The sequence below is a fragment of the Proteiniphilum acetatigenes DSM 18083 genome, from assembly GCF_000380985.1.
Classification (GTDB): domain Bacteria; phylum Bacteroidota; class Bacteroidia; order Bacteroidales; family Dysgonomonadaceae; genus Proteiniphilum; species Proteiniphilum acetatigenes.
Genome location: NZ_KB905696.1, coordinates 373,234 through 427,890, shown reverse-complemented (window position 1 = coordinate 427,890; position 54,657 = coordinate 373,234). Strand labels below are relative to the sequence as shown.

Genomic DNA, 54,657 nt, shown 5'->3' with positions numbered 1-54,657 from the left:
AAGGCTTCACCGGACTGATGCAATCGCAGGCAAGGGACGTAGCAAAGCTATCGTTCAACTTTAATGCGTCTCTTACCTCAATAAACCTGGCAAAGGTGCTGGCAAAGGAGAAAGGCATCCCCTTTTCGATGGCATCATGTAAAACAATGATACACAATGCCTACCTGCTTGAGCGATTTATTTGCGTGTCCGGCATTAAACCGAACAGAAGATTAAATGATAAACTTGTTAAAGAACTCGTGGAGTTTGCAGCCATTGCTGCATGACTCATATAGTAAATTTTTAACGGACTATTGTAAAGAGCATTAGGTAATTAAAAAATGCACAGAAGATAACAAGCAGAGCTACGATGGCAAATAATCGAAGATGATGGTACTGAATGGATACTTCAGTATCAGGATGAATAGTACGTAATTTTTCAAGAGGAACTAATTTACACTGGTATTTCAGTGTATACATTTTCTCGCCTGTATAATCGCGGCTTACACTGATATCTGCCAGTTTATTTTCTAAACTCGTTACATTTACTCCCTCCTTTATCCGGATATAAGTATAACTTGATGAGTATCCCCATGCCATATCGTACTCGGGATTGAACTTTTGAAGATAAATAACATCGAACGGCACATTACTGTGAGTAGGTTTATCGGGAACAATATCTAACAGATGAATATTTAATGAATCTATTCTTTGTCCGGTATGTTGTGGCCCTAATCCCAATTTATTTGCCGTATTTAGAGACAAGATATTATATTCCTTTTCTATTATACCAGGGTATAATATCTTAATTTCAGGATAGAAGACATGAAAAAAAGAAGTGTCTGTTTTAACAAAACGGCATTGACTAAGAAATGCCTTATTCTTTAGATTCCAATCTGTCTTATAAGGATACACACCTGTAGCAGCTTCTATTTCAGGATAGTTATCTTTCAAATAGGAAGCCAGGGCATTAGGAGAATATTGACTAACACCGCCTATTTGTGTAGAATCTTTGACAAACACCCGATAAATTCTGTCCGCATCCGGGATATGTTTATCATATCCTCTTTCGTACCGTATCCACGACATGGTAAAGGCAAACGCGGTAAAGCCGATCGCCAGTCCCAAAATACTGATTATACTCTGCGTTTTGTACTTCAGGAGATTCCTCCAGGCTATTTTTAAGTAATGCAGAAACATTTTTTTACTTTTCAAATCGTTTAAAATATAATTTATTGAGCCATTTCTCAACTCTTTCACTTCTTCACGTCCCAACTTCCCCACATTAAAATCATCAAATTACCAAATCATCAAATCAATAAACCGCCGTCCCATCATTCTACACTCCCAACACATTGGCACATTATTCTCATTGGTACATTATTTTAGTCGTTTATTCCGACCGCAAACTTTTCACCGGATTTGCTCTTGCCATGCGCCAGGTATGCCATATTACGGTAATCACCAAAACCAACGTAACGATTACCAGTGCAACCAGACAAGATACGAAAGAAATATTCACCCGGTAAACGAACTGTTGCAGCCAATGTTCCATAAGCCACCATGCCAACGGCACGCCAATAACAAAACCAACAACAATCCAGACAAATATCGGTTTGAGCAGTAACCATAGTATCTGATACGTTTTTGCACCGTTGATCTTCCGTATACCAATCTCTTTAGTTCGTCGACGGACAGCATAGAATGAAATACCAAACAAACCGAAACAGGTAAGTAAAATACTGATCAATGAATACATTTGCAGTAAATCCGACATCTCGGTTACTTTACTATTCCGACTTATAAATGTATGATAAACATCGGTATAGGTGAAGTATTCATCGGGATAAGTCTGTTCCCAGAGTTGCCGGATGTTTTTTATTGCTAATCCGTTATCATTTCCGTCTAACCGGATTTGCATAGCTGTAAGCCTATCCTCGAGGGACGAAATCCGCGTCATCTTTACCGCCATCGCTTTCTTTTCGAGTGAATTGAAATAGAAATCTTCTACTACTCCTGCAATCACAGACACTGAATCAAGCGAATTCATATACTTTCTCAACGGTTCTCCAATCAGTTCTTCTACGGGTTTTTCCACCAGATTGGCAAAGGTTTGGTTCACAAACACAGCCGATCCATACTTTTCGGGTAATGTCTCCCACTCGCTTCCTGCAATCTGATGAAGCTGAAGGACACGAAACAATCCTTCATCGCCTGACAGTCCGAATACAGTGGTCTGGAACTTCTCACCGTTTTCCTTCTGCATATCGGCATGCATAATCCATACGTTCATCAGTGACATATTTCCCAGTGAAATACCCGATACACCCGGGACAGATTGCACCTTTTGTTTAAATAGGCGTAGGTCGGTTTCAGTTGAGGTATTCCATATCTCTATCAGATTCCTGTAACGCTCTCCGGCTTGCTTCACCAAACCCATTTGCCGGTTAGCAGTGATCATTCCCATAATCAATGCCACGCCAATTACAAACTGTGCTGTCACCAGTACTCCTATCCAATGGTTCTTCTTATTCACAAACAACTGACGCACATCACCTCCCGATAATCGATTGATCCTATTACTGATAAGCAAAGCAGGAATCACTGTAAGAAGAAGGATAAGCAAAACAAAAAACGGGAAGAACGACGAACTGTAAAAGAAGGAGGGACTAAAGTCTGCCGACACAATTTGATTAAAGAGAGGTAGCAAGTCGTGCATTAGCAACAGTGATAGCAGGAACGAGACAAGTACCATCAGGAACATATCGGCGAACAACTGTAGTCCGATATCGGACGATGTGGCACCCATTAACTTCTGCGCATGAATGCTTTTTACCCGTTGTAATACACTGGAAGAGCCCATATTCACATAGTTAAAAATGGCAATCAGCAAAACCAGTATGGCAGATATCAGTCCCACAAGCAGTAAATTATCTTTCCGGTAATGCCAGGAATACAAGCTCTGTTCACTATAATTCTGGGAAATAGCGTCATCCAACGAGATGAAATAGTATTGCCCTCCGGCCAGCGTAGGTATCTCATCATTCTTTACCTTTTCTTCGAATTGCTGCAGATCGGGTTCTCTTGTCATCATCAACAAGGTAGGTCCACCCCAGGCATTCTCGGGATCACAGATCAATGCATCGAATAAGACTGCCGACTGTGCCCTTTGCTTCGTTACTGCGCCAACCGTATACTGTTTCTCAAACGTACCTTCGTAAAAATCCTCCACCAAAGTAATCTGTTTTCCCAAAGCATTTCCATCACCAAATAATTTTTTAGCCTGCTTCTGACTGATAATGATAGATTGGGGATTGTTAAATGCCTCCCACGAGCCATACAACAATTCAAACGGGAAGAAATAGGGAAAGGAACGGCTGACATTCAGGACCTCTATCGGATCGAACTTATTCCCGTTTACCTCTATACTAGCATAACTCGAATTTCCCAATTGCAGAAAATTTTCTACCTCAGGATACTTCTCTTTTAACTGATCCGGAATACCTTTCACCATATAAGCCACCTTTTTTCCGGGATCAGAGGGCAAATCCTGCATCACCCAAACCATCCGTTTCCAGTTGGGATTCGATTTCTCGATACCCCGTTCATAGGTTACAAACGCGCCGAGTAGATTGGTGCAGGCAATACCTACCGTAAGGCTCAGTAGGGCAATAAGTGTAAAGGTTTTGTTACGCCACCAGTTACGAAGAATTAGTTTGAGTGTTGTTAGAAGCATATCCTAAAGGTCTCTACAGTTGATCATTTTCATTTTGCGTCATGAACATTCCAAGCAAGTTCTTTACTCATCAACTTAAATAAAACGTTCAACCTAAGTCTATCACAGCACTATCCCCGGCACTACTTTACCGTCGAACAGGTTGATAATACGTCCGGCGTAACCTGCATCATGCTGGCTGTGCGTAACCATCACGATGGTAGTTCCTTCGCGGTTGAGATCACCAAGCAGATTCATCACTTCGGCTCCATTCCGGCTATCGAGGTTTCCCGTCGGTTCGTCGGCAAGGATCAGCTTCGGATTGGCAACTACCGCACGGGCAATGGCCACACGTTGCTGCTGACCACCCGACAGTTGTTGCGGGAAGTGTTTTTCACGGTGCGATATAGCCATACGGTTCATCGCCTCTTTCACCCGTTGTTTGCGTTCGGAAGCGGGAATCCTCATATAGAGCAGTGGCAGTTCGATATTTTCATACACATTCAACTCATCGATCAGGTTGAAACTCTGAAAAACGAACCCGATCACCCCCTTGCGAAGGCTTGTCCGCTGGTTCTCGGTGAATTTCGACACATCGGTCCCGTTCAGGAAATATTTTCCTCCCGTGGGATTGTCCAACAAACCCAGGATATTCAGTAAAGTGGTTTTACCACATCCCGACGGACCCATTACGGCAACAAACTCGCCATCGTTAATCTCGATGCTCACTTCGCTCAATGCCCACGTTTCCACTTCTTCGGTACGGAAGATCTTCTGAAGATTTTCTGTTTTAATCATAGCTTATACAATTTATTTAAATAATATATGATTATCCGCAATAGTTCCTACTGTAAATTCTTGACTTGAAATCAGGAGCATACGTTACAGCGGCTATCAACAGTCTTTCAAACTGGTTTTTCCCGAAGTAACGCCTGTTGAATTTATAACAGAACTGGTTGAGGTAATATTGCAAGTATTCTGGTTTTATCTTGTAATACACGCCCAAGAGCTGTCGTTTGGCATTGCTGATCGCGGTATGCACCCAGGGCAGCACCTTGGAAAGATCCTCGTGTGGAATAACAGATGCCGTATGTGAATGAACAAGCTCTTTCAATTTAGTGTAAGATGTCGAGTCATCGGTGGTCAGATCCGCCGTGCTTTCAACGTGCTCTTTGACATTCCTTGTAATTGTACCGGACTTCAAGTCACTGATCACTTTCATTTTCAGGTATCTGACCTTCTTGGGTTTCTTACCCGGCTTGGGGTTCTCAACGGTTTTGCTTTCAGCCATTACCAGCACTTTGGTCTTTTTTTGGCTCCCGCGGCCGCGCTTCAACGGTTTGTCCCCCTCTTCAAGGGATATTTCGGTGGAAAAGAAGGCGTCGTCCAACTCGATGGCTCCCTCAAGGGTGTACTCATCATCGCGTTTGCCCATCACGTCACGCAGTTTATTGACCATTTCCCATATGGGCTGGTAACGCTTGTGTCCCAGCTGGCGCTGCAGCTCCGCCGCGGAAAAGGAGCCCTTGGTCGCCGTGAGCAGGTGCATGGCCACGAACCAGTAACGGTAGGGCAGGTTGGAGTGCCGCATGACGGTGCCTGAACGCAAGGTTTGGCGGGCATGGCAACGCTTGCATTCGTAGGCTTGTTTGTTTTGAAGCCAGTAATGTTCTTTACAATTACAATGACGACAGGTTACTCCCATTTGGTCTCTTTGTTCTTTGAATTTTTTCCGACAGGATTCCTCATCGGGGTAAATTATGGCAAAATCCAGGATATTCATAGCTTGAATCTTTATATCGTTAGCGATATAAAGATAATGAATATCAGTGAATTGTACAAGTGTTTTTGAAACTTATTTATAACTTTTTCCCGTTAAATTCTTTAGGAATAACTGCGGATAATCATTAAATAATATTTTCTTGATTGTTTTATCACTCAGTGTTTCTGATAGTTCTTTTATTATATTTAATCTCACTTTATCTTAGACCTATATCGTCTTCACAATTTCCTCAAACATTCCCTTTCTGTATCCCATCCATATTTTTCCGATAATCCCGTCAGGGGAGATCAACACATAAAAGGGAATGGCGTGCACTCCATAGAAGCTGGCATACCCTCCGTATTCAAGAAAATCGTTCAGGTTCAGCCACGGTAGACTATGCTTCTCCAATCCCTCCATCCACACACTATGACTATCGACACTTATACCAATGATAGTGAGTTTGTCGCTATGGGATTCATGTATTTTCTTCATTTCCGGAAATGCTGCAATACAGGGTCCACATCCTACTCCCCAAAAGTCGAGTAAAATATATTTACCCTTGTTTGTATAATCAGTGATACGGTGTTCGTTGCCATCAGGATCAAAGAAATTACCTTCAGCCATAAGATCGCCTTCACCGACCTTCTCCACCGGAAAAAGATAGGAATAGATCAATTCTCCTTTCTTCGTTTGTTTTTGTTCTTCACTCAGATGATTATATAATTCATATAATTGCTGCATATTCTCTTCTGGATAAGAACTCAGACTTCTAAAGGTAGAAGAAATCATAGCATACACCTCCAACCGGTCGATCCATTGTTCTGTGACCGGTCGACCAGCCATCACATCAAAAATTATCCGTTGTTCAATAAAATTGATACTGTCCAACTGCTGCCGGATAGCACGGGCTACCTCTCTTTGTTTCAATTTCTCTTCGTCGCTTCCCGCTTTTTGTATTTTATCACCTTCCCGGTAATACACCCAACGTAATGAATCCGATATGACGGATAGATGTCTCGTAGCGTCCCTATAAATTTCAGCTTCCTGCTGCTCTTTCACTTTGCTTTGAACACGCCACGAAGAGGGATAGTAACCGTTTCCTGTAATTCTTGTTTTGCTTCCCGGTCCAATCCAGATATCAATATATACTAAAGGGTATTTCTCCCCCATCGGTGTCAATTTAATATTTTGAAGAGAATCTTCTTCTCCTTTAAAGGAAAACCTTCCGTTACGAATGGTGTCCTGCATAAAAAGTTTTCCGACCCGCCCTTCTACTTTATGGAGCATGACTATATCTCCGTCTTGCACCCCTTCTATGTGCCCGGTAATACTAAATTCACTCGATGTTTGCGAACATGCCATAAGTAATATTAGAAACAGGGTAAAAAAGAATAGTTGCGCTGTTTTCATAACAATAATATTTATTCTGATTTCACTACTTTTGCCGGATTTTGACCGGCAGCACGGATCACCTGGCTTACTATCGTGACAGATACGATGATCGCTACAGCAACTATCACAAGGATAAACATCCACCATGAGATGCTTATGCGGTAAGCAAACGTTTCCAGCCACCGCTGCATGAAAAGCCACGCCATCGGAAGAGCCACGACACAAGCCCCCAATGTAATCACCATGTATTCACGGAAAAACATGGCAACAATCTCCTTTGTTTTAGCCCCTGTCGTTTTACGGATAGCAATCTCTTTCTGCCTATGCTGCGTTTCGCGTTGCGATACGGAATAAATACCAAAAACAGCAATCAGGATACATAATAGAGCCAAGGTTACAAATAATCTCAACAGGTTTTTCTCACTTTTACTTAAATCACCCAACAATTGGCCCATTGCCTGAACAAGTGTTTCGTTTTCATCATCCGGCCTGAACTCGGGAATAAGTGTACTGATGGCTTTAACGGCTTCCTCTTCCATTCCCGGCATTACACGTACATAGTTAAAATACCCGCCATTTCCATGCTTCTCTCCTTTGATGATAAGAGGAGGTATTTCACTCTGCAGGCCAACCGTATGAAAATCTTCCACTACTCCCACAATCTCATACTCCTCTTTCCCTCTCCCTTCTGCCGAATACCAATTGGCAGGAACTACAATTTTTTGCCCTATAGGATTATCCATCTCCATGATACGTTGAGCTGTTTCATTGATCATCACCTTATCGGCTTGCCATCGCCGGGTAAAATCTTCGTTAATGATACCCCTTCCCTTTATTATTTTTAATTTCATCTTTTCAGTGAAATCTTCCTCAACTCCGAATGTCTGAAAAAGAGGACTAAAATCGATAGGCTTATTCTCCCACTCGACACCCGATACACTTGTGGGACCCATTTTATCAGTATTAGGAATCACTGTGAAAAAACCGGTATTGATAACACTTTCTACCATCGGTAGCTTCTCAATCTCTTCCATAAGGGGCAATCTGTCACGAACTTTCATAGTAATCTGTAAAAGGTTTTCAGTATCAAATCCCCAATTGACATGATTCATAAAAAAAACCTGCCTCCAAAGAACAAATGCACTCATTATAGCAAAAACACTGATAATGAGTTGTAGCGACAATGTAATTCTGCCGGTCACAAATCTTCTCTTCACGGGACGGTCTTCATTAAATGCTGATCTTTTAATAAATCGATATAGAAAAATAAAGGTTGTGAGATATAGGAGAATCGCTGTGATAGAGATCGTACACAGAAGAATGCTATTCATTACAGAAGAAAATACAACTGTCGCGAATATGCTTTCGAAAAGTCGGGATGTAATCTCTATGCAACAAAACGAGAGTAGCGCCACGATAACGATAAATAACGATATCTCTATAAACAATTGCCAGTATATATTGGAGACTGAAGCGCCCGTTACCCTCCGCAAATTGATCTCCCTAACCCGAGCAATGGTATTGCTGAGAAGAATATTCAGGTAGTTAAAGAAAGCGGCAAAGAGTAACAAAACTCCGGCAAAAATGAACATACGGATATATTTTATATCATAGACGATGATTCTTTCGTAGGAATCAAGTATGGAAAACCGGACAAGTGTAAGAGGGATTAATTCGAACAGCAAGTCATCATTATACCCGTTATCCACCGCAAACGTCAAAAGCTTGTCACGAAAACTTTTCATATCTGCATTTTGGTTTAACTTAACATACAAACGCACATCATGAAAATCTTTCCACTGTGTTTTCTCATCCGCTCTCTCAAAAATATTAGCTCCTGGCATGACAGGCATATAACCTTCTCTTTGAAAGATGGAATTAGCAGGAGGATCGGCAATTACAGCCCGTATAACATATGATTCATCGTATCCTGAAATCAATGTCTCCCCCAACGCCTCTTCGGGAGTTCCAAAATGCTTGCAGGCAAAAGATTCGGTAACGATCATTTCATCGCTATTCTTCAACGAGTTTTCATGTACAACTCCTGCTATTACCTGAGGAGGAAACATACGGAAGAAACGTTCATCGACAAATTCAAACAGAGGATATCCTAAATCACGGTCGCCATGCTTAAGAGAAGACCCGTAATTAGGAAGTAATACCGCTACAGATTCTATTTCGGGGAACGCCTGTTCCAGTTTATTTACGGCAATATGGGGTATCTTTCCCTCTACAACCTGTTTTCCCGTACTTTTCAATTTTCCGTACACATGATATATCCTGTCGGAATCCGGATAAAAACTGTCATATGTTGTCTCATACTTATACCAATGGTATCCGTATGCAAAAAATACCACACCGATTGTTAATCCCAGGATACTGATAATGGTCTGGGTTTTGTATTTGCGCAAATTACGCCACGCTATTTTAAGGTAATGAACGATCATGATAATTCCGGTTTATCAATTGTGAATATTTTTTAACCGTCAAAAGATTTGAGACCTTTTGACGCTCCAGGGACTATTATTCCCCCAACGCTTTCTTTAGTTCCTTTTTCATGGTATCTGCACCCGGGAAACCGACGGAATGAAATGTTTGGTTACCTTCCTTATCCAGTACAATATAAGTCGGTACACCTTCCGATTTTAACGACCGGCGCAGATAGTTCCAGCTTGTCTCATTCACTCGATAATGATGTCCTTTGAGGTCGGGGATCATATTTTGCCAAGTCTTTTCCGGGGAATCCTCGCCCGCCAGGTACAGATAAATAATGTCTATATCGGCCAGTTGTGCTTTCAGCGGCTCCATCGCCTTGTTGGCTGCCCTGCATGGCCCGCACCACGTAGCCCACACATCAACCAGCACCGCTTTCCCTTTGAACGGTTTGATCATCTCGGCAAACAGGCTTTCATCTGCTACATTCGGCACATCGAGTACCATGTAACCTGTTTTCTTCTTATTCTCTTCTATCTTAGCCAACAGTTTGCCGTTCTCTTCGAGAATGACTTCCCGCATAACCGGGTCGAAATCTTCTATGACCGTTTTCTGTTCATCAGTTAACGGATAGAAATCCTCCATTTTCCGGGAGATCTTATTGGCTGTCATCAGATCAAAAAGAAAACAATCGTCGGTATTCCAAATTTTGGACAGGTAGTTTATCCCGGTGCTTTCTTCAAAGTATTCTTCCTGCAGGTTCCTGTGTGACCTTAAAATAGAAATGATCAATGAATCCGGTATGACCTCTTCCTGCTGCGTACGCAGCAGGAAGTTGGAAAGGATTTCCCGATCTCCCGGTTTCACTTCATCGGAACCGGCAAGATAACGGAACAATCCGAATTGATCTTCCTGCGGATTACGGACATAACTTAACATACTCATATAATAGGGAAGACTTTGGACCAAGAGTACATCCGGATCGTTATAGGGATAGGGGATCTGTACCAGATAATCGTTATAGCCAGGGTACTTCGTAAGCGATCCGACTGCTTTTGTCGCTTCACCCCACGATACCTTGTTTTTTTCCATATATGCCTGTATCAAATAACTATCTGATGACATCAGGTAATTATTCACTTCGAAAGCCAGTTGCATATTTATAATCTTCTTTGCCTGCGAAGAAACGTTTTGGGCATTGTTATTAAGGACTGCACGATCGTATTTATCCATAATATAATCATGGTATTCACGAAGATACATACCAACAATAGCTGTCATAAAATCTTCGGTATAAATATTTCTGACGAGAGAACCATTATTCAATTCGTCATTCAACCTCGACTGATAGTCGGCAAACATCACTTTCCTGCCATATCCGGGCGACTCCTTGTGCAAGCGACTTCTCATTCTGTTGGCTTCGGGCAGGTTAATGAGGATATTCGTTTCCTGACCGGGTGCGGCAATAAACCAGAAGTTGTCGGATTGCGGGGATTCATAGGTTAAATAAATGTAGGAAGGGCTATATATTTCGATTTCAGCATGGAATGTCCCGTCCTCCTCTGGTGTAATGGTAATCATATCCTCTTTCGACGTGACAGGATTAAAATAAACCAACCGGGGTTTCATTTCATACCGTGGAGCATAGCCCATGAACTTACCATTTACAACAGCCTTTCCCCTTTCCCATCTGACCGCTATATCCGTCTCTGTTGGATGGGTTTGACGGTATTTCGACGGTATTTCGGGTAAAGAGACGCGTTCACTGGCAAGATATACACCCCATATCTTAAAACAGTCGGCACAATCGCTTTCAACAAAATCGAATGTTTCTGTGTTTTTGGGCAATGGATCAAATACTAATTTGAAAGAAGCTTCTCCCGATGCAGGCATCCAGAAGAGTGAGTCAAGTTCTATTCCTTCCCCGCTGCGGATCATGTACTTCTTGCCGTCGGCCATTAAATAACTGTCGGATACGACCCTGATCCACCAACCCGGGCGAAAGAAAGCATCCATATCCAGTACAGTAGCAGTATCGGTGAGTGTTACCCGATGTATTTCCAGTGTGGTAGTATTGCTGTGCATACTAACCGGTTTCTCCACTACGTTGTGTTGTGCCTGCATGGCTATACTTGCCAGGATAAACAAGGCAATAACTGTCATTTTTGTTGTCTTCATACGATTATTTTTTATAATATTTCTTCGATATCATTATTTATCAAATATGATAATCTTTCACTCCTCCCTTTCTCCCCAGTCATTTCCACCTTATCACTTTATCACCAGTTCCTCGGCATCCCCAAAATTGGCATAACCGCTTACCACCACACGGTCGCCAGGGGCAAGTCCGCTCAAGACCTCATACTGGACTGGATTCTGACGACCAATGGTAATGGATACACGGATGGCTTTATCACCCGAACTATTTAACTTGTAGATCCACTGTCCACCGGTAGTCTGGAAAAAATCACCCCGCGGGATGACGATACCCGCTTCGGGCTGTCCCAATTCCACCTGCACACGGAAACTACGGCCGATACGCACATTGTCAGGCATATCCCCCGTGAACACCAAATCCACATCGAACTGGCGCTCTTTCACTTCGGGGACTACTTTCGAAACCCGCAACGGATATTTTTCACCCTGATAGGTGACCGAAGCAGGTAGTCCTACTTGCACCCGATCGATATAATATTCGCTCAACCGGATATGTATCTTGAAGTTGTCCATTACTTTTATTTCGCCGATATTTTCAGATTGTCCTACACGCTGGCCGGGAGTTACATTCAGGTAGCTCAATTGCCCGTTTGCCGGGGCGCGTACCACTAAGTTTTCCATACGTGAACGGGCATGTGCCGTGTTCTTCCGGGCACGTTCCAGGTCATTATCCATCAACTCACGACGCAGGTGTGTTGCAGCACTATCGTGCCTGAGCCCTTCAAGTTGGAGGCTCGTATTTTGGGCCTTATAGTCGTATTCTTCACGCTGCAGGTCGAGTTGCGCTTTGCTTTTCACTCCCATCCTAAATTCTTCTTCACCCAGGGCGAAATCTTTTTCGAGCCGGCTTAATTCGTATCGTGCCTGTAAGGATTGCTGACGTAAAAGTATGGATTTTTGTTCCATTTCCACCTTTTTCTCTTCATAAAGAATGCGCTGTTTTTCCCATTCGTCCTGTTGCTCTTCGATGATACGTTCCAGTTCAGGATTCTGAAGTTCCAGGATAATATCGTCCTGTCGGAGCATCGATCCCTCTTCGGCCACAATCCGTTTTACCGTACCCGACTCCAATGCATTGAGTTTGATGGTAAGGTACGACTGCACGATTCCTTCGGCATCCACATAATCGAGAAATGGCGCCTGAGACACATCAGCAATCACAACCCGTTCACCATCCACCCGCAATTTCCGCGCCCCCGATACGCTTATCAGAACATACACTAAAAAAGTAACGAAAGCAGTTCCGCCAAGCAGATAGAACCTGTATTTCTGAAAAAAGGGTTTCTTCGGCAGCCGCTTGTCCATCGAAGAATCGCGCGATTCGTGGAACGCACCCCCGTTTCCGGTATGTTGAGAATGATTTTCCATCTGATTTTTACTATTCTTTTATACGTCAAACTTTAGATATTCATGAAAATACACGAAGTGGACGCACTAAAATTCTTCCATCGGAAGATTTAGCGGGCTATTTTCCTCAAAATCCCATCCCGTGATACTTCTTAATCCGTAATACAAACTCCAGTAGTTTTGCAGTTCACGGATATATGCTCTCTGAGATCTGTCTTTTTCTTCAATGGCGGCATTCAGGTCGAGTACAGTCGACTTTCCGAGCAGATATAGACGGTAAGCCACATCATTCCGACGTTGGGCACGCTCATTGGTCCGATAGGCGATATCCACCTTATCAGCCTGCAGATTGAATTGTTTTACAAGCTTTATCACGTTGGCATCAAAATCTGTTTGTGCCTGTACCAGTTCTATTTTCACTTTCTCGAGGTTACTCTTTGCTACTTCTACACGTCCTCGTCCCACACCCCAGTCAAGAATAGGGATACGGATTCCCAGGCTTATCAATTGAGAGTTCAGCGGATTATTATACACATTGGAGAAATTAGGGTCGGTCTGCGACAAGCCGAACTCAAGATACAGGTCGGCTTTAAATCCGCGCGATGCTTTGGCGTTAGCTACAGCACTCTCACTTTGCAGTTTCTGCAGGTAAAACAGCTCCGTATCGGGGCTGTTTTGATGGGCAAGTGAAAGAGCTTCTTCCAGGAGGACAATAAACTCCGGGACATCGTGGCTTATTTCAGCCACAATCTCCACATTGTCAGTGATCCCCAGAAAACTACGCAGATCCAGTATATAGTCATCCATTTCAATGCGTGCATTCAACCGGTTAGTCTGTTCGGAGAGATAGTTAATCTCCAGTTGCAACATTTCGTTCTCGGTGATGGTACCGATCTCGTAACGCCCTTGCGCATATCGGTAAAGCGTATCGGCATTGGCATAGTTATAGGTTGCCGACCGGAAATTGCTCTGTGCTGTAGCCAGTTGAAAAAACTTCATTGCTGTAGCCGAAGCCACCAACTCAAGCGTTTCACTATATTGTTTCCGTGCATGTGTGTAGCGTGCCGGCTCTATACGTTTATTCCATTTCAGGGAATTGTATCCGAAAAGATTCTGGGAATATCCGATCACGACAGGAGTAGATTTAAAAGACACCTGGTTATCTGAAAAGACATCGAGTCGCTGGAGACCGGTTTGCATATATACACTCCCTCCAAGTAAAGCAATATTCTGGTTCACGGTAAGCATACCGTCGTTCGACAGTTGATCGCGAGGCACGAAACTGTCGCTCCCGTCGGGCCTGGTCACTGTTCTGATGGAGCGGTTTAATTCAGAATAGGATGTAAATGACAGGCTGGGCAGATAATCGGCTTTGAACGAACGCCAATTCCAGTATGATGCCCTATACTGGTGGCGTGCCGCCACTGACTGGGGGGATTGCCGGCGGGCAAGAGCTACTGCTTCGTCTAAAGTAAGACGAAGCGTGTCCTGCCCATTGACCATCCATATCGGTAGCAAAAATAACAAAACAAGAAAAGTATTCCTCATACGACAAACCTATATCAAAGGTCATGCCATCTAATCAAAATATTAATTATAAGACACTTACAAACAGAGCCCCAATACAATCAGGTGCGATTACGCACAAAACATGTTCGATTTCGCACGTCAACAGAAAGGAATATTGTTATATCTTTGTAGTGGTTGGGATTCAAGATTTCAGATTCAAGATTTCAGATTTAATTTAATTGGCATATTAATAAATTAGCACCTTAGTTTATTCGTTCTGAACTTCTTGATTTCCTGGACTTCTTCACTTCCTACTTCTAATTTCTCAGTTCTTAAAAAAATGCATAAACAAGGTAAAATACTGATCGTAGATGACAACGAAGATATTCTCTTCGCGCTCAATTTACTTTTGCAGCCGCATGTGGAAAAGGTAAAAGTGACTACACAGCCGGAGCGGATCGAGCATTTCATGAAGACATTCCAACCCGATGTGATCTTGCTGGATATGAATTTCACCAAGGATGCCGATAGCGGACAGGAAGGGTTTTACTGGCTCAAAAAGATAAAGAAGAGTGATCCTGATGCGGTAGTGGTTTTCATCACTGCTTATGCCGATACCGAGAAGGCGGTGCGCGCCATCAAGGCCGGAGCGATCGACTTCATACCCAAACCGTGGGAGAAGGAGAAATTACTGGCAACGGTTTTTGCGGCAATAGAACTACGGAAAAACCGTACCGAAGTAACACATCTCAAACAGAAGGTAGCAGCTTTCGAAAGCAATAGAGGCATGCCCGAAATCATCGGTGAGAGCGAACCCATGCAATCGCTTTTCGAAACCATCGACAAGTTGAAGGAGACCGATGCCAATATCCTTATCCTTGGTGAAAACGGTACGGGAAAAGACCTGATCGCCAACCTGCTCTGTTATTGCTCACCCCGTGCGGATAAACCATTTGTACACATAGACCTGGGCACTATTCCCGGACAACTGTTTGAGAGTGAACTTTTTGGACATGAGAGAGGGGCGTTTACTGATGCCAGACAGGAAAAACAGGGACGTTTTGAGATTGCATCCGGCGGAACACTCTTTTTAGACGAGATCGGTAACCTGACTCCCGATATGCAGGCAAAACTACTGACTGCTATTGAGAAGCAGCAGATCATCCGATTAGGTTCCACTGCACCGCTTTCCATCAACGTGCGACTTATCTGCGCAACCAATGCAGATATCCATGAGATGGTCGCTAACGGTGAGTTTCGTCAGGATCTGCTCTACCGTATCAACACTATCGAGCTGCATATTCCGCCTCTGAGGGAACGGGGAAAAGACATCGACCTGCTTGCCGAACATTTTCTGCAACGCTGCAGTAAAAAATACAAAAAGGATATCCGGAATATTTCTGGACCGGCAATGAAAAAACTCCGTGAATACAACTGGCCCGGAAACGTGCGTGAATTACAACACGCGATAGAACGGGCGGTGATCCTTGCTTCGGGATTTACACTTACTCCGGATGACTTTATGCTGAAATCGGCTGCCTATCGGAAATCGAAAGCCGAAAACCTGAATCTCGACCAACTGGAAAAAGAGGCTATCGAGAAAGCGCTTATCCAAAGTGGAGGGAACATGAATCGGGCAGCGGAATTATTGGGTATCTCCCGTTTCACTCTCTACCGGAAAATCGAAAAACTCAGCGCGCAATAACTTTACGTGGCCTCACAACACTCCAACAACAATGAATATTCAGTCCAAATATATCTTCCTCAGCAAAATAGCAGCCATTGCACTGTTATCGCTTGCCGTCGGATGGCTTTTCTGGCAGGAATACTATTTCTCGTCTGTCTTAGTGTTGACGGGCATCATCCTATTGGCGGTATCACTCTATTACGACCGGAAAAACCTGATAGAACGCATGGGAAGAATGATAGGGGGCATCCGCCATTCCGATTTTTCCACCCATTTTCCCAGTAATCGCTCCAACGACGAACTTAACCTGTTACTACAGGAAATGAACGAAGCGTTGGAAACATTCCGAAGCCGCACACACGACTCCGTAATGGAAGAGGCCGAAACCAAAGCGTGGCAAAAACTGATCAGCGTGCTTACCCACGAAATCATGAACAGCATCGCCCCGATTATCTCTTTGTCGGAGACGCTCAGTGAACAGGAAGACCAGGAAAAGGTGGATCTGGAAAGATACCGGATCATGCAACAAGCCATGGAGACGATCCACCGGCGAAGCAAGGGATTACTCTCTTTTGTGGAGAACTACCGGACACTTACCCGGTTACCGCAACCTGTCAAGCAACCTATCCAGATGCATGCCCTGCTCAAATCGATACAACAACTAACCGCTTCCAACGGCATCGATTTTTTCTGGTCCGTCTACCCTACACAGCTGATCTTAAATGCCGATAAGACCATGGTGGAGCAACTGCTGATCAACCTGCTGAAAAATGCCCATGAAGCCTGTAGCGGATTACCCGAAGAAAAAATAGAGGTGAAAGCAGAAATGGTGGGCGATAAGGTGGAGATTACGGTTTCCGACAACGGACAGGGTATCGCACCCGAAGCAATAGATAAAATATTCATTCCGTTCTACTCGACAAAGGCAAACGGATCCGGTATCGGCCTCAGCCTCTGTCGGCAGATTGTTGCCCGGCATAAAGGAAAAATATCGGTGCAGTCTGGCAAAAACGGAACTTGCTTTAAATTGGAATTTCCGGCATAAAAATTTGCACTCTGCGAATAAACAATTTATAAAGAAGCACCCCGCAGGCGGGGAAGTAAAAATGTAACAAAAATTTAATCGTCCTTCAGAAGATATCTCGTTATTTATTCATAATTTTGCGCACTGATAATCAGCGAAATAATAATCGTATGAAGATTTACCTTCTACTCGCTCATCCCAACAGTGACAGTTTTAATGGAAAAATTGCCGAGACCTACTACAACCAGGCCCTACAATCGGGACACGAAGTGAGATTTCAGCGTCTCGGTGAGATGCAATTCGACCCCATTTTATGGAAAGGCTATACGGTCATCCCGGAGTTAGAACCCGATTTGAAAACGGCACAAGAAAATATCCTGTGGTGCGAGCATTGGGTGATTGTCTATCCGATGTGGTGGGGCAGTGTCCCGGCTTTATTTAAAGGGTTTCTCGACAGGACGTTGCTCCCCGGTTTTGCCTTTAAGTATCATAAGAAAGATCCTTTTTGGGATAAATACCTGAAAGGCAGGAGTGCTCACATCATTACCACCTGCGACGCCCCCAATATCTATATCCGGTGGCAATACCACAGGAGCGACCTCAATACCGTGAAGCAAGCCACCCTGAAATTTTGCGGGATCAAACCGGTAAGAGTAACCCGAATCGACCGAATGAAGTATAAAAACACACAGCAGTGCGAAAAGATTTTGAAGAAAATTGCCGGAATGGTAAAATAATTACGGCAAAAAGCTCCCTAAAGGGCTGCAATGCGTTTCTTGAACACATCCGTATCCATTCAAACAATTTATAATAATGCCTGCTCCAAGTCGGCTATCAGATCGTCTGCGTCTTCAAGGCCGACAGAAAGACGGAAGATACCTTCCCCGGCAAATCTGTTCCAGGAATCCAGTTGCCCGGAAGTTGAAAGGTGGAAAGATGTCTGTTGTAAATTCTTGCTATCCATATAGAAGATAAGAGAACGGTGGTGTCCCAGTGAGACGGCATAGTGGATGATTTGTAGTTTTTCCGCTAATTTCTGCGCCATTTCCCTACCGTTTACCACCTGAAATGTAAGCATGCCCGAGAAATTTTTCATCTGTCTCCGTGCAAGTTCATATTGGGGATGGGAAGGCAATCCGGGGTATATGACACGTTTTATCCTTGGATGCTTCTCCAGATATGCAGCTATCTTCAAAGCATTTTCCTGATGTGCACGCATACGTATCGGAAATGTAGCCAGGCCTCTTAAAATCAACCATGCGTTGAATGGGCTTAATATTCCTCCCAAACGTATCGCCGTCTTTTTCCGCAATGAGAACAGATCTTCTTTTTTACCCAATACAATCCCTCCTAAAGCATCGCCATGTCCTCCCAGATATTTGGTGAGGGAATGGATCACAAAGTCGGCACCCAATGTCAATGGTTTTGTAGCCATGGGAGTGGCAAAGGTGGAATCCACGACCAACTTGGCCCCGGCGCTATGTGCGATCGCCGCTACAGCCGTAATATCGGTCAGACGAAGTAACGGGTTACAGGGTGTTTCAATATATACCAGCCGGGTATTGGGTTGAATCGCCTCCTCAATCGCATTTAGATCGGAAGTATCTACTTTGGTGATACTGATACCCAGACCGGGGATTACCTCATTGGTCAACTCCGAAAGAGCCGCATAGGCTACATCAGTCACCACAGCATGATCGCCGCTCTTCAAGAGATGAAACAGTAACGCAGAGATCGCTCCCATACCGCTGTCAAAAGCTACGCCCATTTCCGCCTCTTCCATCACAGCTAATTTTTCTTCCAACTGATGTATAGTGGGATTTCCCCAGCGGGTGTACATCCATGTATCATCTTCCTTCATATTCTCTGCTGAAAAACCTGAATCGGCATCAGTTACAAACGTAGTGGACATCACTAAGTTGGGAGAAGAAGCCCGGGTTACGGGATCGGGAAATTCCCCGGCGTGGATCGCTTTTGTCTGTTCTCCGGCTTTTGAAAATTCTATTTTTCCTGACATATCAGTAAACCTTTAAATATATTATTTTTGAAACTCATATTTATCTATAACGAAAAACTCCCCCGAAAATGTATCGGAGGAGCTTCTATATCATTTTTAATACGGTATTTTCTATCCGATACAACAGCAGAGGCATGGCATAGCCATACAACGACACATCGACATATGTGATGTAATGCACCAGGAACTGTTATATTGAATAAACGTATTATTCATTCTTTTGGTTCTTTTGATCATGCTGCCAAAAAGCAATTAAAAAGCACGACTGAATAGCAAAAGTAGCATTTATTTCTCATTGAACAAAAGGAATGTCATTTTTTGAAGAATTCTCTTTTCAGGGAATCATTTCGGCTTGATCGCTGCCCGATTCTTGCTTATAGACTGCATCAATAATCTGCGAGATTCCATCGACCAACATTGATTTACCTTTATCCGTATTAAAATCAATACCACAAAACGATGATCTGTCACGTCGTAAAATAAGATGATATATTCCCCCGATCAAAAGAGAAGTAAAGATATTGAAATCAACATTGGCAGGCATATTTTTTCTGAAAAAATCCAGGACGGGAAATGTATGTACCTCCCGGTTTAATGCGTTCCGACATGTCACTATATTATTTTCGGACACTTCCCAGACTATTATCTGTTGCATAACCGGATTGTCATATAATGAGACTGCCAGTTTTGTCAAAACACTTTTCATGGAAGCTATGGGATCATTCTCATCCAGGTTGTATTCAACAAGATCGAGCAGCCAGTAATCGTAACGTCGTATGAATTTACCATACAGTTCTTCAATATTGCTGAATCGCCTGTACATGACCTGAGGCTCAACTTCAGCCAGTTGCATAATCTCCGTAAAAGTTACATTACTGAATCCTTTTTCACTCACCAGCTTCTCAGTAGCAAGAAAAACCGCCTCTTCAATTTCCCGGGGAGTCCGCCTTTTTCTTCGTTCCGGAACTCTATTTTGTGCCATTTGATTATTTTATATTATTTCTTATTCTCATAATCGAAGCCTCGATATAAGATCACTCTCAACCTGTTGAAAGATAACTTTTTCAACCTCCCTGTAATATTTTATCTTATCCGTACCTTTTTCCAATATTTTCAGATAATAACTGTTCATCTCTTTGGCTATAGAATCCCCTATCGCTATATAGCCGATACAGTCCCCTTTTATCAAATATAATTCCTCCCCAATTCTGCAACCATTCCCTTCCGGTAAGGAATAAATTTCTTCCACGGTCCCCCGTAGCTCTGTTTGAAAAAATTGTTTATTAGGTTTCAAATAAAGATTATGAATACGGGTTACCATTAAAATACCAACAATAATAATGAATAAATATATTGATAAAAGTTTTCTGAATGGCATAAAACTTACAGTATTGAGCAAAGCCATAGTTATGTTTTTAATTACAAAATCTAAGAACAGAAATATCTCTTCTTTTACTTCCCTCCATGGGAAATTGCTTGTTGAGCAGCAGCAGGTAATACTAACAACCCACAAAAAACTACAAGTGTAACTAAATAGATTTGTTTCATAATAAATTAAAGCGAAGTCTATATCTACTCTTTATTAAAACTCTTATTGTATAACTCCGAAAAAATTATGTGCATATCCCGTAACAATACAATCTGATCAGTTCATTGAAACAGAATAAACAATTATAATTGTCTATGTTTAATAAATGATTTAATTCGAGAAGATACAAAAGCGATAAAGATAGTTTGTTTCATGATCCCCGTTTGATAGAATAGTCATATTATAGTCTTATTTTCAACATAATAGAATAAAAAATTAAGAGATTATTCATTTAAAAAAATTATACTATCATTAAGATCACAAATATATGGATTAAGTTTTTTTCGAACAAAACATGTCAATAAAATTAACTTAAATTAATTTTGAATTCAATTAGAAAAACAACTCTTTTTGACACTATATTGGTTGTGATTTTAACTACCCATCGACTGAGCACCTTTGTAAGTACGACGGAATGATAGAGATCATTTCTTTTATTGTCAGATTATCAATATGGGCAAACCTGTTTTCAAAATCACGGGAGTTCTCCCGGTTAACCACATACAGCACTTTAGCTGTCTTAATGCCTTCCAGTTTTTTTAGGAGAAGATCCATTTCATCCGATTCTTCCCTAAAATATATTGCAGTAGTATTTTCATCATTCCCAAACAATTGAAAATAGTTAGTACGCTCTACCTCATCCAGCGTATTTTCTGCCAAAGCCAACAAATATCCGGCTTTCTGTGCCTGATTCACTTTCTCTTCATCCGAAACAGATGAAATATTATTATTCCCGACAAATGAGGTTTTATAATACTTCAAAGAATTACCCAATCCGGGGACTCTTTTCCCTTTTTTTATCACACCGTAAATAGTGTACTTGTTTTTTCTTACCTCTTCTTTTATCTCGTCGTACCGCGATTTATACTCTTCCGAAAAAAAATGGTCTCTGGCAGCACGGATTACACTATTATCCAATAGCAATTTGGTATTTAGCGCAACCTCATATAGTACCTCTTTCTGATTCTTACTCTGCAAATACCCCTGAATGATATTTTTAATCCTGGGATAGGTCACTTCATTGGCAATATTATTTTCGTTATTGGTACATAATATTGCCTGCCGTTGACCTCCATCAATGTAATTCTGTTCCATTACAGCGTGCCCGGTTGTACCACTTCCGGCAAAAAAATCCAGTATAACCGCATTCTTATTGATTGAGCCGATGGAAAAGATGAATTTCAGGAAATCAACGGGTTTTTTCCCGTTTCTAAACTCGACACCACCCTCATATCCCACATTATTGAACGCTTCTTCAAAATCTAAATAATTGGGGTACGGAACTTCTTTTACTTCTTTCCTGTTCAAAGGGATCCCCTGAAAGTAGGAACCATTTACTTTAGTTGACGATTCCCGCGTGAGAAAATACCTGTAGCCACACATATCTCCTCCCATATCGGGCACTTTATATAAATAACCGAACAGATGATTCCTCTCTTCCAGATATTTCATATGGAAACGTCCGGAACTGTTTCCTTCTTTTAGTGAACCCCGGATATTGATTTTCTGGAACTTATCGGCAGAAGGGGTTGATTTGGTTATTCTGTATTCTCCGGGTCTAAATACTGAGACTACTTTTGAACCCATTGTGATCTGCTCCGGATTATCAATCAATTCTTCTATCGTATATATATATTTCTCAATGGAACTGTTATCCTGAAGTCTTTTTATAGACTTAAACTTCGGGGATTTCCGGTATAGTAACAGTTGTTCGGTGGTTTCATGATAATCTTTATCCCCCTTAAGTATCCTGTCTTCATGCCTTACCTTTACAGTAAAGGTGGTCATGTAATTCGACACTTGAAAGATGTGATCACACAACAACTTCAATTGCGCATATTCGTCTTCGTTGATCGATATAAATATTACACCGTCAGGTTTTAGCAGATTATAAGCCAATTCCAGGCGCTTATTCATAAACGACAACCAATAGCTATGTCTTAATGGATGATCTTTGGGTACATCGGAACCATCAGGAAACTTATCGAGTATCCTTTTATCCCTGTATCTGAATTCATCTGATCCGGTATTATAAGGAGGGTCTATGTATATAATGTCTATTTTTTCCTTATGGGTATAGTTCAGGCAAGTCAACGCGTGGTAATTATCTCCTTCAATGAGAATATGGGTCGGTTTCTTATCTTTATTTCCAATAGATTTCTCTTTCACCTCCTCTATGACGGGCAATTGATTTTCAGATTCATCATCAAAGGTTTCAGGCACTTCCATCCAGACAAGTCCATATTTGACTGTCTTGGCCCGACTATTAGCTATGGCCAATTGTCGTTTCAATTTTCGTATTTCTGAAACGAGTTCCTGCTCCTTATTCATCTCACTCATATCCATATTCTTACAAAGGAAACCTCTTTCCTTTATTTTTACAGAATTAGAACCGTAATATATTTCCGGAGGTGTTACATCGGGCATATATGTTGATCTAAATGCGCAAAATCAATTTTATTTGAGCTTATACCTTTTGCCGTTCAAAGTTAAACTTTTTTTCACTTTCAGACGTATTATCCTGAAGGGTACTTACTCTTAACAGTCCAAAATGAAAAAGGACGTATTGTTAAACGGCAGATAGAATGTTATTATCTGGATGTTATTATTTAATTAACCGATTCCAATCTTTTCCCCTGTTTTTTTACACCTTTTCAAGTGAAATTTGTTATATATATATCAGCATTAAAACCCATGGTTATGAAACAGATATTTTATTTATTCGCAGCTTTGTCATTTATGGTTGCCTGTTCGGGCCCAAAAGGGATTGTAAAGATCGAACCGAACGGAAATGAAGTAGTGCAGGAAGATTCTGTCGAATACGAGTTGATTGTATTCGATACGGGATTCGAAACATGGTATGTGCTTCAGAATTCTCCGGCGAAATACCGTTCACAACAATATTATGAGAACTGGAACCACCAATATGTTTCGGCCTGGAATTATAATGCTACCCAGCCCCGAAGAAGATCATTCTTTCAGCCAATTTACGGGTATGAGCGGGGGGTGGATTATGGTTTTGAACTGAACCATAAATTGTTTTATTATTTTCAGTATGTAGAACATGTTTTGGGAATAGAGATTATGCCAAACGGTCCCAAAGGTTTAACTTTTTAAGGAAAGGGTGGAAGAAAATAGTTACTTTTGTTCAAAAATAGATCATTATGATAAGACGATATTTTTTTACAATAGCTGTTTGTGCTGTTTCCTTTTGTGCCGTTCTGGCCCAATCAACACAAAAGCCTCCCTTGCATGGTAAACATTGGATGTCCATCACAGGAAAACCTTTAGCTGCCACAGCAGGATCGATGATTTTTCAGCAGGGAGGTAATGCGGTTGATGCGGCTTGTGCCATGCTGGCCGCCACCTGTACCATGTGGGATGTACTGAGTTGGGGAGGAGAAACCCAGGCATTGATTTATAATCCGAATAACGGTAAGATTTTGGCAATAAATGCTTTAGGCGTAGCTCCCTCCAGCGCGACCGTTTCCTTTTTCAAGGATAAAGGATATGCTTTCCCTCCCGAATACGGCCCTCTGGCCGCTGTAACCCCGGGAACCCCGGGCGGATTGTGCTATATGCTGGCGGAATACGGTACGTTGAGCCTGAAAGAAGTGCTGGCGCCGGCTATGGAGATGGCCAGGGGCTACCCGATTGATGCCCAAACGGCAAACAGTATAGAACGAAACAAGGAGCGCATTAAAGAATGGCCGTATAGTAAAGCCGTTTTTTTGCCTCATGCAGGTGGGCAAAGGGAAGCTCCGGTAGCCGGGGAGATCTTTGTACAGGAAGATCTTTTGCACACATTGGAAAAGATGGTGGAAGCGGAACAGGAAGCCATCCGGCAGGGCAAGGACAGGAAAGAGGCGATCAAGGCGGCACAGGATCGTTTTTATAAAGGTGATATTGCCGAGGAATTCGTACGTGGAAGCCGGGAACAAGGCGGACTAATCACGTTGGAAGACCTGGCAGGATGGAAACCGATAGAAGAAGTTCCCCTGCATACAACCTACAAAGACATAGAGGTCTATAAATTGCAGGAGTGGACACAGGGGCCCATGTTATTGCAGGCACTTAATATTTTGGAAAACTTCGATCTGCAGGAAATGGGATATAATTCGGCCCGGTATATTCATACGATTTATCAAAGCATGAATCTGGCCTTTGCCGATCGGGATTTTTATTATGGAGACCCTTATTTCTCACCTCAATCGCCGATGCAGGGGTTATTGAGTAAAGGGTATGCCCGTGAACGATCGAAAGAGATTCGCCGGGATAAAAACGATCACCGGGTCATGCCGGGAAATCCTTACGCTTACGAAGGGAAAAACAATCCGTATGAAGCCTTACTGAAACAACGGAGTCATCTTACAGACACTACAATCATCGATCCGGAAGTAAAAGATTTTGTCCCCAGACATGATGCCGGCAGATACATTGTAGATGATGAACGGTTCTATCATGCGGAGATCTCGTCTGTCAACGGATATCAGGACAGCCTTTACCAGGACAGACTTACCCGGGGAACGACCAGCATCGTGGCTGCCGATAAGGAAGGATGGGTGGTGTCGGTAACACCCAGCGGCGGATGGATACCCGCCTGTATAGCAGGACGGACGGGCATAGGTATGAGTCAGCGGATGCAAAGTTTTGTACTGGATTCCGTATTAAATCCTTTTAATGTGATAGAACCCGGCAAACGCCCCAGAGTAACTCTCACTCCTACCCTGGCACTTAAAGATGGGAGGCCTTTCCTGGCTTTCGCGGTACAGGGAGGGGATACACAGGAACAAAACCTACTCCAGTTTTTCTTAAATGTCGTCGAATTCGGCATGACTGTGCAACAAGCGTCCGAAGCAGCTAACATTAATAGTAATCAAATGTGGCTTTCACTGGGTGGGAGCCAATTCAAAGACCGTATGCCCAGACCCGGAAGCATACTGCTTCGCCAGGATACAAAGAAAGAGGTGATTGACGAATTAAAGAAAATGGGATATGAAATACAATTAGGGAATCGCACGAGCGGCCCCATTAATGCCATATTCTTAGACAATGAGCATGGATCCTTTTGGGGAGGGAGCAGTAATCATGGAGAGGACTACGGCATAGGATGGTAATGGCTCTACGCTATGCCATTGAAAAAATGCCTACCGGGTTGAGGGCAAGGCAATGGAAAAGTAAACCAGTAAAACAAGTTCATTATGCAAATACCCGATAGCAATCAGATATACCCATTGAAAGATTACAACCGGTTGGTTTTTCTAAAAAATATCATTAAATCGCCCAACATTATCGTAGGAGATTATTCGTATTATGATGACCATGAAGATGGGTTGAATTTTGAACAAAATGTCTTATATCATTTTGATTTTCTCGGAGACAAATTAATAATAGGAAAGTTCTGCGCCATTGGCTCCAACGTTCAATTCATAATGAATGGAGCGAACCATAGAATGGATGGAATATCGACATTTCCTTTCAATATTTTCGGTGGAAACTGGAGTGTAATTACACCAACCCTGGAACAATTACCTTTCAAGGGGAATACCGTTATAGAAAATGACGTTTGGATTGGGTATAAAGCTACTATTATGCCTGGAGTCAACATCGGGAATGGCACCATTATAGCTGCACATTCTGTTGTTACAAAAGATGTAGAACCCTATTCAATTGTTGGTGGAAATCCTGCAAAGTTAATCCGTAAGCGTTTCACTGAGGAACAAATAAAGAAATTATTGGATATAGCATGGTGGGACTGGAATATTGAAAAAATTACTTCTGCACTTCCATTAATTGTTAACGGTGATATCCGTAAACTGGAAGAGTTTTATAAATCTTCATAACACCCTGGATGCTTTGCCGTTTCAATTAACCAAAGAAAACCGGAAATTCATTTATCGTATCGTCCGGTCGGAGCATGTACCCGCGAATATTATTTATCACCTTCTTTTGATTTTAATTGTAACAACTCATATTACAATTAAAAAAATATACTTATATTTGCATCCGAGATGAATAATACAAGATTTGCAACAGCAATACATATTTTGACCCTTCTGGCAACCTTTCCTGATGAATGGTTAAGTTCCGACTGGATTGCAGGAAGCATTAATATCAATCCTGTCATTGTCCGAAAGGAACTGGGTATATTACAGAATACAGGCCTTGTGATCAGTAGAAAGGGTAAAGAAGGCGGTTCGAAATTGAACAAGCCAGGTCATGAGATTTCATTGGCGGAGATTTACCTCTCTGTGAAGAACTCGGAAGTTTTGGGAAAAAAGAATTTATGCCCCAATCCTAAATGTCCTGTCGGTAAGGATATGAATGAGAATTTAAAGAAACTCTTTGCGGAAACCGATCAATTGGTGATTGATTCTCTCAGGCATAAAACATTGAAAGATTTTGTAAAACAATTTCACTGATATTTTTTTAATTATAAATGTAACAGTTAATATTACAATTTGAATCGTATGAAAACAGGAATTACAGGAGCTACCGGACAGTTGGGACGTCTGGTAGTAGAGAATTTGAAAAGAAAAGTGGCTGCAGAAAATCTCGTGGCATTGGTACGTTCACCTGAAAAGGCATCGGATTTAGGCATTGAAGCCCGTGCATTTGATTACGGAAAGCCAGAGAATTTAGCCGCGGCATTGCAAGGCATCGACCATTTGTTACTCATATCGAGTAATGAAATCGGAAAACGCAGGCAACAACATGAGAATGTAATAAAAGCCGCACAACAGGCCGGAGTAAAATGGATCGTGTATACCAGTCTGTTATATGCAGACAGATCGACTTTGAGCCTGGCGGAAGAGCACAAAGCTACGGAAGACGCTTTAAAGACATCAGGAATTGCCTATACCATTTTACGTAACGGATGGTACACCGAAAATTATACGGGCTCTGTTCCCGGAGCGGTGAAAGCCGGAGTCTTACTCGGCAGTGCCGGTGAAGGAAAGATATCTTCGGCAACCCGTGAAGATTTTGCTGAAGCAGCAGCAGTTGTATTGACGAGTGAAAACCAGGAAGGAAAAATTTACGAATTAGCCGGAGACGACTATTTTACATTAACAGACCTGGCAGCAGAGATCTCCCGCCAGACCGGTAAAGAAATTCCTTATAAGAATCTTCCCGAAACAGAATATGCTGAAATGCTGAAAAGTTTCGGGCTACCGGAAGGGATGGCTAAGGTTATTGCAAGCTTTGATACCGGAGCAGCCAATAACGATCTGTTTGACGACAGCAAGCAACTTTCGCGGTTAATCGGCCGTCCGACAACTCCTTTGGCTCAAGTTGTAAAGGAGATATTAGCCAAATAGAGCCATCTTTTCTAGCGTACAAAAATTAAAGATGTATTTTTGTACTCAATGAAGGTAACAAACATATATCTGAACAGATTGATTCCTATTGCCGATGAACTTATCACAGCAGAGGTAGATTTGTATGAAAATCCTGTCCCCGCAGGATTTCCCAGCGAAGCCTTTAATTATATTGAAAAAGGGATCGACTTTAATAAACTACTTATAAAAAGTAAGGAAAGCACTTTTTGTCTGTATGCCGGGGGAAACAGCTTGAGCGGGGATGGGATATTCGAGGGTGACCTGTTAGTGGTAGACAGGCTGGAAGAACCGTACCAAAATGCCATCCTGATATTCTCCATCGACGGGGAGTTCACGATGAAGCGGCTTGAATACCGCAAAGACCATATTGCTTTGGTCTCTTCCAATCCGGATTTCCCTCCAATGATCGTGAAACCGGGAGAGGAGTTGAAGCGGTGGGGGGTTGTACGTTATGTAATAAAAAAGTTTTGAACCATGTATGCCTTATGCGACGGAAATGATTTCTTTGTATCCTGCGAGCGGGTATTTGACTCTTCGTTGGATGGCAAACCGGTTATTGTGCTTTCAAACAACGACGGGTGCATAATATCGAGAAGCAGTGAAGCCAAGGCATTGGGTATTAAAATGGGAGTCAAGTTCTATGAAGTGGAAGAGTTTGCCAAACAGCATGATGTACAGGTCTTTTCAACCAATTTTGTACTGTATGCCGATATGTCCATGAGAATGAGAGGTCTGTTATCCCGTTTTACCCCGGAGATCGAAAATTATTCAATCGACGAAGCATTTTTGGATTTTACGGGCTTTGACAAGCAAACACTCCGAGCTCATTGCCTGGAGATGGCCCGTACAGTCAGACAAGGCATCGGCATTCCGGTGAGTGTAGGTATCGCCCCCACAAAAACATTGGCGAAGCTGGCGAATAGATTTGCCAAGATCTATCCCGGATATGAAAATGTCTGCTTTATCGATTCGGATGAAAAGCGAATAAAAGCATTACAGAAAACAGAGATCGGCGATATTTGGGGAATTGGAAGGAGACACACGCGAAGATTGTCGATAATGGGAGTAAAGACAGCCTATGACTTTACTCAACTAAACCTGAGTTGGGTAAGGAAACATATGACAGTCATAGGTGAACGGACATGGCGTGAACTCCGTGGTGAGCCTTGTATTCAGATGGAAACGGTAGAGCCGGACAAGCATAGTATCCTGGTCTCCCGCTCTTTTGGAAAAAAGACCGAAGATCTTTCCATCATAAAAGAAGCCACGGCGACTTATGCTTGTATGGCAGCCGCCAAACTCCGTAAGCAAAAATCCTGCGCCAAATCCCTGCTTGTCTTCCTGGAAACCAGTCCATATCGAGAAGAATTATCTCATGGCAACCAGCACACAATCCTCACTATGCCGGTGGCGACTAATTCCAGTATGGAGATTGTGCATTATGTATCGGAAGGGCTGGACAGAATATATCTTCCCGGCATTAAATACAAAAAATCGGGAGTCATGTTGATGGACATCACCAGTGATAGTTCGGTGCAAATGAATTGCTGGGATAAGATAGACCGGGAGAAACATAAACGATTGATGGAGGTATTGGATAGAACCAACGACACATACGGCAGAAATACATTAAAACTGGCTGCTTTGGGCGATGGCAAAGAATGGAAGATCAAACAGGAACGGCTTTCACTTTACTATACAACACGATTGAGTGATTTTCCCAGGACAAAAGAGTGAAGAAGAATGCCTATCTTTGCACCCTGAAAAATAAAACAAGATATGGTATTAGTCGACGGATTGGCCGTAGAGTTCGGGGGTACGGCATTATTTTCGGATATCTCTTTTGTAATAAATCCCAAAGACCGCATTGCCCTGATGGGTAAAAACGGTGCGGGAAAATCCACATTGCTGAAAATTTTGGCAGGCGTGAGGCAACCGACCAGAGGGAGAGTTTCCACACCCAAAGATTTCACCATTGCGTATCTTCCGCAACACCTGATGACCGAAGATGAACGCACTGTTTTCGAGGAAACAGCACAGGCCTTTTCGCGTATCCATCAACTGGAAGAGGAAATTGAAAGCATCAACAACCAACTTACCGTACGCACCGATTATGAATCGGACGAATATATGCGACTCATCGAACGCGTTTCCGCATTGAGCGAAAAATTTTATGGTGTCGAAGAGATCAACTACGATGCAGCCGTGGAAAAAACGCTGCTTGGATTAGGATTTGTGCGAAGCGATTTCAACCGGATGACATCGGAATTCAGCGGCGGATGGCGCATGCGCATCGAACTGGCAAAAATCCTTTTGCAGGATCCTGACCTTATTTTACTCGATGAGCCCACTAACCACCTCGATATCGATTCCGTTGAATGGTTCGAAGATTTCCTTATCAACAGTGCCAAAGCAGTGGTGGTTATTTCGCACGACCGTGCATTTGTAGATAATATCACCAACCGCACCATAGAAGTTACCATGGGGCGTATTTACGACTACAAAGCAACCTACTCGCACTACCTTGAATTGCGGAAAGAACGCCGCGAACAGCAGCAAAAGCAGTATGACGACCAGCAAAAAATGATTGCCGAGACCAAGGAGTTTATCGAACGGTTTAAAGGGACCTATTCGAAAACATTACAGGTGCAATCGCGTGTGAAAATGCTGGAGAAACTGGAGTTGGTGGAAGTGGACGAAGTGGATACATCGGCCCTGAAACTGCGATTTCCTCCGGCGCCGCGTTCGGGAAGTTACCCTGTTATTGCTGAAAATGTAAGCAAATCCTACGATGAAAAATTGATTTTCAACGATGTGAATTTTACCATTGAACGGGGAGAAAAAGTGGCATTCGTCGGTCGCAACGGTGAAGGGAAATCCACACTCGTAAAATGTATCATGGAAGAAACCGGTTTCGAAGGGAATCTGCAATTGGGACATAACGTGAAGATCGGCTATTTCGCACAAAACCAGGCATCACTTCTGGACGAAGAATTGACCGTTTTTCAGACCATCGATGATATTGCTGTCGGCGATATCCGGACAAAAATCAGGGACATTCTGGGGGCATTTATGTTCGGACGGGAAGATATCGACAAGAAAGTGAAAGTTCTCTCGGGAGGCGAACGCACCCGCCTGGCGATGATAAAACTGCTGCTCGAACCGGTTAATCTGCTTATTCTCGATGAGCCGACCAACCACCTCGATCTGAAAACCAAAGATATACTGAAGCAGGCGCTGATCGATTTCGACGGAACACTGATTGTGGTGTCGCACGACCGGGATTTCCTGAATGGTCTGGTGAAAAAGGTATATGAATTCGGCAACCGGAAAGTAACCGAACATCTCGAAGATATCTACGGATTTCTGGCGAAAAAGAAGATGGAGAGCCTCCGGGAAATAGAACGGAAATAGTTCGTTAAACAAGTGCAAAGTGCATTTATTTACTTTGCCGAAACCTGTTTTTTACGAAGCAGTGGGTTGTTTCTCGATTTATTAAAAATCATTCGTCCGCGATCAGTCCCTTTCCGCAATTTTCTACTTTCTTCTTCCGGTAGTTGAACCACCTGTTTGCATTCGTCGGAACAGCATCCGTCCATCTCTGCCGCACATTTTTCGCATTGGATAAATAACAGGTGACAGCCCTCGTTTTTACAGTTGGTATGTGTATCGCACGGCTCTCCACACTGGTGGCACCGGGCAATCACATCCTCCGTAATACGTTCGCCTAACCGTTCATCGAACACGAAATTCTTCCCTATAAATTTCACCGGAAGATTTTCTTCACGCGCTTTGCGAACATATTCAATAATACCGCCTTCCACATGGTACACATTTTTGAATCCGTTATGAAGCATATAGGCGCTCGCTTTTTCGCAACGGATACCGCCGGTACAGTACATCACAATATTTTTATCCTTGTGCTCCTTCAGTATTTCGACCGCCATCGGCAACTGTTCGCGGAAAGTGTCAGATGGGACTTCAATCGCATTTTCAAAATGCCCCACTTCATATTCGTAATGGTTACGCATATCCACCACAATTGTATCGGGATCTTGTGTGATCTCATTATACTCCTTCGCCTTGAGGTACTTTCCGGTTCTTGAAGGATCGAATGCCGGATCGTCGATACCGTCGGCCACCACTTTATTGCGTACTTTCATACGCAGCACCCAAAACGATTTGCCGTCGTCATCCACTGCCACATTCAAACGGATACCGTTCAGTGCCGGATCGGCGGCATACAGCATATCACGAAGAGTATCTTTATTGCTTTCAGGAACAGAGATTTGTCCGTTAATCCCTTCATGCGCAATATAGACGCGGCCGAACACCTTTATGGCGTCGAACTTTACATAAAGGTCATCCCTGAATTGACGCGGATCAGTAATATAAAAATATTTGTAGAATGAAATCGTAATACGAGGTTCGGTTTCCCGCAACATCCGCAACTTAAGTTCAGCGTTGGAAATACGATTATGAAGTACAGGCATGATAAATAAACTCTTTTTAAAAACTATTCCCACCGGACAGGTGCAGTCCAATCAGTCCAAAGTGTACCATGGATGAGAACAGCCGGAAATTCTGTAAATAAAATGATAAACATACATTTGCCGGATTAACCCACTTACCGGGCAATTATAAATACGGCACGACAAAAATACAACAAGAATGTCTAATTATTTAGTTTATTCTGCAAAAGTTTATGATTTCCCATCATATAAAAAGAACAAAAAAAACAGGCCGTCTTTTTCATTTTGTATCTTTGTAGCAGTTTGATTACAACGCATGTACAGAGAATATCCACCCGAAACTCGTTTACAAGACCTTATCGAGACCTATTGGGTTTCCGATAGTATAGTCGATTCGCGCAGCACACATCGAATCCTTCCTGACGGTTGCGTGGATATTATTTTCAATTTTACCAACAATGACGGAACAGGCAGGTTACTCCCTTATATACCTCACCTGGTTGGTACAATGACCTCATATCTTGATATTGCCTACTCTCCCGGGATAGTACAAATGCTTGGCATCCGTTTCCGTCCGGCCGGAATAACTGCGTTTACCCGGATCCCTGTGTATGAACTGACCAATAAAACGACAGAACTGGTATTGACTGAAACCCTTTTCGAAAAGTCGTTCTATGACAGGCTTCCTGAATTATCAACCATGCAGGAACGGATAGCACACATTGAAAACTATCTAATAGACCGGTTGCAATGCCTCTTTATACCTGAAAAACGGATCAACGACGCTATTAAGCATATCAGTAACGGCAACGGACTGACGTCTATCAAGCAAATTGCCGAACAGGTATGTCTGAGTGAGAGACAATTCGAACGTAGGTTCAAAACAGCTGTCGGGATCTCACCAAAAATGTTTAGCCGTATAACCAAATTCAAACATACTGTCAACTTTATCCAAGCCCACCAGGACGACAGCCTTCTCTCCATCGCTTTCGATTGCGGATATTTCGATCACTCACATCTCATTAAAGATTTCAGAGAGTTTGGAGGAACGCTGCCTTTGGAACTACTTTCATCGAAGTAGCATTAAAATGTCGTTTTTTTACACAATCTGATCGAACCGATTCCATACTTTTGCATCATAATAGAATATGATCAGGAAAACCTGCGAGCAAACTCCCGTTTTTCTTCCGGCTTTCCTTTTTGTAAAAACAAAAGAATATGAAATATCTTACATTAACCCCAAATATCGGAGTAGAGAGTGTAGACGAAACAGTGAAGTTCTACACTGAAATATTGGGTTTCAACCTGGTTATGAGTGTCCCTTCCCCGAAAGGAAATCTGCAATGGGCAATGGTAGCTAATGGCGGAGCAACGGTGATGTTTCAGGAAACCGGCAGCCTGACCGGAGAATATCCGCAGATAACTGAACGCCCCGTGTTGGGTGCAATCACCTTCTACATTAAGATGAAAAATATGCACGTTCTTTACGAACAGCTTCGTGGGACGGAACATATCGCCAAGGAAATGAATAAAACATTCTATGGCGCGGATGAATTTGCCCTCTTTGACAATAACGGACATATCCTGACGATAACGGAAGACACGATAGAACCAACCACAATAAAGAACTATGACAATCTTTTCCTTCCGGCGAACGACTATCAGGAAAGTATCCGTTTCTATTCGGAGGTATTGGGATTGGACAAGAAGTTCGAATTTGCGGAACAGGGAATGGTTGCCTTCAAAGTAGGTGATGAAGAGCCGGCAATTATCCTGAAAGACAGAACCAAAATGCCGGACACTCAACCGGCTATCTGGATCGAGGTCGAAGATGCAAAAGCAATCTATAAAAAGTTAAAGGACAAAGGCGTTGTATTCTGTTCCGAACCTTTCCGTATACGTACAGGATGGGTGGTCGAATTTACCGACCCTTCGGGGAACAGATTAGGATTCACCGACTATAAATCAGAATAGCATTATGAAACGAGCATGAATTGCTTTGCAATCGACGTAGTCAATAATGAAATAGAAAATAAATAGTTTTAGTCATATGAAAATTAATGATTTATCAATTACATTCCATACCGATAAAATAAAGAAATGTGTAGATTTCTACAGCAAGTATTTTAGGGCAACAGTTGCTTTCGATGCCGACTGGTATGTAATGATCCGTCTTCAGAGCGATAGTACTACCCCGATATACCTGTCATTCGAGGACAATCCGTACAAAATGTCCCGAAGTAATTTTGCCGGAGGCATTATGCTTAATCTGAAAGTGGATGACGTGGATACCTGTTACGAACAACTTCGGCAGACAGATGTCCGTTTTACAGAAGAGGTTACCGACCATGAATGGGGCGACCGTGCTTTCAGCCTCTACGACCCTATCGGAAATCTGGTATATATCTATTCCGAACGCCCGTTACATGAAAAATATAAAGATGCGGTAAAGGAATAAGACAGGGAATAATCCCTGCTCCCGGTGTGGAGGTACGATCGTAAAAGAAGCATATTTATACGGATCAGTTTACTACTGCCTCGAATGCCAAAGAATTGAAGAATAAACATTACATTTGTAATAATATCAAAGAATATAATTCCTCAAATACAATCTTTATACAATAGTAAGAAGTCATATAGTATAATAAAATGTTCTTTACTGCAGTCCGTTCAAATATTTAGTATTCTTTATTTGTAAATAGCTTATGATATACTTTGAGAAAGTTTATATGTCATATTAAATCCTAATATAATAATTCGATGAAAAGAGCCGGAATAATATTAGTAATAATGGGATTAACCATCGATTGCTTTGCGAGACGACCAATAGAAATACCTGAATTGAAGAAAATATTTGACAAATACAAAGTTGATGGATCCATCCTTATTTATAACCAAAATGAAAACAGATATACCGGATATAATCTGGAAAGATGCAACGTCCCATTTTGTCCAGCCTCCACTTTTAAAATCCCAAATACTTTAATCGCTCTCGAAACAGGCATTATAACACTTGATTCCGTTTTTTTATGGAATGGAGAAAGGAGAACTTTTCCATCATGGGAAAAGGATATGAATATTGAAGAAGCATTTAAAGCATCAGTAGTCCCTATTTACCAGGAAATAGCACGAAGAATAGGTGTGGCTAAAATGAAATATTATACCCAACTTTTTAATTACGGCAATTTGGATATAAACGAGGATAATATCGATAAATTCTGGTTGGAGGGAAAATCTTGTATAACTCAATATCAGCAAATTTACTTTTTGCATAAACTATACAACCTGCGGTTACCGATCAGTGAAAATGCAATGATTTTAACAAAACAACTAATGCTGCACGAAGCAAAAAACAATTATAAAATTAGTGGCAAAACGGGTTGGGCCGTTAGACAACAAGAGAACATAACATGGTTCGTGGGTTTTGTCGAAACAAATGAAAACGTATATTTTTTTGCCACGAATGTTGCATCCAACGAAAACACTGATTTGAAATCATTCAGTACGACAAGAATCGAATTAACAAAAGCTATTTTGCAGGAATTAAACATTGTAACAAAATAACAGAGTTACACCAGATTAACGCACTACGATATGTGGGTCCCGAACCTTACACTGAGATATCTTGAAAAATATCATCGGAAATGCACATTACAATAAAATTGGCAGGATTGGACAACGTTTATCATATTGAATTGCATATCTTTGCTTTAAATAACAAAGAAGTATGCGTAATACCACTGAGAATATATATAATCAAAAGGTAAATCAAGTGATTGATTATATCAGCGCAAACTTGCATACTCCTCTGCAATTGAATTTAATAGCCGACAAGATTAATGTCTCCCAAAGACAATTGGTTCGCATCATGCGATCTGCATTAAATGAATCATTACATTCCTACATAGCAAGACAACGTATAGAACGGGCTGTTCTATTTATGCAGATTGAAGAAATGACGCTAAAAGAATTGTCTGCTATGGTTGGATATGATAATCCTCAATCTTTTTCTAAAGCTTTCAGGAAACAGATGGGAATATCACCCAAAACTTACATAAAGTCACTGCAATCACGATTAGAAAGCTATGTACAAAGCAGCGGTAACAATAACAACCTGCAATCCAAAATAATCAATTTTGAAGGATTGGAATTAGTCTATATCCGCATATTTGGTAAATATGGCGAAGAAGAGCCCTATGAAATGGCATGGAATAAGTTAATAGAGTTTCTAAAGGAAAATCAGGCATTGACTCCTGACACACGCTTTGTCGGCTTAAGTTTTGATGATCCTAACGTGACCGATCCAAATCAATGCCGCTTCTATGCCTGCGCATCAGTAGAAAAAAAGATCATGCCTACAGGAGAGTTTGGGACAATCCTGTTACGAAAAGGTAAATATGCCGTTTACAGGTTAACAGGCAGTTATTCAGGATTACAAGAGTTATATAATAATATCAGCGTTAATTTTGAATATACCATACGTTATGGAATGACATTCGAAGAATATATCACTTGTTCAACAGAAAACAGCAAGGAACAGATAACGAAAGTTTATATACCAATAAAATAGAAAATCATGGAAAATAATTACATCACTCTTACAAAGGAAAATATTGATAGAGAGCATATTTGCTGTGCATTTTCTGATAAAAAATGCAGGGAAGGCTATGAACATAAAAAGGCATGGCTGAAGAAGGAGTTCGACAACGGATATATTTTCAGGCGACTGGATGTACACGCAAAAGTCTTCATAGAGTATGTTCCCGCTGAAAAAGCATGGATTCCGGTCAGTGCACCTAACTACCTGATGATAAACTGTTTTTGGGTATCGGGACAATATAAGGGCAAAGGCCACGCCAAAGAACTGCTTCATTCTGCTATTTCCGATGCAAGATCACAAGGTAAAAACGGGTTAGTTACCGTTGTCGGGACAAAGAAATTTCACTTTATGAGCGACACTAAATGGCTGTTGGGACAAGGGTTCGAGGAAGTGGAAAGATTACCAAATGGTTTTTCACTTTTGACATTGAAGATAAATGCAGCAGCACATAATCCCTGTTTTAAAGAATGTGTCAAAAGTGGAGTATGTCCGGAGAACAATGGTTTGGTGGTTTATTATACCAACCGATGCCCTTTTACAGAATTTCATGTACACAATTCCTTAGTGGATGTCGCCGCAGAAAAAGGATTGCCTTTGAAAATAATAAAATTAGAAACATTAGAACAAGCACAAACATCCCCTACTCCTGCAACAATATTCTCATTGTTCTACAATGGAAAATTTATCACTACAGATCTTAGTGTATGTATTGCCGGACGTTTTGATAAGATAGTATCAGGGAAATAAAACCTGACCCAGTATAATTTTTAAATATTTGCTGAACATTTTATTAAAAACCTACTAACTTAAAACAACATTACATTATTCAAGTTTGTCTGGTTTACATTCGTGGCATATTTTTATTGCAAGATATAAAGTTTTCAAGATAGGGACAAATTTATTTCTTATCCCGCAGGATTTCCTGTAACATCGCTACTTTCTCCTGCTCTGACTTTAGCAAACGTTCGTAGAGCTCAGCCACCTTGTCTATCGGATTGAAAGAGGGGTGATAGTTTTGTGCAACGGAGTTATCATTCCATGTCCCGGAAAAGATGTTTATAGAACTATCATTGTCAACTTCGGTAATCGCTTCCACGGGAATATCGAGCGCCTTCGCAATCTTTTCCAGGATTTCCTGTTCCAGTTTGTCTTTTTTCTCATACCCTGAATCTGTATCACATACTATCAGCACAAAAAATATAGGGATAAGGTGATAGAGATAGTATCTGGTACAGATGTTCTGACTTGCATATTTGATGAAAACGACGTTTACATCAGTGCATCGCTGTTTCCGGATGACAGGGACAACATGAAACCTTACATCGATTATTGCAATAAGGCATATGAATATAGCTACCTGGTGGGAGGGTGGCTGATTGAAAACCATTGCTTACATATCAAATCCGGCGAAGACGGTTATTTCTTTGCCTTACTGCCGTTACCGCCGCTCAGAAATATAAAAACTGTTTATTAGGCTCCGCAAGGGCCCCGCCTACCGGATCACTTTTCATACTTCATTCAACCCTGCATCATATAGTGAAGATTGAAAGGTTTTCCGATACTGGGCGGGTGTCACCTCAAAGAAATTAAGGAACTGCCGGCGCAGGTTTTCGCTTGTTTTCAGTCCACAGTGATAAGCAATCTCATCGAGAGACAATTGTGTTTCGATCAGATGCCGGCCGGCATTTTCCACCCGTAGTTTATTAATGAATTTTGCAGGGGTAATCCGCAATACCCGTACAAAAACACGGGCAAAGTTACGTGGACTCATCGCGGCCTGTTCTGCCAGGTCTTCGACCGTGATATCTTCCCGTAAATGGTCCAATATCCACTCGCATACTTTCCGCATGGTAGGGTGTCCTATCTTTTTACAATCCAGATATGTGTTGAACTGGGATTGATTTCCGGGACGTTTCAGATATAGAACCAACCATCGGGCCACATTTAAAGCGAAAGACTGTCCGAGGTCTTCCTCTATCAATGCCAGTGCCAGATCCATACCCGAAGTAATTCCTGCGGCAGTGTAGATATTCCCGTCTTTAATAAAAATACGGGCTATTTGCACATCCACCGCAGGAAAGGCTTGTGCCAGTTCCTCGTTTTTCGACCAGTGGGCCGTTGCTTTCCTGCCGTCAAGCAGGCCCGCTTCGGCAAGGACGAAAGCGCCGGAACATACCGAACATATCCGGCGAATACTCCCGGATTGGCTTCTCAGCCATTCCAACATCTCCCTTTTCCGGTCAGGATCGATATGACGTGCCAGCCCTGTTACAAGAATCGTATCAATAGGATAATCTATTTCAGTATAAGAACCTTCACTCAATACCGCTAAACCGGATGATGTATTTATCTGTTTTCCTTTATCCATCGATACTACATGCGTCTGATAAATGAAACCCTCATTGCCCCGCACCGGGCCGAGCTGTTCTATTGCCCTGGTAAACACCTCTAACGGACCGACTGTAGTCAGTAAAGTAATATTTGGCGGAACCAGGAATACGATATGTTTTATTGTTGATTGTTTATCCATATATCATCTGTTCTAATGGGTAGAAACCATACCCTCTCCGGCATCTCCGGATTTCGTTTCTTAGAAATTCAAGTTTCGCATGTAATTTCGAAATGTATGCAACTAAAGCGGAGACATTTAGATGATTTGTGGGGGCCCTTTGCTCGAGATGAGCGTAAAAAAGAGTAGCTGTTTGAGCGAAGCGAGTTCTACTCTTTTAGTGAACGAGAGCTATAATGGGTCACAAAACATCGTCAGACGGATGCTTTAGTTGTAATCATAAGACTTTCGAAACTTCAGTTAGAAACTGTTTTGAATTTTACGAAAATATGATTTCGCTTCTTAAAAGTAGATATTATTTCCTTGTAAGCTGTCTTTTTTGGCAGGAATTGCATATTTTTTGTCATTTCAGACAACAATATTATAATGTACCTTTGTAGCATAGAAAAAATATTTTATCACTCAAAAAACAATTTATTATGAATGCAATTAAAGTAGGTATTAACGGTTTCGGACGCATCGGGCGTTTGGTATTTCGTGCTGCCCAGAGCAGAAATGATATACAGATAGTAGGGATCAACGATTTGATAGAGGTTGAATACATAGCTTATATGCTCAAATATGACAGTATTCATGGTCAATTTGACGGAGTTATTGAAATTAAAGACGGCAAGTTAATTGTAAACGGTAATACGATAAGGGTTACGTCGGAAAAAGATCCGGCGAATCTGAAGTGGAATGAGGTAGAAGCCGAATATATAGTAGAATCTACAGGATTGTTTCTTACAAAAGAAAAAGCACAAGGACATATTGCCGCAGGTGCTAAATACGTGGTTATGTCAGGTCCGTCTAAGGACGATACACCGATGTTTGTTCCGGGAGTAAATGACGACAAATATGTTAAAGGGACGCAATTCATTTCAAACGCCTCTTGCACAACTAACTGTCTGGCACTGGTAGCAAAAGTACTGAATGATAAGTTTGGCATAGAAGAGGCTTTGATGAGTACCATACATTCCACAACAGCCTCTCAAAAAACGGTAGATGGCCCGTCGATGAAAGACTGGCGGGGAGGGCGCGCTGCTGCGGGTAATATCATTCCCTCAACCACAGGTGCCGCAAAAGCAGTAGGGAAAGTTATACCGGAACTGAACGGAAAACTTACGGGAATGTCGTTTCGCGTTCCGACCCTTGATGTTTCTGTTGTAGACCTGACAGCCCGTTTATCTACACCAACGACTTATAACGAAATCTGCAAAGCCATGAAAGAGGCTTCGGAAGGTTCTTTAAAAGGCTATCTGGCATATACAGACGATGAAGTAGTGTCATCTGATATAATCGGCAATTCGAACACAGCTATTTTCGATGAAAAGGCCGGGATTATGCTAAGCCCTACTTTCGTTAAAATAGTTGCCTGGTACGACAATGAATGGGGTTTCGCCTCTAAACTGCCCGATTCTATTGCAATCATGAAAAAAGTGAACGGATAGGGATAAAGAAGTCTATTATAAAGAAAGCGAAAGGATTAAAGAAACTACAACATAATATAAATTACGCAGAAGGTTCTTACTCAATTACAAAAAGTAAGAAAAGAGAGTATTATGAGTTGGAAGCCATAAATACGAATGGAGAGGACGGAAAGTGGAAAGGCAAATTAATTCAGGATTGTGTGAAAGGCTGTTGTTGCTTAATCACCGAAATCAAGGCATATAAAATCACACATGCTGATATCGAATAAATTATGTCTTTTATAGACGCTGATTCAGAAAAAATTTTTACATATGCAAAATTGCTTCTAACAAGAGTTGCCTAAACGGGATTTGTCAGAGATAATCCAATAGGATGATGGAATTGCTTTGGAAATATTCTGTTTGTACTACTTTTAATCTAAAAAGGAAGAATTCACATGTTATATACGCAAACAATAAACAGGGTGAATAAGTTTAGATCGGATACATTTCTTGTAAAACTTGTAACCATATTATAATATCCATGTCATATCATATTGTAACAGGCTTCGAAAAGTATTTTTAATTTGATAAGTAATCATAGTATCCGTAATTATAAATTTAGAGATCAATCAATGAAAAGAATAATTTTAATTTTATGTATAGTTACACCATTTAGCTATCGGGTTCATGGTCAGGAACAGAAAAATGAAGAACAAAGTATCACCAACACTGACAAAATATTTTGCATATCCAAATTTTGGTCTGATGTAAAATATAATTTTGTTTATTATGATAAACTAAAATTTGATTTCGACAGCCTTTATCATGCATCTTTGGAATATATATTAAATACCGAAAATGAAATTGACTATTATCGTGAGCTTATGCGTTTCGCTGCAACACTTAATGATGGACATACGGAAATAATCCCTCCTTTGCAGGTTTACAGTAAATATTGGGCGACGATTCCTTTAAGGACAAAGATTATCGAGGATCGGATATTTGTACGTGATGTAAAAAATGATACGCTTATAACCAAAGGAATTACAAAAGGAACTGAAATATTGAAAATAAACGGAATGGATGTCCACCAATATGTCCAAAGGTATATAATACCATATATATCGTCATCAACCGAACGTTATAAAAAAGTTGTTGCATACAACAGTGAATTGACTAAAGGTGACATTAATGAGCCGGTTATAATTACTTTTCGGGATCAAGAAGGACAAATATTTGAAGAAATAATTAGTCGACAAATGACAGAAAAAGAAGATTGGCTTACCAAATATAAAGGATCTTCGTTTGAAGACATGCTCAATCATCCAAAATTTAGGAGTATACAGGCTCTTATCGATTGGGATTTAAGTACCCCTTATCATTTCAAGAAATTAAATGATAATATCGGGTATCTACAAATAACCCACTTTATGGGAAATACTAAGGATTTTGACCATCTTTATGGACAAATAAAAGAGACGAATGCGCTTATTATAGATTTAAGAGGTAATCTGGGAGGAAATTCCGATATAGTTGATCATATCTTAAAACATTTTACCGATAAGCAATATAAATCTTTCAGATGGATTAGCCGCAAACATATTCCGGTTCATGTCTCGTGGGGAATACAGTCCGAATGGATTGAAAGTAATACTAATCCCATTCAACCATTTACTAAAGAGGATAATAAGGAAATATATATGAAACCAGTCGTTGTGTTAACTGACGAAAGGACAATATCCTCTGCTGAGGATTTTTGTGTAGGCTTTCGCAGCATGAAACGCGGCAAGATAATAGGCGGAAAAACAGCAGGTAGCTCGGGTAATCCATTACAACTTAAAATGCCCGATGACTCTTTTGCATGGATATGTACGTTAAAAGTAACCATGCCTGATGGAACCGACTATATTAGTGTCGGGGTATTACCCGATATTGAAGTAAAAGAAACTATTGAAGCTTTTCTCGCAGGTAATGATCTGGTCTTGGAAGAAGGTTTAGCGATTATAGTGAAAAAATTCTAATTCTCCAGATGGCTGTCACGTTCGAGTCGATACAGGTATGCAATACAACCCATCTAAACATAAAAACAACCCATTGAGAAATCAATGAGTTGCTTTTAATTGAGGGCGGTATGGACGGGACTCGAACCCGCGACCCCCTGCGTGACAGGCAGGTATTCTAACCAACTGAACTACCACACCTTTTTTGGTCGCTATTGAAGACCTTCACCACTGTGAACAGTATCATTTCGATAGCGAGTGCAAAGGTAAGGATATTTTCAGAATTACAAAACTTTTGAGGGGATTTTTTCTGCCAAAAATTCACTTTTTTACACTCGCTATTAAAAATGGAGCCGTCTTTCACAAAAACAATCTATTTTATACCAAAACAATCCCGCAGAGAGGTCGTGGGTTACTTCAACCACTCATCAAACCAGCGGAAGAATTCGCGCTGAAACAGGACTCCGTTCTGAGGCTTGCTGATCCAATGATTCTCGTCGGGGAAGATAAGCATACGCGACGGAATACCTCTCAATTGGGCGGCATTGAACGCCATCATTCCTTGCGATGCCAGAATACGATAGTCATATTCACCATGGGTAATCATGATCGGTGTATCCCATCTATCTATGAACTTATGGGGAGAATTGGCATATGTCCGTTGTGCAATGGCATTTGACTTATCCCAGAACGGGCCTCCCATATCCCAGTTGGCAAAGAACATCTCTTCCGTCTCCAGATATTGCGCTTCCAGATTGAAGATACCTGCATGCGACAAAAACGCTTTAAATCGCCCGTCGTGATTTCCGGCAAGCCAGTAAGTAGAGAAACCGCCGTAGCTGGCTCCGGTACAACCAAGCCGGTTCTCATCTACAAAAGGTTCTTTCGACACAGCATCGATGGCTGCGAGATAATCCTTCATATTCTGTCCACCGTAATCACCACTGATCTGTTCGAGCCATTCCTGTCCGAATCCGGGTAAGCCGCGGCGATTAGGCGCTACCACGATATAACCATTGGCTGCCATCATCTGGAGATTCCAGCGATACGACCAGAACTGGCTTACCATACTCTGTGGCCCTCCCTGACAATACAACAAAGCCGGATAGCTCTTTTTAGGATCGAAATCGGGTGGATAGACTACCCATGTGAGCATCTCCTTACCATCGGTAGTGGTGATCCAGCGCTCTTCCACCTCTCCCATCCGTAGCCGGTCGAGTATCTCTTTATTTTCAAACGATATTTCGGTAGCCTGCCCCGACGCAATATCCACACTGTAGATCTCCGCCGGTTGCGACATGGACTGCCGTTTCGCGATCAGTTTGCCATTTCCCAGGGCAACAGAGGTATAGTCGTATTTTCCCTGAGTAATAGGAGTGATCTCTTTGGTAACGATATCTGCTGTATGCAGCTGAGTGGTTCCTTTTACGGACGACACCATATAAATAGTACGGTTGTCACTGCTCCAGACAAAATCATCGGTATTGTAATCGAACTGTTCCGTTACATAGGTCTTTTCGCCTGTGGCCAGATCCGTTACGAACAACCGGTTCTTATCAGCTTCATATCCGTCGCGTTCCATACTCTGCCAGGCAAGATATTTCCCATCGGGCGAGAACTGCGGATTCACGTCGTACCCCATCATCCCTTCAGTCATATTTTGAGTCTGACCGCTTTCCACATCGTAAAAATAGATATCGGAATTAGTAGAAAGAGTGTACTCTTTTCCTGTCTTTTTGCGGGATGTGTAGGCTATAGTTTTGCCGTCGGGGCTCCAGGCAAGTTGCTCTATACCCCCAAACGGTGCCATCGGCGCTTCATAGGGCTCTCCTTCCAAAAGATCTTTTATATTTGATAACTTATTACCTGAAAGATCAGCCACAAAGGGATGGGGCACGCTTTCCACCCACTTGTCCCAATGCTTGTACATCAGATCATCTACTATCCTACCCGATGCATCCGGCAGGTCGGGATATTTTTCGGCTGCCGTCTCCACCGTTTTCACACTTTTGATGAACAGCACTTTCTTCCCGTCAGGAGAATATTTAAATCCATCGATTCCTCCTTCTACGTTGGATATCTGCTTCATCCCTCCCCCATCAGGATTAATAGTCCATATCTGCGAAGAACCGGTTTCATTGCTAAGGAAGACTATCTTTTTACCATCTGCGATCCATTGCGGGTTATTTTCCTGCGTATTGGTGATGGTGAGTTGTTTCTTCTCCGAGCCGTCGCTTTTCATGATAAACAACTCCGAGTTGGTTTTATTCTGGGGAATACTCACATAAGTCACCTGATAGAGGATATGCGATTTGTCGGGCGAGACCTCCACACTCCCTACCCTGCCAAAACTGTAAAGGATTTCAGGCGTCATGATACCGTCCTTTATAGTGGGTTTTGCTTTGCCTATCGTCTCGGTCAGCTCTTTATTTCCTTTTTTACCCGTCTCTTTGGAAGCCGGCGTCTGGGAAGCTTCGTTGCAGGCCAGCATGCTCCCGGTAATAATAATTGCCATAAATAGTGATTTACTCTTCATACGGTTTGGATCGATATACTTGATGGTTATACTTATGATTTTTATTGATCGACTATCTGTCCGTCTATCATATGGATGGTTCTGTCGGTGATCGATGCCAGCTGCTCATCATGCGTCACAATGATAAAGGTCTGGTTAAGCTTGTCCCGCAGTTCGAAAAAAAGCTTGTGAAGCTCCTCCTTATTATCGGAGTCGAGGCTACCGGAAGGCTCATCGGCAAACACTACAAGGGGATCGTTTATCAATGCACGGGCTACTGCGACACGTTGTTTTTCACCGCCGGATAATTCCGCCGGCTTATGGGTGATACGTTCTGAAAGTCCCATCATACACAGCAGATCCTTTGCTCTCGCTTCTGCTTCGACATGTTTCGCATGCCCTATCAGCGCCGGGATCATCACATTTTCGAGGGCGGTAAACTCAGGCAGCAACTGGTGAAACTGAAAAACAAATCCGATATTCCTGTTCCGGAAATCAGACAATTTTTTTTCACTCAGTGAACTTAATTCGTGATTATCGATATAAATCCTGCCTGAATCGGCTTTCTCCAAAGTCCCCATGATCATAAGCAGGGTAGTCTTACCCGCGCCACTCGGCCCCACGATAGATACTATCTCTCCTTTCCGCACCTCCAGATCGATCCCTTTCAGTACCTGAAGCGGGCCGAAGCTCTTATAAATTTTTTCTGCTTTTATCATCTGATCCGTTTACCACAACATAATCAATCTGCGAAGATAAGAAAAATGCATAACTATTTAAAAGAATCAGCGTGGTTTTCAGCAGAAAATCATGTACTTTTGTGAGGAGCAAATGTAGATTTCACAGCAGATGGACGAATTAAGTAGAATGAGGCATGAATACCTAGCAGGAAGCCTTAACGAAACAGAGATGGCACCGAATCCTTTCGATGAATTCAAGGTATGGCTGGAAACAGCCATTGCCTCCGGTTTGTCGGAACCCAACGCCATGACCGTAGCTTCAGCCACTCCCGACGGAAGGCCTTCAGCGCGTGTGGTACTTTTAAAAGAGCTGAATGAGAAAGGATTTGTATTTTACACCAACTATATGAGCCGGAAAGGACAGGAGTTACTTGCTAATCCTTTTACTGCGGCCGTTTTCGACTGGCATGAGATCGAACGGCAGGTAAGGATCGAAGGTATTGCCGAGAAGGTGGAGGACGAAGAATCGGATGCCTATTTCAACGTACGGCCCAATGATGCCAAGATAGGGGCATGGGCATCACCCCAAAGCAGGATAGTAAGGGGACGCGAAGAACTGGAAGAGCTGGAGAAGAGGTATGCAAATCAATTCTCCGGCAGTGAAATACCACGACCTCCTCATTGGGGCGGTTTTCTGATTCGACCGACAATGATCGAATTCTGGCAGGGACGCCCCAACCGAATGCACGACCGCATGGCGTATTATAAAGGAGACAAAGGCTGGAATATGCAACGATTAGCTCCCTGAAATCCTGAATTATGAAAGAATTCTATTTAACTCACTCCGGGTTAACTACGGAAATACAAAAAGAGGAATGATTAGCTTTTAACGTCAATCACCTTATTCTTTGGTATGGTAGCTACAAACTCTTTCAGGTAAAAAGGTTCAAAATAGGCTACATCCACAAACGTTTTATCGGCAAAGGCCTTTTCGGCCAGAGACACCATTGCCGAAGCCAGCGGATGAACATCATCAAAGAACAGCGCATTGGGATGAGTGATGACGGTACGGCACTTCTCGGCACCGTTCCCGAAAAAGATGATCTTCTGTTTCTCAAGAAGGTCGCTGTAACTGTCCTCTTTCACTATGTCGGCCGATGTTGCACGGATCATATTCAGCGACCGGTCGAAAAAGGTGGCATAGACTTCCATCCGCCGGGCATCTATCATCGGGCAAAGCAGCGTATCTTCATCTGCTTTCTCTTTCATCATCGAAGCCATGATACGGGCCGTGGGAATGGCGATCATCGGAATATCCAGACCGTAACTCAACCCCTTGGCTTCCGACACACCGATACGCAATCCGGTATAAGAGCCGGGACCGCTACTCACAGCGATAGCGTCCAGGTGGATATCCTGTTCTCTGGCATACTCCATTATCTCATGGACAAACAGACCTACCAGGCTTGCATGCGACCGGCCTTCATAATTCTCTTTATTTATCAGGATCACCCCATCACGCGAAAGCGCACAGGAACATACGGGAGTGGATGTTTCAATTGTAAGCAGCGTACACATAAGAGGAATAAGGGCAAAATAGTTTAACGGCGTAAAGATAACAAATTTTCTCCCGGCAGAACCGAAAGGGCATAAAAAAACTGCATCGGTTGTGATGCAGTTTCTCTAAATCTAATAAAAGATCAATACCTGTTCCTGTCGCGGTTTCCGTAACCACCTCCACGGTTGTTATTATACCTCGGACGATCTCCCTCAGCACGAGGGCGAGCTTCAGAAACGGACAATGTACGTCCGTCGTATTCAGCATCGTTGAGTTCTTCAATGGCGCGTTGTCCATCACCTTCGTTGGACATTTCTACGAAACCATAGCCTTTTGAACGGCGGGTTTCACGATCAGTAATAATCTTGGCAGAAGAAACGTCTCCGTATTCTTCAAACAGTTCTTTTAAATCGGCATCAGTAATCTGATAACTTAAGCCAGCTACAAAAATGTTCATGTAAAAAAAATAAAAATAAAAAAATAAATAAATTGTGCAGAAGTCCTTTCAATTAAAGAGGAGTTAGGAAATAACTTAACAATGAGTGAAGAAACTAAATAACGGCCCGCTAAAAAAATACTTATGCACAACAAAGATAGGGATAAATTAATTCCGACAAAACAAATCAGCAATAAATTTGCAAAAAAAATATCAAACACTATTTTAGTTATCAATACCACTTCTTCTGAGTAGGGCTTCCACACTGGGTTCCTGACCACGGAAACGAATAAAAAGCGTCATCGGATCTTCAGTGTTTCCTTTCTCTAAAATATTGATTCTGAATGAACGGGCAGTTTCCTTGTCAAAAATACCATTCTTCTTAAAAACGGAGAAAGCATCCGCATCCATCACTTCCGACCATTTATAACTATAATAACCAGCCGCATAACCTCCTGAGAATATATGACTGAATGAAGCAGACATACATGTTTCGGGAACTACCGGCAGGAGTTGTACACGTGCCATGGCATCCTGTTCAAATGCACGGACATCTCCTTCAAACGGTGCTTCCAAAGAATGCCACGCCATATCGAGGTATCCGAATGAGAGTTGACGCAAGGTAGCATAACCGGCGTTATAGTTGGACGCATCCACTATTTTCTGCAACAGCTCTTCAGGCATCTTTTCACCTGTTTGGTAGTGGAAAGCGAACTTGTCGAGATATTCCTTCTGTACCAACCAGTTTTCCATGATATGCGAGGGTAGTTCTACGAAATCGCGGTAAACACTGGTACCTGAAAGTGTTTCGTAAGTGCATTTCGACAGCATACCATGTAGCGCATGACCGAACTCATGCAGGAATGTCTTCACCTCGTCGAAAGTAAGCAACGCCGGTTTGGTCTCGGTTGGACGGGTGAAATTCATTACAATGGAAACATGGGGACGGCTATCTTTACCGTCTCTCATATATTGCTCTTTAAAAGAGGTCATCCATGCACCGGAACGCTTGCCATCGCGGGGATGGAAGTCAGTATATAAAACGGAAAGGAAATCGCCGTTTTCATCAAACACCTCATAGGCCTCCACCTCGGGATGATAGACCTGAATATCCCTGTTTCTCACAAATTGCAAACCGTAGAGATCCGCAGCCAGTCCGAAAATGCCCTTTTTCACATTTTCCAATTCGAAATAGGGACGCGTCATCTCGTCATTCAAATCAAAACGATTGTCTTTCAGTTTATCGGCATAATAGCTCCAGTCCCACGGTTGCAGGTCGAACGGTTTTCTTTCCATCTCTGAGGCAAACGACTTCGCATCTTCCAGTTCCTGGTGGGCTGTCGGCGTAAATGCCTCTGCCAGCCTGTCGAGCAATCCAAAAACTGCCGCCTCATTCTTCGCCATCCTGTTCTTCAATACATATTCAGAATAGGTATCATACCCCATCAGACGGGCGATCTCCAGACGGAGATTCACGATCTTCCGTATATTTTCCTGGTTGTCGAATTCTCCACCGGCTACACCTTTCGTGCTGTAAGCCATATAAAGTCTCTCACGAAGATCGCGGCGCGAGGAATATTTCATAAATCCCATATAGCTGGGCGCCGACAGATCAATCAGCCACCCTTCTTTTCCTTTCGACTTTGCTTTTGTGGCGGCAGCATCTATCAGACTCTCCGGCAATCCCGTCAGATCGGCCTTATCGGTAAGTACCATCTCAAAAGCATTGGTTTCCCGGAGGTTATTCTGCCCGAATGCAAGGCTAGTCTTGCTCAGTTCCATCGACAACTCGCGGTATTTCTCTTTTCCTTCGGGAGATAGTGTAGCACCACTGTTCTCAAAGTTCTCGTAGTATTTCTCGGTCAGCCGGATTTGCTCCGGAGTAAGTCCGGAAGTATGGCGTACGTCATACACCGCTTTCACCCGTTTAAAGAGTTCTTCATTCAGGCTGATATTGTTGGAATGTTGTGATAACTTCGGACTTAACCGTTGTGATATCTCCATCATCTCATCATTGCTCTCGGCGCTCAGCAGGTTGAAGAAGACACTGCTCACCCGGGTTAACATCTCACCGGAATATTCGATCGCTTCGATGGTGTTGCTAAAAGTAGGGTTCTGGGGATTAGCGACAATTGCATCAATCTCCGACTGATGCTCTTCTATCGCTTTTTCGAAAGCAGGTTCATAATGCTCTATTTTGATTAAATCGAACGGAGCCGTTCCATAAGGGGTAGCAAAAGGTTTAAGAAAAGGGTTCTCTTTTGCCGGGGTAGTCATCATTATCATTGCACAGCTGATTGTTAATAATATTTTCTTCATAAAATTCGTTACATTTGTAGAATAATAGGGTGCACCTCGGATAAGTTCAACAAGTTAGACTTATCTCTCGGCTTCTACTATATTTATAGAATGTAAGATGCGTCTCTGGCAAGTTCAAGCAAGATTGACTTGCCTCTCAACTTTCATTACATTTGCAGGGAGTAAGAAACGGCAAAGATAGTTTTTTTGTTCCAGCAGAGCAAAAAATCATACCAGCCAAAACATTCTTCCCTGAATTGTGTTTTTTATTACAATGGGTAGCGACAAACAAAGAATAGGATCTGAATTACACATATTAAATTAGAAAGATATGGCAACAACTGAGAGTAAAACCAGCGAGAAAACAAAAACCACCAAAACAAAAAGCAAGAGTAAGACCAATACAAGACCTACAGCAGCAAGTGCCAAGAAAAACTTTATCCTCGACACGAATGTGATCCTGCATGATTTCAACTGCCTCGACAATTTTGAGGAGAACGACATCTATATCCCTTTCGTGGTACTGGAAGAGCTGGACAAGTTCAAGAAAGGAAGCGACCAGATCAATTTCAATGCCCGCGCTTTTGTGCGTGAACTGGATCTTATCACCGATGACGACCTGTTCACCAATGGTGCCGATATGGGAGTCGGCAGAGGTAAACTCTATATCGTAAACGGTTCAAAAGATAACAGAAAGATCATCGACGCTTTCCCCGAAAAAACGCCGGACAACCGTATCCTTACCGTGGTATCGGAAGTGGCTGAAAAACATCCGGAGATGAAAACCATTCTGGTATCGAAAGATATTAATTTGCGGATGAAGGCGCGTTCCCTTGGCATGCTGGCCGAAGATTATATCAACGACAAGGTGACGAATGTCGATATTTTCTCCCAGGGCGAAGAGGTGATCGAAGGTATCAATCCCGACCTGATCGATAAGGTATATGCTCAGGCAGGCGGTGTGGATATCGATGAGTTCAATTTCGAGATCCAGCTTGATCCCAATCAATGTTTCATCCTGAAAAGCGAAAGAAACAGCGTGTTGGCACGTTACAACCCGTTCACACAAAAAATAAAAAAGATCGAGAAAGAATCCAATTTCGGCATCCAGCCACGAAATGCGGAACAGGCATTTGCTTTCGAGATATTGAACGACCCGGAAATAAAACTGGTAGGTCTTACCGGAAAAGCGGGTACGGGAAAAACCCTGCTGGCATTGGCATCCGCTCTGAAGCAGAATAAAATCTATAATCAGATATTACTGGCACGCCCGATCGTTTCCCTGTCGAACAAAGACCTTGGTTATTTACCGGGCGACGAGAAACAAAAAGTGGCTCCTTATATGCAGCCTCTTTTTGATAACCTGAACGTGATCAAATCGAATCTGGGACAGAACAATCCCGACCTCAGGCTGCTCGACGAAATGCAAAAATCCGGACAACTGGAAATAGAGGCGCTGGCATTTATCCGCGGACGAAGCCTTACCGGCACATTCTGCATCATTGATGAAGCGCAGAACCTCACTCCGCATGAAGTAAAGACTATTATCACCCGTGCCGGAGAAAACACTAAGATGGTATTTACGGGCGATCTTCAGCAGATCGATTCGCCATATCTCGACACACAGTCTAACGGATTGGCCTATATGATCGACAAGATGCGGGGACAAAACCTGTTCGGACACGTAAATCTCGTAAAAGGTGAACGGAGTGAACTCTCCGAGTTGGCGAGCAACCTGTTGTAAAGTTAAAAATGAAAAATGAAAAGTGAAAAATGATTTTGTGAGTCGAATGATGACACAAAATCTACGGAGTGAAAAGTGAAAAATTTTTAGTTTTTCACTTTTCACTTTTAGTTTACTTATCTTTGTAGCCCTAAACAAAGATCAAGAGAATAATGCAAAAACCTTCCATACCCAAAGGGACAAGGGATTTTTCGCCCGAAGAGACGGCGAAACGGAATTATATTTTCGATACGATCAAAGAGGTGTATCGTCTTTACGGCTTTCGCCAGATTGAAACTCCTGCGATGGAAAACCTCTCCACCCTGATGGGAAAATATGGCGAAGAGGGTGATAAACTGCTGTTCAAGATACTCAACTCCGGCCATTTCCTAGGAGATTTGAGTGTGGAAGATATTACCGAAGGTAATTCTGCGAAGACAGCCAATAAGATTTCGGAGAAAGGACTCCGGTATGACCTTACCGTTCCCTTTGCCCGCTACGTGGTAATGCACCGCAATGACATCACCTTTCCCTTCAAACGCTACCAGATACAACCGGTATGGCGTGCCGACCGTCCCCAAAAAGGACGTTACCGCGAATTTTTCCAGTGTGATGCCGATATCGTAGGATCTGACTCTCTACTCAACGAGGTGGAGTTGATCCAGATCATCGACGAAGTCTTTTCCCAATTCGGCATCCGTGTTTCGGTGAAGCTGAACAACCGGAAGATCCTTTCCGGTATCGCCGAGATCATTGGTGAAGCCGATAAGATCACCGATATCACCGTCGCCATCGATAAACTCGACAAGATCGGCACGGAGAAGGTGAATGAAGAGCTGGTATCAAAAGGGATCACACAAGAGGCGATAGAAAAGTTACAACCTATCCTGTTACTGAGTGGCACCACCCGGGAAAAACTCGGTCAGTTGAAAGAGGTTCTGGCATCCTCTCCCACCGGATTGAAAGGCGTGGAAGAGATAGAATATATTTTCGATAAGACGGATCTGCTTTCACTGAAAAATGAGTTAACACTCGACCTGACTCTGGCACGGGGACTCAACTACTATACAGGTGCCATCATCGAAGTGAAAGCGCTCGACGTTGAAATCGGAAGCATCACCGGCGGTGGCAGGTATGACAACCTGACCGGTATCTTCGGGCTACCGGGCGTCTCCGGCGTGGGTATCTCATTCGGTGCCGACCGGATTTACGACGTACTGAACCAACTCAACCTTTTCCCGGAAAGTTTCACACACACTACCGATTTACTGTTTGTCAATTTCGGTGAAAAGGAGGCCGCTTATCTTCTTCCGGTAATGCAACAATTGAGAAACGCCGGTATCCGTTGCGAACTTTATCCCGATGCAGCCAAGATGAAGAAACAGATGTCGTATGCCGACAGTAACCATATCCCTTTCGTGGCTATCGTGGGCGAAAACGAAATGAAAGAGGGAAAGATCACGCTGAAGAATATGGAGACCGGAGAACAAAAGCCGGTAACCATTCAGGAGATCATCATGGGTCGTAAGACATCAACAGGCGAATGATTTAGTCGCAATCACAAAATACAAACGAACAAGATATAAATGCTCAGCATAGAGAACCTTACCGTTGAGTTCGGCGGTTTCACCCTACTTGACCGTATATCATTCGTCCTGAACCGGAACGAGCGGGTAGCCCTTGCCGGCAAGAACGGTGCAGGGAAATCGACGCTCCTGAAGATTATGGCGGGATTACAACAGCCTTCGGGTGGCGTGGTCTCCTTACCCAAAGGCGTCTCCATCGGTTATCTGCCGCAGCAGATGAAGCTGAGCGACAGCCGCACTGTACGTGAAGAAGCTTCCCTCGCTTTCTCTCACCTGCAAAAGATGGAGAAAGAGTTAGAGCAATTACACACCGAAATGGCCGAACGCACCGATTACGAGACAGAAGCCTACCAGGCAGTGATTGAACGGGCGACCGACCTGCAGGAGCTTTTACAAATGTCGGGGATCCACAATTTCGAAGCCGAAGTGGAAAAGACGCTGATGGGACTGGGGTTTCTGCGGAGCGATTTCGACCGCCCTACACGTGAATTCAGCGGTGGCTGGCGTATGCGTATCGAATTGGCGAAGATATTATTGCAGGCTCCGGATGTGCTGTTGCTCGACGAACCGACCAACCACCTCGACATAGAGTCGATCCAGTGGTTGGAAAATTTTCTCACTACACATTCCAACGCCGTCATGCTGGTATCGCACGACCGTGCTTTCCTGGATGCCGTAACCAACCGGACCATAGAAATCGTACTGGGTAATGCTCATGACTATAAAGTGAATTACTCCAAATATTTGGAGTTGCGCCGGGAACGGCGTGAGCAACAGCAGAGGGCCTATGAAAACCAGCAGAAGCAGATCAGGGAC

44 protein-coding genes, 1 tRNA gene and 3 pseudogenes (1 of these 48 only partly in view) are annotated in these 54,657 nt (G+C 42.5%); 26 read left to right on the top strand and 22 right to left on the bottom strand.

Translation table 11 applies throughout. The features are described from left to right. Nucleotides 1-266 (top strand): annotated as a pseudogene (locus F597_RS20545) (transposase); the annotation flags it as partial. Nucleotides 267-282: 16 nt separating this feature from the next. On the opposite strand, the gene F597_RS0110225 reads toward F597_RS20545, so the two are convergent. The 9 genes from F597_RS0110225 to F597_RS0110185 all read right to left on the bottom strand — a co-directional run bounded on the left by F597_RS0110225 (nucleotide 283) and on the right by F597_RS0110185 (nucleotide 14,396). Continuing rightward, nucleotides 283-1,194 (bottom strand): ABC transporter permease, encoded by a 912-nt coding sequence (locus F597_RS0110225; RefSeq protein WP_169337974.1) that lies wholly within the window; start codon nucleotides 1,192-1,194, stop codon nucleotides 283-285. A 178-nt stretch (nucleotides 1,195-1,372) separates the two neighbouring features. Next, nucleotides 1,373-3,715 carry an ABC transporter permease gene (locus tag F597_RS0110220; protein ID WP_019539643.1) on the bottom strand — a complete coding sequence of 781 codons (2,343 nt, stop codon included), beginning with the start codon at nucleotides 3,713-3,715 and terminating at the stop codon, nucleotides 1,373-1,375. A gap of 102 nt (nucleotides 3,716-3,817) precedes the next feature. Further along, nucleotides 3,818-4,492 carry an ABC transporter ATP-binding protein gene (locus F597_RS0110215; RefSeq protein ID WP_019539642.1) on the bottom strand — a complete coding sequence of 225 codons (675 nt, stop codon included), beginning with the start codon at nucleotides 4,490-4,492 and terminating at the stop codon, nucleotides 3,818-3,820. Nucleotides 4,493-4,523: 31 nt separating this feature from the next. Then, on the bottom strand, nucleotides 4,524-5,477 hold the full coding sequence (locus F597_RS0110210) for an IS1595 family transposase (RefSeq protein ID WP_019539641.1): 954 nt from the start codon (nucleotides 5,475-5,477) through the stop codon (nucleotides 4,524-4,526). Nucleotides 5,478-5,684: 207 nt separating this feature from the next. Further along, entirely contained in the window at nucleotides 5,685-6,869 is a 1,185-nt protein-coding gene (locus F597_RS21620; protein ID WP_019539640.1) for a TlpA disulfide reductase family protein, read from the bottom strand. An 11-nt stretch (nucleotides 6,870-6,880) separates the two neighbouring features. Further along, complete coding sequence (locus F597_RS0110200) at nucleotides 6,881-9,298, bottom strand: ABC transporter permease (protein ID WP_019539639.1); 2,418 nt, start codon at nucleotides 9,296-9,298, stop codon at nucleotides 6,881-6,883. Nucleotides 9,299-9,374: 76 nt separating this feature from the next. Further along, nucleotides 9,375-11,462, bottom strand: coding sequence for a TlpA family protein disulfide reductase (locus tag F597_RS21615; protein WP_019539638.1), 2,088 nt, complete (start codon nucleotides 11,460-11,462; stop codon nucleotides 9,375-9,377). A 93-nt stretch (nucleotides 11,463-11,555) separates the two neighbouring features. Next, entirely contained in the window at nucleotides 11,556-12,806 is a 1,251-nt protein-coding gene (locus tag F597_RS0110190) for an efflux RND transporter periplasmic adaptor subunit (RefSeq protein WP_026327353.1), read from the bottom strand. A gap of 129 nt (nucleotides 12,807-12,935) precedes the next feature. Then, nucleotides 12,936-14,396 (bottom strand): TolC family protein, encoded by a 1,461-nt coding sequence (locus tag F597_RS0110185; protein ID WP_044060181.1) that lies wholly within the window; start codon nucleotides 14,394-14,396, stop codon nucleotides 12,936-12,938. 301 nt (nucleotides 14,397-14,697) lie between these two features. Between F597_RS0110185 and F597_RS0110180 the strand changes: the two genes are divergently transcribed. From F597_RS0110180 to F597_RS0110170, 3 genes are all read left to right on the top strand, one after another. Beyond that, a complete protein-coding gene (locus F597_RS0110180) occupies nucleotides 14,698-16,062 on the top strand; it encodes a sigma-54-dependent transcriptional regulator (protein WP_019539635.1) in 1,365 nt (454 codons plus the stop codon). Nucleotides 16,063-16,093: 31 nt separating this feature from the next. Next, a complete protein-coding gene (locus tag F597_RS0110175) occupies nucleotides 16,094-17,089 on the top strand; it encodes a sensor histidine kinase (protein ID WP_019539634.1) in 996 nt (331 codons plus the stop codon). Nucleotides 17,090-17,238: 149 nt separating this feature from the next. Next, entirely contained in the window at nucleotides 17,239-17,805 is a 567-nt protein-coding gene (locus F597_RS0110170) for an NAD(P)H-dependent oxidoreductase (protein WP_019539633.1), read from the top strand. 68 nt (nucleotides 17,806-17,873) lie between these two features. Here the strand turns inward: F597_RS0110170 and F597_RS0110165 are convergent, their stop codons facing one another. The 4 genes from F597_RS0110165 to F597_RS0110150 all read right to left on the bottom strand — a co-directional run bounded on the left by F597_RS0110165 (nucleotide 17,874) and on the right by F597_RS0110150 (nucleotide 23,100). Then, nucleotides 17,874-19,085 (bottom strand): trans-sulfuration enzyme family protein, encoded by a 1,212-nt coding sequence (locus F597_RS0110165; protein ID WP_019539632.1) that lies wholly within the window; start codon nucleotides 19,083-19,085, stop codon nucleotides 17,874-17,876. Between the two features lie 334 nt (nucleotides 19,086-19,419). Then, nucleotides 19,420-20,067, bottom strand: a complete 648-nt coding sequence (locus F597_RS0110160) for a TetR/AcrR family transcriptional regulator (RefSeq protein WP_019539631.1) — start codon at nucleotides 20,065-20,067, stop codon at nucleotides 19,420-19,422. 27 nt (nucleotides 20,068-20,094) lie between these two features. Continuing rightward, nucleotides 20,095-20,490: a hypothetical protein gene (locus tag F597_RS0110155; protein WP_019539630.1), complete on the bottom strand. Its 396-nt coding sequence runs from the start codon at nucleotides 20,488-20,490 to the stop codon at nucleotides 20,095-20,097. 561 nt (nucleotides 20,491-21,051) lie between these two features. Then, nucleotides 21,052-23,100 (bottom strand): site-specific DNA-methyltransferase, encoded by a 2,049-nt coding sequence (locus F597_RS0110150; protein ID WP_019539629.1) that lies wholly within the window; start codon nucleotides 23,098-23,100, stop codon nucleotides 21,052-21,054. A 273-nt stretch (nucleotides 23,101-23,373) separates the two neighbouring features. Between F597_RS0110150 and F597_RS20530 the strand changes: the two genes are divergently transcribed. From F597_RS20530 to F597_RS0110110, 8 genes are all read left to right on the top strand, one after another. Continuing rightward, a complete protein-coding gene (locus tag F597_RS20530) occupies nucleotides 23,374-23,790 on the top strand; it encodes a DUF6146 family protein (RefSeq protein ID WP_044060180.1) in 417 nt (138 codons plus the stop codon). 47 nt (nucleotides 23,791-23,837) lie between these two features. Beyond that, nucleotides 23,838-25,790, top strand: a complete 1,953-nt coding sequence (locus tag F597_RS0110140) for a gamma-glutamyltransferase family protein (protein ID WP_139224205.1) — start codon at nucleotides 23,838-23,840, stop codon at nucleotides 25,788-25,790. Between the two features lie 84 nt (nucleotides 25,791-25,874). Further along, nucleotides 25,875-26,516 carry a Vat family streptogramin A O-acetyltransferase gene (locus F597_RS0110135; RefSeq protein ID WP_019539626.1) on the top strand — a complete coding sequence of 214 codons (642 nt, stop codon included), beginning with the start codon at nucleotides 25,875-25,877 and terminating at the stop codon, nucleotides 26,514-26,516. A 168-nt stretch (nucleotides 26,517-26,684) separates the two neighbouring features. Beyond that, the gene (locus F597_RS0110130; RefSeq protein WP_019539625.1) at nucleotides 26,685-27,095 is read left to right on the top strand and encodes an Rrf2 family transcriptional regulator; all 411 of its coding nucleotides are present in this window, start codon (nucleotides 26,685-26,687) and stop codon (nucleotides 27,093-27,095) included. Nucleotides 27,096-27,143: 48 nt separating this feature from the next. Further along, on the top strand, nucleotides 27,144-27,992 hold the full coding sequence (locus tag F597_RS0110125) for an SDR family oxidoreductase (RefSeq protein WP_019539624.1): 849 nt from the start codon (nucleotides 27,144-27,146) through the stop codon (nucleotides 27,990-27,992). Between the two features lie 48 nt (nucleotides 27,993-28,040). Continuing rightward, nucleotides 28,041-28,484, top strand: a complete 444-nt coding sequence (locus F597_RS22650) for a LexA family protein (RefSeq protein WP_019539623.1) — start codon at nucleotides 28,041-28,043, stop codon at nucleotides 28,482-28,484. Nucleotides 28,485-28,487: 3 nt separating this feature from the next. After that, complete coding sequence (locus F597_RS0110115) at nucleotides 28,488-29,750, top strand: Y-family DNA polymerase (RefSeq protein WP_019539622.1); 1,263 nt, start codon at nucleotides 28,488-28,490, stop codon at nucleotides 29,748-29,750. A gap of 42 nt (nucleotides 29,751-29,792) precedes the next feature. Next, nucleotides 29,793-31,427 carry an ABC-F family ATP-binding cassette domain-containing protein gene (locus tag F597_RS0110110; RefSeq protein WP_019539621.1) on the top strand — a complete coding sequence of 545 codons (1,635 nt, stop codon included), beginning with the start codon at nucleotides 29,793-29,795 and terminating at the stop codon, nucleotides 31,425-31,427. Between the two features lie 29 nt (nucleotides 31,428-31,456). Here the strand turns inward: F597_RS0110110 and trhO are convergent, their stop codons facing one another. Further along, complete coding sequence (trhO, locus tag F597_RS0110105; protein ID WP_019539620.1) at nucleotides 31,457-32,506, bottom strand: oxygen-dependent tRNA uridine(34) hydroxylase TrhO; 1,050 nt, start codon at nucleotides 32,504-32,506, stop codon at nucleotides 31,457-31,459. 295 nt (nucleotides 32,507-32,801) lie between these two features. On the opposite strand from trhO, the gene F597_RS0110100 reads away from it, so the two are divergent. The 7 genes and pseudogenes from F597_RS0110100 (at nucleotide 32,802) to F597_RS0110075 (ending at nucleotide 37,832) form a co-directional block, all read left to right on the top strand. Then, entirely contained in the window at nucleotides 32,802-33,566 is a 765-nt protein-coding gene (locus tag F597_RS0110100) for an AraC family transcriptional regulator (RefSeq protein ID WP_019539619.1), read from the top strand. Between the two features lie 137 nt (nucleotides 33,567-33,703). Next, nucleotides 33,704-34,459 carry a VOC family protein gene (locus F597_RS22875; protein ID WP_019539618.1) on the top strand — a complete coding sequence of 252 codons (756 nt, stop codon included), beginning with the start codon at nucleotides 33,704-33,706 and terminating at the stop codon, nucleotides 34,457-34,459. A gap of 76 nt (nucleotides 34,460-34,535) precedes the next feature. Continuing rightward, nucleotides 34,536-34,943 (top strand): VOC family protein, encoded by a 408-nt coding sequence (locus F597_RS0110090; RefSeq protein ID WP_019539617.1) that lies wholly within the window; start codon nucleotides 34,536-34,538, stop codon nucleotides 34,941-34,943. Continuing rightward, nucleotides 34,942-35,049: pseudogene (locus F597_RS23035) on the top strand (endonuclease VIII); the annotation flags it as partial. The gene F597_RS0110090 and the pseudogene F597_RS23035, both read left to right, overlap by 2 nt. A 196-nt stretch (nucleotides 35,050-35,245) precedes the next feature. After that, complete coding sequence (gene blaOXA / locus F597_RS0110085; RefSeq protein ID WP_019539616.1) at nucleotides 35,246-36,049, top strand: class D beta-lactamase; 804 nt, start codon at nucleotides 35,246-35,248, stop codon at nucleotides 36,047-36,049. Nucleotides 36,050-36,212: 163 nt separating this feature from the next. Beyond that, nucleotides 36,213-37,055: an AraC family transcriptional regulator gene (locus F597_RS0110080; RefSeq protein ID WP_019539615.1), complete on the top strand. Its 843-nt coding sequence runs from the start codon at nucleotides 36,213-36,215 to the stop codon at nucleotides 37,053-37,055. A 6-nt stretch (nucleotides 37,056-37,061) separates the two neighbouring features. Then, nucleotides 37,062-37,832 carry a GNAT family N-acetyltransferase gene (locus tag F597_RS0110075; RefSeq protein ID WP_019539614.1) on the top strand — a complete coding sequence of 257 codons (771 nt, stop codon included), beginning with the start codon at nucleotides 37,062-37,064 and terminating at the stop codon, nucleotides 37,830-37,832. Between the two features lie 151 nt (nucleotides 37,833-37,983). Here F597_RS0110075 and F597_RS20525 read toward each other — a convergent pair. Beyond that, nucleotides 37,984-38,259, bottom strand: a pseudogene (locus F597_RS20525) (helix-turn-helix domain-containing protein); the annotation flags it as partial. A 36-nt stretch (nucleotides 38,260-38,295) separates the two neighbouring features. On the opposite strand from F597_RS20525, the gene F597_RS0110065 reads away from it, so the two are divergent. After that, nucleotides 38,296-38,559: a hypothetical protein gene (locus tag F597_RS0110065; RefSeq protein ID WP_019539612.1), complete on the top strand. Its 264-nt coding sequence runs from the start codon at nucleotides 38,296-38,298 to the stop codon at nucleotides 38,557-38,559. A gap of 33 nt (nucleotides 38,560-38,592) precedes the next feature. Here F597_RS0110065 and F597_RS0110060 read toward each other — a convergent pair whose 3' ends face one another. Continuing rightward, nucleotides 38,593-39,615 (bottom strand): GlxA family transcriptional regulator, encoded by a 1,023-nt coding sequence (locus F597_RS0110060; RefSeq protein WP_019539611.1) that lies wholly within the window; start codon nucleotides 39,613-39,615, stop codon nucleotides 38,593-38,595. Nucleotides 39,616-40,073: 458 nt separating this feature from the next. Here F597_RS0110060 and gap point away from each other — a divergent pair, with 458 nt between their 5' ends. After that, nucleotides 40,074-41,084: a type I glyceraldehyde-3-phosphate dehydrogenase gene (gene gap, locus F597_RS0110055; RefSeq protein ID WP_019539610.1), complete on the top strand. Its 1,011-nt coding sequence runs from the start codon at nucleotides 40,074-40,076 to the stop codon at nucleotides 41,082-41,084. Between the two features lie 593 nt (nucleotides 41,085-41,677). Beyond that, nucleotides 41,678-43,066 (top strand): S41 family peptidase, encoded by a 1,389-nt coding sequence (locus F597_RS0110045; RefSeq protein ID WP_019539608.1) that lies wholly within the window; start codon nucleotides 41,678-41,680, stop codon nucleotides 43,064-43,066. Nucleotides 43,067-43,172: 106 nt separating this feature from the next. Here the strand turns inward: F597_RS0110045 and F597_RS0110040 are convergent. From F597_RS0110040 to F597_RS0110030, 3 genes are all read right to left on the bottom strand, one after another. Next, nucleotides 43,173-43,246: transfer RNA gene (locus F597_RS0110040), tRNA-Asp, on the bottom strand. Between the two features lie 211 nt (nucleotides 43,247-43,457). Next, on the bottom strand, nucleotides 43,458-45,581 hold the full coding sequence (gene dpp5 / locus F597_RS0110035; protein WP_026327349.1) for a dipeptidyl-peptidase Dpp5: 2,124 nt from the start codon (nucleotides 45,579-45,581) through the stop codon (nucleotides 43,458-43,460). A 41-nt stretch (nucleotides 45,582-45,622) separates the two neighbouring features. Continuing rightward, the gene (locus tag F597_RS0110030; protein WP_019539606.1) at nucleotides 45,623-46,279 is read right to left on the bottom strand and encodes an ABC transporter ATP-binding protein; all 657 of its coding nucleotides are present in this window, start codon (nucleotides 46,277-46,279) and stop codon (nucleotides 45,623-45,625) included. A 130-nt stretch (nucleotides 46,280-46,409) separates the two neighbouring features. Between F597_RS0110030 and pdxH the strand changes: the two genes are divergently transcribed. Next, nucleotides 46,410-47,048 (top strand): pyridoxamine 5'-phosphate oxidase, encoded by a 639-nt coding sequence (gene pdxH, locus F597_RS0110025; protein WP_026327348.1) that lies wholly within the window; start codon nucleotides 46,410-46,412, stop codon nucleotides 47,046-47,048. Between the two features lie 71 nt (nucleotides 47,049-47,119). Here the strand turns inward: pdxH and tsaB are convergent, their stop codons facing one another. From tsaB to F597_RS0110010, 3 genes are all read right to left on the bottom strand, one after another. After that, nucleotides 47,120-47,818, bottom strand: coding sequence for a tRNA (adenosine(37)-N6)-threonylcarbamoyltransferase complex dimerization subunit type 1 TsaB (tsaB, locus tag F597_RS0110020; protein WP_019539604.1), 699 nt, complete (start codon nucleotides 47,816-47,818; stop codon nucleotides 47,120-47,122). 122 nt (nucleotides 47,819-47,940) lie between these two features. Further along, complete coding sequence (locus F597_RS0110015; protein WP_019539603.1) at nucleotides 47,941-48,255, bottom strand: RNA recognition motif domain-containing protein; 315 nt, start codon at nucleotides 48,253-48,255, stop codon at nucleotides 47,941-47,943. Nucleotides 48,256-48,459: 204 nt separating this feature from the next. Beyond that, nucleotides 48,460-50,553, bottom strand: coding sequence for a M3 family metallopeptidase (locus tag F597_RS0110010; RefSeq protein WP_044060179.1), 2,094 nt, complete (start codon nucleotides 50,551-50,553; stop codon nucleotides 48,460-48,462). Nucleotides 50,554-50,863: 310 nt separating this feature from the next. On the opposite strand from F597_RS0110010, the gene F597_RS0110005 reads away from it, so the two are divergent. The 3 genes from F597_RS0110005 to F597_RS0109995 all read left to right on the top strand — a co-directional run. Further along, complete coding sequence (locus F597_RS0110005; protein ID WP_019539601.1) at nucleotides 50,864-52,276, top strand: PhoH family protein; 1,413 nt, start codon at nucleotides 50,864-50,866, stop codon at nucleotides 52,274-52,276. A 152-nt stretch (nucleotides 52,277-52,428) separates the two neighbouring features. Further along, nucleotides 52,429-53,802 carry a histidine--tRNA ligase gene (gene hisS / locus F597_RS0110000; RefSeq protein WP_019539600.1) on the top strand — a complete coding sequence of 458 codons (1,374 nt, stop codon included), beginning with the start codon at nucleotides 52,429-52,431 and terminating at the stop codon, nucleotides 53,800-53,802. Between the two features lie 39 nt (nucleotides 53,803-53,841). Continuing rightward, nucleotides 53,842-54,657, top strand: the 5' end (the start) of a protein-coding gene (locus F597_RS0109995) for an ABC-F family ATP-binding cassette domain-containing protein (protein ID WP_019539599.1). 1,104 nt of this gene lie beyond the right edge of the window; the window shows 816 of its 1,920 coding nt (coding positions 1-816); its start codon is at nucleotides 53,842-53,844; its stop codon lies beyond the right edge, outside the window.

What these genes read in the sequence shown, in the direction of transcription:
- F597_RS0110220 (WP_019539643.1), bottom strand. Translation starts at nt 3,715, where the DNA reads ATGCTTCTAACAACACTCAAACTAATTCTTCGTAACTGGTGGCGTAAC.
- F597_RS0110110 (WP_019539621.1), top strand. Translation starts at nt 29,793, where the DNA reads ATGGTATTAGTCGACGGATTGGCCGTAGAGTTCGGGGGTACGGCATTA.
- F597_RS0110075 (WP_019539614.1), top strand. Translation starts at nt 37,062, where the DNA reads ATGGAAAATAATTACATCACTCTTACAAAGGAAAATATTGATAGAGAG.
- gap (WP_019539610.1), top strand. Translation starts at nt 40,074, where the DNA reads ATGAATGCAATTAAAGTAGGTATTAACGGTTTCGGACGCATCGGGCGT.
- F597_RS0110175 (WP_019539634.1), top strand. Translation starts at nt 16,094, where the DNA reads ATGAATATTCAGTCCAAATATATCTTCCTCAGCAAAATAGCAGCCATT.
- F597_RS0110180 (WP_019539635.1), top strand. Translation starts at nt 14,698, where the DNA reads ATGCATAAACAAGGTAAAATACTGATCGTAGATGACAACGAAGATATT.
- F597_RS0110080 (WP_019539615.1), top strand. Translation starts at nt 36,213, where the DNA reads ATGCGTAATACCACTGAGAATATATATAATCAAAAGGTAAATCAAGTG.
- F597_RS0110045 (WP_019539608.1), top strand. Translation starts at nt 41,678, where the DNA reads ATGAAAAGAATAATTTTAATTTTATGTATAGTTACACCATTTAGCTAT.
- F597_RS0110100 (WP_019539619.1), top strand. Translation starts at nt 32,802, where the DNA reads ATGTACAGAGAATATCCACCCGAAACTCGTTTACAAGACCTTATCGAG.
- F597_RS0110015 (WP_019539603.1), bottom strand. Translation starts at nt 48,255, where the DNA reads ATGAACATTTTTGTAGCTGGCTTAAGTTATCAGATTACTGATGCCGAT.
- trhO (WP_019539620.1), bottom strand. Translation starts at nt 32,506, where the DNA reads ATGCCTGTACTTCATAATCGTATTTCCAACGCTGAACTTAAGTTGCGG.
- F597_RS0110005 (WP_019539601.1), top strand. Translation starts at nt 50,864, where the DNA reads ATGGCAACAACTGAGAGTAAAACCAGCGAGAAAACAAAAACCACCAAA.
- F597_RS0110130 (WP_019539625.1), top strand. Translation starts at nt 26,685, where the DNA reads ATGAATAATACAAGATTTGCAACAGCAATACATATTTTGACCCTTCTG.
- F597_RS21620 (WP_019539640.1), bottom strand. Translation starts at nt 6,869, where the DNA reads ATGAAAACAGCGCAACTATTCTTTTTTACCCTGTTTCTAATATTACTT.
- dpp5 (WP_026327349.1), bottom strand. Translation starts at nt 45,581, where the DNA reads ATGAAGAGTAAATCACTATTTATGGCAATTATTATTACCGGGAGCATG.
- F597_RS0110160 (WP_019539631.1), bottom strand. Translation starts at nt 20,067, where the DNA reads ATGGCACAAAATAGAGTTCCGGAACGAAGAAAAAGGCGGACTCCCCGG.
- tsaB (WP_019539604.1), bottom strand. Translation starts at nt 47,818, where the DNA reads ATGTGTACGCTGCTTACAATTGAAACATCCACTCCCGTATGTTCCTGT.
- F597_RS0110115 (WP_019539622.1), top strand. Translation starts at nt 28,488, where the DNA reads ATGTATGCCTTATGCGACGGAAATGATTTCTTTGTATCCTGCGAGCGG.
- F597_RS20530 (WP_044060180.1), top strand. Translation starts at nt 23,374, where the DNA reads ATGAAACAGATATTTTATTTATTCGCAGCTTTGTCATTTATGGTTGCC.
- F597_RS0110125 (WP_019539624.1), top strand. Translation starts at nt 27,144, where the DNA reads ATGAAAACAGGAATTACAGGAGCTACCGGACAGTTGGGACGTCTGGTA.
- blaOXA (WP_019539616.1), top strand. Translation starts at nt 35,246, where the DNA reads ATGAAAAGAGCCGGAATAATATTAGTAATAATGGGATTAACCATCGAT.
- hisS (WP_019539600.1), top strand. Translation starts at nt 52,429, where the DNA reads ATGCAAAAACCTTCCATACCCAAAGGGACAAGGGATTTTTCGCCCGAA.
- F597_RS22650 (WP_019539623.1), top strand. Translation starts at nt 28,041, where the DNA reads ATGAAGGTAACAAACATATATCTGAACAGATTGATTCCTATTGCCGAT.
- F597_RS0110185 (WP_044060181.1), bottom strand. Translation starts at nt 14,396, where the DNA reads ATGAGGAATACTTTTCTTGTTTTGTTATTTTTGCTACCGATATGGATG.
- F597_RS0110060 (WP_019539611.1), bottom strand. Translation starts at nt 39,615, where the DNA reads ATGGATAAACAATCAACAATAAAACATATCGTATTCCTGGTTCCGCCA.
- F597_RS0110030 (WP_019539606.1), bottom strand. Translation starts at nt 46,279, where the DNA reads ATGATAAAAGCAGAAAAAATTTATAAGAGCTTCGGCCCGCTTCAGGTA.
- F597_RS0110010 (WP_044060179.1), bottom strand. Translation starts at nt 50,553, where the DNA reads ATGAAGAAAATATTATTAACAATCAGCTGTGCAATGATAATGATGACT.
- F597_RS0110190 (WP_026327353.1), bottom strand. Translation starts at nt 12,806, where the DNA reads ATGGACAAGCGGCTGCCGAAGAAACCCTTTTTTCAGAAATACAGGTTC.
- F597_RS0110135 (WP_019539626.1), top strand. Translation starts at nt 25,875, where the DNA reads ATGCAAATACCCGATAGCAATCAGATATACCCATTGAAAGATTACAAC.
- F597_RS0110170 (WP_019539633.1), top strand. Translation starts at nt 17,239, where the DNA reads ATGAAGATTTACCTTCTACTCGCTCATCCCAACAGTGACAGTTTTAAT.
- F597_RS0110155 (WP_019539630.1), bottom strand. Translation starts at nt 20,490, where the DNA reads ATGGCTTTGCTCAATACTGTAAGTTTTATGCCATTCAGAAAACTTTTA.
- F597_RS0110200 (WP_019539639.1), bottom strand. Translation starts at nt 9,298, where the DNA reads ATGATCGTTCATTACCTTAAAATAGCGTGGCGTAATTTGCGCAAATAC.
- F597_RS0110215 (WP_019539642.1), bottom strand. Translation starts at nt 4,492, where the DNA reads ATGATTAAAACAGAAAATCTTCAGAAGATCTTCCGTACCGAAGAAGTG.
- F597_RS22875 (WP_019539618.1), top strand. Translation starts at nt 33,704, where the DNA reads ATGAAATATCTTACATTAACCCCAAATATCGGAGTAGAGAGTGTAGAC.
- F597_RS0110150 (WP_019539629.1), bottom strand. Translation starts at nt 23,100, where the DNA reads ATGCCCGATGTAACACCTCCGGAAATATATTACGGTTCTAATTCTGTA.
- F597_RS0110140 (WP_139224205.1), top strand. Translation starts at nt 23,838, where the DNA reads ATGATAAGACGATATTTTTTTACAATAGCTGTTTGTGCTGTTTCCTTT.
- F597_RS0110090 (WP_019539617.1), top strand. Translation starts at nt 34,536, where the DNA reads ATGAAAATTAATGATTTATCAATTACATTCCATACCGATAAAATAAAG.
- F597_RS21615 (WP_019539638.1), bottom strand. Translation starts at nt 11,462, where the DNA reads ATGAAGACAACAAAAATGACAGTTATTGCCTTGTTTATCCTGGCAAGT.
- pdxH (WP_026327348.1), top strand. Translation starts at nt 46,410, where the DNA reads ATGGACGAATTAAGTAGAATGAGGCATGAATACCTAGCAGGAAGCCTT.
- F597_RS0110165 (WP_019539632.1), bottom strand. Translation starts at nt 19,085, where the DNA reads ATGTCAGGAAAAATAGAATTTTCAAAAGCCGGAGAACAGACAAAAGCG.
- F597_RS0110210 (WP_019539641.1), bottom strand. Translation starts at nt 5,477, where the DNA reads ATGAATATCCTGGATTTTGCCATAATTTACCCCGATGAGGAATCCTGT.